Raw genomic sequence first — 57,671 nt, 5'->3', positions numbered from 1 at the left:
GGATTCATTATTAATAAATATTTTTTTATTCTTTAGTAAAAGCCTCCATAACAGCATCGCTAACGCCCATGTTACTAAAACCACCATCGTTATAGAGGTTTTGCAGGGTAACACGTTTTGTTAAATCGCTAAACAAAGACACTGTGTAATTGGCACAATCCAAAGCTGTGGCGTTGCCAAGTGGCGACATTTTATCGGCATAAGCAATAAATCCATCAAAACCTTTTACACCACTGCCTGCTGTAGTTGGTGTTGGCGATTGCGAAATGGTGTTGACACGCACCTTTTTATCGCGTCCAAAAAAATAACCAAAACTGCGCGCAACACTTTCTAAATAGGCTTTATTGTCTGCCATATCGTTATAATCTGGAAATACGCGTTGTGCTGCCATATAGGTTAGGGCTACAATGCTTCCCCACTCATTCATAGCATCTGCTTTGTATAATGTTTGCATAACTTTATGGAAGGACATGGCTGATACATCAGTACCTTTTTGTGTCCATGCGTAATTTTGGTCGGTATAGTGTTTGCCTTTTCTAACGTTTATAGACATACCAATGGAATGAAGCACAAAATCAATTTTACCACCAAGAATTTCCATAGATTGTTCTACTAGGTTTTGTAAATCTTCTTCTAATGTCGCATCAGCAGGAATAATTTGAGAACCTGTTTTTTGGGCAAGCTCATTAATTTGCCCCATGCGCATTGCAACTGGTGCGTTGGTTAATACAAATTGCCCGCCTTCTTCGTGTACACGCTCTGCGGTTTTCCAAGCAATTGAATTAGAGTCTAACGCTCCGAAAATGATTCCTTTTTTTCCTTTTAGTAAATTGTATGACATACGTTTATTGTTAAGTCGTTTGTTGTTTAGTTGCTAATGTGCTTTAAAGATAAAAATTAATTTAGTAATTCTTTTGCGTGTGCGATGGCTGATGACGACATTTCGGTACCACCTAACATTTGAGCAATCTCAACTATGCGCTCATCATGATTTAGTTTAACCAAATTGGTTTGCGTAACCTCATTTACATCTTCTTTATAAACCTTGAAATGCGAATGCCCTTTAGCTGCAATTTGTGGTAAATGTGTAATGGAAAATACCTGCATAGTTTTACTCATTTGCAGCATGATATCGCCCATTTTATTTGATATTTCGCCAGAAACACCAGTATCAATTTCATCAAACATTATTGTTGGTAATTGAATATAATTTGATAACACCGATTTTATAGCCAACATAATCCTTGACAACTCTCCACCAGATGCGGCTTTTTTAAGTTCGCTAAAGTTACCTCCTTTATTGGCAGAAAACAGGAAAGATAATTCGTCTTGTCCGTTTGCAAAAAAAGTTTCGCCATTATAAAAAATATCAATTTTAAATTGCGCATTGGGCATACCTAAACTATGTAATATAGATTGTAATTGCTCCTTTAATTGAGGAATAACTTTTAAACGCTTATTACTTATTTGCTTTGAAATATTTTTTAGTTGATTGATTTTATCTTTTATTTCTAGCTGTTTTTCTTCAATAGATGCATCTAGACTTTCGGCAATTGATACTTTTTCTTCTAATTCGTTTTTAATTTTGATTAATTCGGAAACATCACTAGCAACATGTTTCTGCATTAAATTATGCAAGGTTTTTAATTTTGAATCGACTTCTTCTAGCCTATTTGGGTCTGCTTCAAGGTTATCTTGTAACATATCAATTTCACTAAAAACATCGTCTAAATCAATTAAACTACTATTAACTCTGTTGAATAATTCGTTATACTTTGAAGAAAATACCGAAATGTTTTGCAGGTTGTTTTTTATAGTAGTAAGCGTTGTTAAAACACCTATTTGCTCCTCACTTAATAACTGGTAAGATTCTGAAAGTTTTTCTTTTATACCTTCAATATTGTTTAAAGTTTCATATTCTTCTTCAAGTGATTGTTGTTCGCCTTCTACTAAATTAGCTTCAACTAATTCGTTTAACAAAAAAGTATTATAATCATGTTCTTTTATAGCTTCAGCTTGAAAATTTAGTAGTTCTTGTAATTCGCTTTTTAGTGTTTTAAATGTTTTTAAATCTGTATTATAATTTTGTAATAATTGGTTGTTGTTGGCTAAAGCATCAATAATTTGAAACTGAAAATCGTTACTTGTTAGTTGCAAGGTTTGATGTTGCGAGTGGATGTCTATTAAACGTTCACCTAGTAACTGCAAACTACTCAAATTTACTGGAGAATCGTTAACAAATGCTCTAGATTTACCTGAAGGTAAAATTTCTCGACGTATAATGGTTAGAGGTTCATAATCAAAATCTTCTGCTTCAAAAAGTGCTTTTAAATTGTAATTTGACACTTTAAAAACGGCTTCAATAATACATTTTTTTGTAGCATCTTTTAAGCTGCTTAAATCTGCTCGTTTACCTAGAATTAATGATAACCCACCTAATAGTATCGATTTACCTGCACCTGTTTCGCCTGTAATAATTGACAAACCATTATTAAAATTGACTTGAAGATTATCAATCAAGGCATAGTTTTTTATTGAAAGTGAGGTTAGCATGGTTTTGTTCAGTATACAGTAATCAGTCGCAGTATTCAGTTGCATTTTCAGTATTAAATCTACTAAAAATATTCAACTAATTAAAATTTAATATTACGCCATTTAGCTGATTGTGTTGGTGATATTTTTTGAAGCGTTTCTTTAAGGCTTGAAATATTTACATTTGGTCCATCAGAGTAAATTTGTTCAATTTCATCAGCTTTAGCATCAAAAAAAGTACGCAATAAAAAAGAATTAGGTCTACGGCTATTCATGGCTTTAAATTTCATTAAAGCACTTGCAATTTTCTCTTTTCCTTGCTTAGCATTTTCACTCATAACATCTAAACCTTCCATGTGATAGCTGTACAAAACTTCTCGGTATTCTTTAAAAGTTGGAGATAATACATTATCTATTAATGCAAATCTGCTTTGTAAACCATCTTCAATTTTCCAGCCTTTAAAGTTTTCTTGTTGAGAATAATTAGTAATAATTTGAGCCTGAGAATAATATGGGTCGCCTCCTTTTTCTGAAAAAGAGTCAGCATCTAAAGCTAAAATCATATAAACATGAAATGTTAATACTGATATTAAATTAGAATCGAATTGTGTAGGGTTAAAAATTAAATTTTGAAATTCTAAATACCTAAATGTAAAATCTTTATCGTTAAAATTATATAGTGGCGAGCTGTAAGATGACCCAAAAATTGGACGTGATGATTGAACCTGTAAAGTGCCTTGAAAAGTTTCTCCTCCACTATAATTAGTAATACTTATAAGCATGCTACAAGTAATGCGCTCTTGATTTCCGTAGGTTTTATTAGTCCATGTTGTATTATTTAAAAACTCATTTAATTGCTTTTCAAGTGTTTTAAAAACCTGTAAATTTTGGTTACCAGTTTGTAAACTATTTACAACAACTTTACAATTAAGTTCTTGCGAGAAGCTATTAAACCCAAAACATACTAATAAAACTATTAAAATATTACGCATAAATTTGTTCTATAATTTTGTTTAATAAATCTATAGCTACATGTGCTTTAAATTTTAATTGATATTCGGTTACAGTTTCTTTATCATCAATAAAAGTAACTTTATTGGTATCGGTTTTAAAACCTGCCCCTTTATCATTTAACGAATTTAAAACAATTAAATTTAAATGCTTCTTTTTTAACTTTACAATGGCATTTTCAAGTTCATTGTTAGTTTCTAAAGCAAAACCAACTAAATATTGTTGTTTTTTAATTTGTCCTAAAGATTCTAAAATATCTTTAGTTTTAGATAATTCTATAGTTAACGTTGAATCTTTCTTTTTTATTTTTTTAGATGACACTTCTTTTGGAGTAAAATCTGCAACTGCCGCAGAAAGTATAGCAATATCTACATCAGAAAAGTAATTATGAGCTGCATCATACATATTTTGCGCACTAACTACTGGCACAACTTTAACTAAAGCATGATTTATTTTTTGATGTGTTGGCCCCGTAATTAATATAACTTCAGCACCTAAATTAGCAGAAGCTTTAGCTATTTCAAAACCCATTTTTCCGCTTGAATGATTGCCTATAAACCTAACTGGGTCGATTGCCTCGTAAGTTGGTCCTGCCGTTACTAATATTTTTTTTCCTCGAAGTGGGAGCTTATCTAAAATGTCGTTTTTAATAAAAGCAATAATATCTTCGGGTTCTGCCATACGCCCTTCTCCCACTAAACCACTTGCTAATTCTCCACTTGTTGCAGGAATCATAATGTTTCCAAAACTAGTGAGTTTTTCAAAAGATTTTAACGTGGATGGATGCTTGTACATATCTAAATCCATTGCAGGCGCAAAATACACTTGACATTTAGCCGATAGATAAGTAGCTAAAAGTAAGTTGTCGCAAACCCCATTAGCCATTTTTGATAGCGTATTTGCTGTTGCCGGGGCAACTATAAATAAATCTGCCCAAAGGCCTAAATCGACATGATTATTCCATACAGCATTATCGTCTTCTTCATTTGTGAAAGAAGAATGTACTGGATTTTTAGAAAGTGTTGATAATGTTAACGGTGTAATAAAATCTTTTGCAGATGGTGTTATTACAACTTTTACGTCTGCACCTGATTTTACAAATAACCTTACTAATGAAGCTGTTTTATAAGCGGCAATACCACCACTAATTCCTAATAGTATGTTCTTGCCGCTAAGTATACTCATAAAATTTTTATTCCTGAGATTCTTCCTCAGTGTTTCTGTGGTAAATTTTATCTGTTAACCATTCTTGCACTGCTAAAGCATGTGGTTTTGGTAACTTTTCATAAAATTTAGAAACTTCAATTTGCTCTTTATTTTCAAAAATTTCTTCAAGACTATCATTATAAGTAGCAAATTCTTCTAACTTATCAATAAGTTCTTTTTTAATTTCTGAATTAATTTGCTCTGCGCGTCTTGCAATAATAGAAATAGATTCGTAAATGTTTTCTGTTGGTTCATCAATTTGATTTCTATCGTAAGTTACTGTGTTAACAGGAGCTTTTGTTTTTTTTAAGTCCATTGACATAATTATTAACTTTTTGTGCTGTGATTTTTTAATGATTCATCAATCTCTAAAGCCATATTATCTAGAGCTTCTATATGCATTGAGTTTGGATATTTCTTTTTAAATGCTTGGTAATATTCTTTTGCTGTTTTTAATCTAGTAGTTTTTTTATACTCTACACTGTTAATGGCAAGTTTATAGGCAGAATCAAATCTATAAAACAAGGCATCTTCTCGTAAGCTAGACCCTGGAAAATCGAAAATAAAATTATCAAACGATTTTATAGCTGCTTCAAGCTCTGTAGAAGAAAATGCAATTTTATTGTATTGCATGGCAATCTCAAAAGCTTTCTTTTCCAATTTAAAATCTAATTCTTTTACTAATTTATTTGCTTCTACATTATACTCCGTCTCTGGAAACAGATCAATAAATGCTTGCAGTTTTTCTATAGCCTCTACTGTTTCTTTTTGATCTTTTGAATAAATAGGCGAAAGCATATAGTAACTTTTTGCACTTAAAAACGCAGCTTCTTCTACTTTTTCACTTTTGGGATAACTAGATGCAAAACGCTCAAACTGGTATGCCGCAGTATAATAATCTTGCATTTTATAGAACGTATTACAGTACAGATACATTAATTTTTCAGCCTGTGGCTTACCTCTGTAATTGGGGACAATTTGAGCAAAAAGCCTATTGGCCTTAGCATATTTGCCTTGGTTATACAAATCTTCGCCCATCTTAAATTTAGGAGCTATCTCTTCGTTTTTTAAAACTTTTTGATACTCACTACAAGAACTAAAAATTGTTAGTGTGATTATTATGTAAAAAAACTTTTTCATTTGATGTTGTTCGTTGCTTTTTAAAAGCCAAATGTAATTCGCATAACAAAATATATTACTTGGTTTTCAAGATTTGAATTATGCTTATTTCATTGATTTTAAAACAGGACGCAAAATTAAGCTATTAATATGGATTTTAAAAATATAATTTCTCTGCTAAAATAAATGATGACATGTAGTAATAGTAAGGTTTAAGTAATATTTAACATTACTAAAATGTTTTTACAAAACGTACTATTTTTTCTTTTAGCTCTTTTGATGCTGGAACCAATGGTAATCTAACGGTGTCTTGACATAAATTTAAAGCTTCGAAAACAGCTTTAATTCCTGCAGGATTATTCTCCTCGAAAATATAATTAACAATGTCCATTAATTTAAAATGAATAGCATAAGCTTTTTTAGCTTCGCCTTTTAAGCCCAACCTTACCATTTCTGAAAATGCTTTTGGAAATGCTTGACCTATCACTGAAATGACTCCTGCACCACCAGCCAATACTACACCTAATGCTAAATCATCATCACCTGAAATTATTAAAAAATCTTCTGGCTTATTTTTTAATAGCTGTAAATATTGGGCAACATTATTTCCTGCTTCTTTTACAGCTACAATGTTTTTAAAATCGTTGGCTAACCGCAATGTGGTTGTAGTGTCCATGTTTTTTGAAGTTCTACCAGGAACATTATACAAAATTATATCTGTCGGGCAAGCTTGCGCTATAGCTTTAAAATGCTGATACAAGCCTTCTTGTGTTGGTTTACTGTAATATGGTGATACTGACAGAATAGCATCAATTTCGCTTAAATCTGTAGTTTTAATTTCTTCAATAACTGATGCTGTATTGTTACCACCAATACCTAAAACTAGTGGCAAACGACCATTATTAGCTTTAGATATAGTTTTAATTACTGCCTGTTTTTCTTCTTTAGTAATAGTAACACTTTCTCCTGTTGTTCCACATATAACAAGATAATCTGTACCGTTTTCAATATTGAAATTAACAATATTTACTAGGGCATCATGATCTATATTTAAATCTGATTTAAATGGTGTAACCAATGCAACTCCAGTACCTATAAATTTACTATTCATTCTTTAATTTTATTTAATATTGTTAAATATTTATAAACCTCTGCCTTAAATACGTCGAATTCTTTTAAACTAGTTTTTATTATTAAATCATTTAATCTAGCATCAGTTTGTAAAATCCCTATTTTAAATTTAGCTTTTGATTTTACTGTAAGAAATTTTAATTCTAAATCATCTTTGGTATAATAACTAATTAAAGTATCAAATTTTGTGTTTAAAAACGATTGCAATTCAATATTTTTTATACGGCCTTTCCAACCAAAGTCTTTAGGACTGTAACATTCATCCCAAGTGTTTAAGTTGTCTTTTTTTTTACTTGAAAAGGCTATAATTTTAAGCTTATTAGGGCGTACATTTATATAATCTGCTAAAGTTCTAAACAAATCAAAATCATCAATCTCGTCAATATTCAAGATAAGACCCAAGCTTTCAACCTTAGTATCTGTAACGCTTACTTCGCGTTCTAACAACAATTTATTTAGATGTTTTTTATTAGATTTTTCTTTAAAACCTTTTAAAATCATTTACCTTTATGCTTTTCACAAAGGTAGCAAAAGTACAATCAAAATATTTTATTAGTATGAGGTTTACATATTTATTTTTTTTGTTAAATATTTTTCTTTTTTCGAGTTGCAAGCAAGAAAGACAACACCTTTTTAAGGTTGAAGGCAAGAACATTGAAATTACTGATAGCCTAAAAACTAACCAAGAAATTGATGCTTTTATAAAACCTTATCGCGATCATATTAATAAGGATTTAGATAGTGTTTTAGCCTATTCTGTTAATACGTATTCTAAAACTGATGGTCACTTAAACACAGCCATTGGCAATTTTATGGCAGATGCTGTTTATAATGAAGCTAACCCTATTTTTAAGAATAGAACAGGAAAAGATATTGATATGGTAATCCTTAATTATGGTGGTATTCGATCTATTATATCGAAAGGCCATATAACTACCCGAACAGCATACCAACTCATGCCATTTGAAAACAGTATTGTTGTTGTAGCTTTAAAAGGAAATCAAATTGACAGCCTTACAAATTATTTAAGATTAAGAAAAAGAGCCCATCCTATTTCTAAATTAAAACTCGTATTAGATAAAAATTTTGATATTGTTGAAGCAACAATAAAAGGAGAAAAAATAAATGTAAATAAAACATATTATGTAGCTACCAATGATTATTTATACAATAATGGTGATAATATGCGTTTTTTTAAACCTAATGATAGTTTGCATATTCTAAACTATAAAGTACGAAATGCTTTGATTGACAACTTTAAAAAAGTTGATACTATAAGTCCAATAATTGATGATAGGTTTATTCAACTTAACTAATTTATTAGAAAATGAATCGTAGAGATTTTATACACCAAACAACTGGCGCCACTGCTTTAATAACTCTAGGAAGCTTAGGCTTACAGTCTTTTGTAGACTCAGCAAAACCTACTAAAATTACCATTTTACACACCAACGATGTACACAGTCATATAGAAGCGTTTAGTGCTGAAGACGGCAGAAACGCGAATAAAGGTGGCGTAGCACGAAGAGCGAGTTTAATTGAATCTATAAAAAACAAAAATCCAAACACCCTACTTTTTGATGCTGGCGATATTTTTCAAGGCACACCCTATTTTAACTACTATGGTGGCGAATTAGAATTTAAATTAATGAGTAAACTTAAATATGATGCTGCTACTATTGGTAATCATGATTTTGATAATGGAATTGATGGTCTTTATACACAATTGCCACATGCCGAATTTGATTTTATAACAGCTAATTATGATTTTTCGAACACCATTATGGACTCACACACAAAGCCATATAAAATATTTAATAAAGGAGGTATTAAAATTGGTGTTTTTGGTTTAGGGATTGAGTTAAAAGGACTTGTTGATCCTGCCATGTATAAAGAAACTAAATATTTAGATCCTATTGAAACATCGCAGGAAATGGTTAAAACCCTTAAAGATGATAAGCAATGTGATTTGGTAATTTGTTTATCGCATTTAGGGTATAATTACAGAAATAGCGAAACAAAAATTAGTGACCTAAAGTTGGCAGCAGCAACAAAAGACATCGATTTAATTATTGGCGGCCATACTCATACTTTTTTAAAAAAACCAACAGTGATAAAAAATATTGAAGGTAATAATATGCTAGTAAACCAAGTAGGCTGTTATGGTATTAATCTTGGTAAAATTGATTTTTATTTTGATGCTGATAAAAACAAAGCAGCTAATGGCGCATCAATAATTGTTTAAGCAAAAATATTATCAGATTTATAACTATCTTGAAAGTTGTTTTGCTTAATCAAACTTTTGTTTTCTTCAATAGTATAATTAATTAACAAGTAAATTCCAATAGCATAAATAACTCTCTCTAGCATTACTAAAATCCAACTGTAAACATAATAAATACTTACGTAGTTTAATATTGTAGAAAAAACTAAACACAAAGCCACCATTAAAAAGAGTATTGAAGATTTTGTATCGTTAGCTAAATATTTACCAAAAGCCAAAAACATTAAAAGTATTAAAGAAATATTTTTAACCCCAAACAAAGTCACTTCTAAACTATCAGGCACAACAGCTTTTAAAATACCATAAAATGTATATAAAAAATAAGCATTTATTAAAAAAACTAATATTAAATATGCACCTATCACTTTGTCAATTCTGAAAAAATTAAACTTAGAAATAACCAAACCAATTAAACACATATAGCTTAAAAAGTAAAAAACACTAGAGGCTTTAATGAAAATTCCGTTATCAAAAAAAGCTAGAGAAACATCACCTAAAAAAGAAAATATAAAAAATGAAATAAAAGGAATACTTAGTGCTTTATGCTTAATAAAAAATAAGATTAATAAAACTGGAATAAATAAGGCTTTTGTACTTTGCAAAAGTAATATATCTTCGCTGTAAGTTCCTAAAATGTTAATGCTAACCAAAAGTAATAAGGCACAAAAAAACACCTTATTAAAACTAAGTACGGATGAATTTTTCATGGTATTTTATAATTAGGTTGTAAACAAATATAAAAATAAATATCAATTACAACGATAAAAACATTCGTTTTGTCGATTTATTTGTTGGTATTTAGCACTTTAACGATAAATATATGGTTGTATTGGGGCAACTATACTTTAATACGTTTTTTAAATTATACCAATTACACATTAAAATGATCTAAAAAGGGTTTGCATAATTTTTGATTATAAATAATCCATTTTATGATTTCATTGTTTAATTTATTATTGACAAAATCATATAGCCATTGTTTTATGTTATCAAGGGTTACGAACACGTTGTTTTTGTAGTGTTGTTTGATGTAAAGCCATATTTTTTCGCATGGATTCAATTCGGGAGAATATGGTGGTACTCTAATGAGTATAATATTGTCTGGTAATGTGTATTTTGATAAGCTATGGAATGCAGCATTATCTATAATTATAATTTTAATTTCTTTAGGTTTATATAGTGAGAACGCTTTTAGGTATTGATAAAATATTTCACTAATTATACCTTGAATCTCGTAAATAAAGGCATCGCCATCAATAGGAGAAAAACTACCGTATAAATAGGTGTTTTTAAAAGCGTGTTAATAATTAACAATTGGCTTAACATCTTTTGCTGTTAAGCAGCTTCCAATATGGGTTTTGAGTCCAAATCTGCTTTCGTCTTGAGCATATGTTTCAGCATCAATTGTTTGAGTTTTGTACTTATTCTCTTTAGTATAAATCAAACACTTTAAACGACGTCTTATAACAATTTAATTATGTAATGTCGTTATATTTGTTTATCTTTAAGGATGGCAAAACCACAAGAATTCGCAATCAAAGAAAGTGTAGCAGAACTTGTTTCACTCCGCAAAAAGCAACCAAATTTCAGATTTGAAAAAAGAATCATTTGGCTCATTGAACTACAGGGTAAAAAATTCAAGACTAGAAAAAAGCTCTGTGAATATTTAAGCATTAGCACCAGAACACAACAGCGCTGGACTAAAGAATACATTACCAATGGCATACAAGGCCTGCTGTCTGACCAGCCGAAAAACAAAAAGTCTAAGATTATCACAGAGCAGATCCACAATGGATTGTCCGCACGTGTCAATTCAAGCGACAATGGTTTCCTGAGTTATTGGGATGCGCAACAATGGGTCTGTTCAGAATATAAGGTTGAAGTTAAATACCACCTGTTGAGGCAATACTTGATAAAGCACTTTAAGACAAAACTTAAAAGCCCAAGAAAATCCCATTATAAAAAAGATGATCAAGCAGTAAATGCTTTTTTAAAAACTTCCTGATACTCTAAACAATATTAGATCAAGTCTAAATAAAGATAATTATAGCGATGTAAATCTATATTTCCAAGATGAAGCCAGATTTGGCATGATGACACATTTAGGGAAATATCTCACCGCATCAGGAATAAAGCCGATTGTTTCTTATCAACATGTTTTTAAGACCACTTATTTATACGGAAGTTATTCGCCCATAGATGGAGATCGTTTTGTATGGGAGGTCAACGGTGTGAACACAGATGTTTTTGAAGCATACTTAAAACAATTTTCGTTGCACAGGCCCAAAGAACTTAAAATTGTTGTCATAGACAACGCGGGGTTCCATTCTACAAAAAACATAGAGGTCCCACAAAACATACACCTATTGCGAATCCCACCTTACGCACCTGAACTCAATCCCTGTGAACAAATTTGGCAGTATATCAAGCAACGCTACAAAAATCAAAGATTTGAATCCATGGAAGATTTAAAAAAGTGGTTGCATGGAACGGTCAACAAAATGAGTGCCGAAACTATTAAATCAATTACAGCAAATCATCATTATATAGATGCCTTTATGGCGACATCATAAAGTTAAATTGGTATTAGCTTTGGATTTGATTCCTTTTTTATGTAAGTCCTTAAGTTCTTCTATAGGCTCTTTAATAATAATAGTTGCTTGTCTTCCCATAAAAGAAAGATATAAAAAATTTAGCTTGTTTTAAAATTTATTTGGTATTATAATTAAAACATAAAAAAACACATTCCACTAGCATTACGCATAATTGTAGCAGTTATTTGAATTCAAACGCTTCGTTTTAAATTTACAGCAGATAAAGTAAGTGTTTATATATTTGAAACTGTAGGATTAGAACCCTATGAAAGAATAGGAATTGGAGTTTTAGAGCTCATCGCTGGAATACTACTACTCATACCTAAAACTGTATGGCTTGGAGCAAGTTTAACAATTGGTGTTATATTTGGTGCTATTTTTATGTATTTAACCAAACTTGGTATTGAAGTAAATAATGATGGTGGTGTTTTGTTTATAACCGCAGTAGCTACATTCTTATTGTCTGTAATAATTCTTTATATATATATAGAAAGGATATTCCTTTTATAAATAAAAAGCAAGCTAAATAACATTAAAGAGTAGACACTTCTACTTCAATATCTTCAATTTTAAAAAGCTCTATTTTAGAATGCTTGTATAAGAAATAGGATGCTATAAGAAATAAAGAGACCGACATGAAATTAAGCAAGCTTTGATGTGAAACATACAAATAAGCCACATTGATTACCTCACTAAAAACAATACATAAAGCACCAAAGAAAAAGAATAAAGACTTTTTATCGTCTTTATAAAGATAATTTAAGAGTGATATTGATAATAATAATAGCATCACAATATTATAAGTTATTTCTAATAAATACTCAAATGTCATTTCTATATATGGATTTATTGCTTCTTGCAAAATATAGGCCATATAAATATTTAAACCTGTCAATACAATAATGTGTATTTTGAAATTTTTTAACACATCCTTTATACAAACATACCTACAAACTTCGAATAAAAGAAAAGCATAAGATAACATAATCAAAGTATTTCCAATGTAATAAAAATATATATAAGGGATAAAATCAATAGCATAAAATAACAATTCTGATAACGAATAACTTATTAAAAACAAACAAAAACATAAGTTTTTTGACTTAATAGTCACCCAATAAAATAGCGCTATTAAAGGAAATACAGCTGAACTAAAACTAGAAGCCACTACCTCATCTCCTTTAAATTGAAAAACAACAAAGAGAATATAAGATAACACAATTAAACCAATCAAGACTTTCGACTTACCCATAAAAGCAATTTACAGTTAATAAGACAAATATATAAATATTTTACACTTAATCATTAAAAAACACTTTTTATCGACAAAAAAATAAAATTAATTTAATTTTTGTAAGAATTGATATTCATTTATGATTTGAATATTCAATTTTTCTGCTTTTTGTTTCTTACTAGGCCCCATATTTGCTCCTGCAACAATATAACTTGTTTTTGAAGAAATTGAACTACTTAATTTGCCACCGTTGTCTTCAATAAACTTTTTTAAATCATTTCTAGATACAGATTCAAAAACACCTGTTATAACAATTGACTGTCCTTGTAAAATATTAGTTTGACCAATAAGTTGATCAGCTGACATTTCTAACTGGACACCAAATTTCTTTAATCTGTTTAATATTGAAATATTTTTTTCGTCTTTAAAAAAAGCAGTAACACTTTGCGCTATCTTATTTCCAATTTCATCTACATTTACCAAATCTTCTTCTGAAGCAGTAGCAATAGCATCAATACTTTTGTAATGTTTAGCTAATTTTTTGGCTACCGTCTCACCAACAAATCTAATACCTAAAGCGAATAATACACGTTCAAAAGGAATTTGTTTAGAAGCCTCAATGCCTTCAACCAAATTTTCAGCACTTTTTTCAGCCATGCGTTCTAAAGGAATCACCTGTTCTTTAGTCAATTCATATAAATCTGAATAATTATTAATCAAACCCTCATTTACTAGAAGCGCTACAGTTTCGCCCCCTAAACCATCAATATCCATAGCTTTTCTAGAAATAAAATGCTGAATACGTCCAATAATTTGTGGATTGCAACCATTGTAATTTGGGCAATAGTGCTGCGCCTCTCCTTCCTGTCTAGTTAATTCAGTTGCACATTCAGGGCATCTTGTAATATATATTGTAGGCTGAGAATTTGTTGGTCTTTTAGTTAAATCTACACCTAAAATTTTTGGGATAATTTCGCCACCTTTTTCAACAAACACCAGATCTCCTACTCTAATATCTAATTTTTCAATTTGATCTGCATTATGTAGCGATGCTCTTTTTACTGTAGTTCCTGCCAGCTCTACAGGTTTTAAATTTGCCACGGGTGTTATGGCTCCAGTTCGACCTACTTGATAGGTTATACTATTTAATTTGGTTGAAACTTGTTCTGCTTTAAACTTATATGCCATCGCCCAACGTGGGGCTTTTGCGGTATAACCCAACTCTTCCTGTTGTTGCAAATTATTTACTTTAATTACAACACCATCTGTTTCGTAGGGTAAATCATGACGATGAATATTCCAGTATTCAACAAATTCTAAAACCTCATCAATTGAATTCGCTAATTTTGCTACATCTGGGACTTTAAATCCCCATTGTCTTGCTTTTTTTAAACTTTCAAATTGAGATGCAACTCCTAAATCAGTGCCTGTGAGGTTATATAATAAGCATTCTAAAGGGCGTTTTGCAACTTCTGCACTATCCTGTAGTTTTAAACTTCCAGAGGCTGTATTTCTTGGGTTTCTATAGGGTTCTTCTCCTAATTCAATGCGTTCTTCATTCATTTTATTAAACCCATCAAAAGGTAGAACTATTTCGCCTCGAATATCGAATTTTGATGGATAATCACCTTTTAATTGTAGCGGAACAGATTTTATAGTTTTTACATTAGCCGTAACGTTATCACCTTGAAACCCGTCTCCTCTCGTTACTGCTCTAACTAATTTTCCTTCTTCATAAGTTAAACTTATTGATGCGCCATCATATTTTAGCTCGCAGGTATATTGAATATCGCCATCTACCAACTTTTTAATTCGCGTTTCCCAATCCTGTAAATCTTCTTTTGAATACGAATTATCCAACGAATACATACGATATTCGTGCACTACAGTTTCAAAATTTTTAGTCACCTCTCCTCCAACGCGTTGTGTTGGGGAATTAGCATCAAAAAACTCTGGATGTTTAGTTTCTAGTCCTTGGAGTTCTTTTAATTTCACATCGAATTCATAATCTGAAATTGTGGGGTTATCAAGTACGTAATAATTGTAATTGTGCTCTCTAAGTTCGTTACGTAGGTTTTGTATGTGTCGTTGAATGTTACTCATTATTTATAATTTCTCCTTTTATCATTCTATCCTTTTTATAGATGTCTTTTTTTAATTCTATATTCTTAAAATGCTTTCTTTTTAATAATTGAATCATATCGTTACCAAGATATTCATTAATTTCAAAAAACAAGAGACCTTTATCTTTCAATTTATCTGCTGCATATTCTGAAATAGATTCATAAAATAATAATGGATTTTTATCTTTTACAAACAATGCCAAATGTGGCTCATTATTTAAAACATTGGCTTTCATTTTTGTTTTTTCTTGCTCGCGAACATATGGCGGGTTAGACACAATAATATCAAATTCCAAATTTTTAAAAGTTTTGGTCTTTGGTATTTGGTTTTTGACTCTTAAAATATCCGTTTCAATAAAATCAATCTCTACATTATTCAATTCCGCATTTTCCTCAGCAACCATTAAAGCATCTTTACTCACATCTAAAGCATAAGCTTTAGCGTTTGGTAAATTTTTAGCTAACGAAATAGCAATACAACCACTACCTGTACCAATATCTAAAATGTTTAATGACTTCTCGACTGCACTCGAAGTGACAGAATTAATAATCCAATCTACTAGTTCTTCAGTTTCTGGTCGAGGTATTAAAACATGATTATTTACTTTAAAAGGCAAGCCATAAAATTCGGTTTCGCCTAAAATATACTGAATCGGTTTCTCTTTTACCAAAGCTGTCAAAGCGTTCAAAATTAGAGTATCATCGTTAATTTTAAAATCAGGTTCCATTGCCAATTTCAATCTTGAAACATTATAAAATGACTCTATCAACATAAAAAAGAAACTATCTATTTCTTCTTTTGCGTAAATTGCATGTAATGCTTCATGAAATTTATATTGAATGTCTTTTAGCTTCATAAATCCTTTATCATCCAGACACTGCAAGAATAATGTCCTGTATTTCCTAAAGCCTCTTTTAAATGTTTAAAACCATAACTTTCATAAACATGAATAGCGGCTTTAAGTTGTGATGCCGATTCTAAATAACACTGTTTGTAGCCCATTTTTTTTGCAGCTTGCAAACAAGTTTCAAACATAAGCCTTCCATAGCCCTTATTGCGAATTTTTGGTGAAAAATACATTTTTTGAATTTCACAAACATCAGCTTCAAAATCCTTTAAGGGTTTTATGCCTGCTCCACCTAAAATAACGCCATTATCTTCAATAACATAATACACATCGTTAATATTTTGATATGATTCAAACATTCTTGGTGTTTCATTATCTGAATAGGCCGTGCCTTCTAACGGGATTTTAAATTCATGGAAACAAGCTCTAATAATGGCTTCAATTTGCGCATTATCTTCTGGCTTAATTTCTCGAATAACTATAGTATCTTTACACATTCTTAAACAGAAATTTTATGCAAGTGAAGATACTTAAATATAAAAATTATCAAATAAATATGCTGATTATTTTATCAACAATATTGTTTGCTTTTTTGAGTTGTTCGGTTAAAGAAAAACCCGTTTTTTTAAATGTTGAAAATATAAAGGTTATTAAATCAACTTCAAACCATATAACGCTTACGGCAGATGCTTTGTTTTTAAATCCGAATGATATTGGTGGCGAATTAAAAACAGATGAAATTAAAGTGTTTGTAAATGATACTGAAATGGCTACCGTTTCTACCAAAAGCTTTAAAGTGCCAGCAAAAAAAGAATTCTCAATTCCTTTAAAAGCTAATGTTCCTACTGATAGCATTTTTAGCAATAAAAACCTTGGCGGATTAATTGGCAGTTTATTTAGTAAAAAGATTAAAGTACAATATAAAGGTGATATTATTTATAAGGTTTTAGGGTTTTCGTACACTTATAATGTTGACCAAACCGAAGATTTAAAGATTAAATTATAACTTTGAGTAACCACGAAACATATATTAAACGCTGTTTAGAAATTGCTAAAAATGGTTTAGGATTTACTAGACCAAACCCCATGGTTGGTAGTGTTATTGTTTACAAAAACAAAATTATTGGAGAGGGTTACACTAGCAAATACGGTGGAAATCATGCCGAGGTTAACGCTATAAATTCGGTTTTAAATAAATCTTTATTAAAGGAAGCAACGCTTTATGTTACTTTAGAACCCTGCTCTCATTTTGGCAAAACACCCCCTTGCAGCGATTTAATTATTAAACACCAAATACCAAATGTGGTTATTGGTTGTGTTGATTATAATAAAAAAGTGGCAGGAAAAGGCATCGAAAAACTTAAAAATGCTGGCTGTAATGTTACGGTTGGTGTTTTAGAAGATGACTGTAAAAATCACCACAAACGCTTTTTTACATTTCACAATAAAAAACGCCCATACATTATTTTAAAATGGGCAGAAACTGCAGATGGTTTTATAGCGCCTAAAACTAAAAACGAACTAAAACCCGTTTGGATTACTAATAAATTTTCAAGACAATTAGTGCACAAATGGCGCACCGAAGAGCAAGCTATTTTAGTAGGTACAAATACCGTTATTAAAGACAACCCGAGTTTAACTGTTAGAGATTGGACAGGGCTAAATCCTATTAGAGTTGTTATTGATAAGGATAATAAGTTAACAAAAAAATATGCGGTCTTTAATGATGAAGCTGAAACGGTTGTAATCTCTAAAGGCAACATAGATTTTAATGACCATATAGCAAAACAAATTTGCGATATATTATTCAAAAAAAACATCAATTCTATAATTATAGAAGGCGGCACGAAAACACTTCAAACATTTATCGACGAAAACCTTTGGGATGAAGCACGTGTATTTACGGGAAGCACGTTATTTAAAAATGGTGTTAAAGCACCAAAATTTAGTGGAAATTCTATTTCTGAAGAAAAAATAAATACTAACAGTCTTAAAATTTATCTAAATGATTAAAACCATCATTTTCGATTTTGGTAACGTATTTATTAATTTAGATATAAACGGTGCTTTACAACATGTACGCGATACATTTAAAATAGATACACTTTCAGATGAAATGACAGCTTTTAACAGTTTATACGAACAAGGGCTAATTTCTACTGATGAATTTCTAGAATTTTATACTGAAAATTTCCCGAAGCTTTCAAAAGAAGAATTGGTTGATGTTTGGAGTTTTATGCTAAAAGATTTTCCTGAACATCGATTGAGATTTTTAAAGCAGTTAAAATCAACTTCAAAATACAAACTCATTTTATTAAGTAATACAAACGAGCTTCATATTACCTGGATTAAAAAGCACATTCCTTTTTACAGTGATTTTAAAAACTGTTTTGATGCTTTTTATTTATCGCACGAAATTAATTTGGTAAAACCAAATCCTAATATTTATAAATTCGTTTTAAATCAAAATACTTTAACTGCCAACGAATGTTTATTTATTGATGATAATGCAGATAATATAGACACTGCTAAATCTTTAGGTATTAAAACATGGCGTATCGATATAGAAAGTGAAGATGTTACTAATCTTTTCAATGTTAAAACAAATTTATTTTGACTAAAAAAGACACTTATAAAACTATTGAAACAAATACCGAAGCTATTTTATTTAAAGATAAAAACAGTAAGTTTTTTGGTTATGCTTATCCAATTACCTCAGAAGATGAGGTTAAATATTATATAAAAAAACTAAAAGAGAGACACCATGCTGCAAGGCATTGGTGCTATGCTTACCAAATAGGAACAGAAACAGTAAGGTATAGAACAAATGACGATGGCGAACCTAATAATTCTGCAGGAACCCCAATTTATGGTCAAATACAGTCTTTTGATGTCACTAATATTCTAATTATTGTGGTAAGGTATTTTGGAGGTATTAAATTAGGGGTTGGTGGTTTAATTAATGCCTATAAAACTACAGCGCAATTAACACTTGAAGCTTCAAATATTTTAGAAAAAACAATAAATCTTGATTACAGTATTAGTTTCGATTACAAAAACATGAATACAGTAATGCGTATTATTAAAGAGAAAAACTTAAACATTACAAAACAAAAACTTGAAATGGATTGCCAAATAATAATTTCAGTAAGAAAAAAAGAAGCTTTAAAAATTTTCGAAATTTTTAGCACCCTTTTCGAAATCGAAATTAAACAAATTTAAACTACACGATTATTGCCTTCAAAATATATTCTGGAGCTCTTACGGGTTTATTCGTTTTAGTATCAATAAAAACCAAAGTAGTTTCAGCAGTAGTTAAAATTTCACCTTTTTCATTGGTAATTTCATATTCAAATTCAATCTTTACAGTAGGTGTTTTTTTTAGTTGAGTTTTTACATTAATTACATCATCGTAACAGGCTGATTTTTTATAGTTTACGCTCAGAGAAACTACAGGCAACATAATGCCATTTTCTTCCATTGTTTTATAAGAAACTCCTAGTTTTCTCAACCACTCAATACGCCCCATTTCAAGATATAGTGCATAATTTCCATGATAGACTACTCCCATTTGGTCTGTTTCACCATATCTCACTCTAATTTGTATTTCATCGATTTTCATAGGGATTATTAAATATTTTTTTGTAGTTTCGGCTAGAGCTTAAACATGAGGAAAAATTTCTTAAAATTCAATAGTAAATGATTTTTTTTTTAAGATTTTTGTTCACATATTTGCGAAACAATTTAGGAACTGGGGAATACATTTAGGTTATCTCTAATAATTTACTAACTAACAAACTACAAAATCAAAAAATGAGTATAACTGCGCAATCGGTATGGAATAATTGTCTCGAATTTATAAAGGATAATATTCAACCGCAAGCTTATAAAACTTGGTTTGAACCAATTAAAGCAGTTAAACTTACCGATAATGCATTGAGTATTCAGGTACCAAGTAAGTTTTTTTACGAGTGGCTTGAAGAACATTATGTAAAAATTCTTAAAGTATCTTTAACCAAAGAATTAGGAGAAAAAGCTAAACTGGTTTACATTATAAAAATGGAAAACACGTATGGCAACAAACAACCCTTTACTGAAAAGATACCTAGCACTAATAGAAGTGCTGTTAAATCTCAGGATGTTGACATTCCTTTAAATAATAAAAACCCTGAGTTACGTAATCCTTTCGTAATTCCTGGTATTAGAAATGTTAAGATTGAATCTCAACTTAACCCAAATTATAGCTTTGAAAATTTTTTAGAAGGCGACTCTAACCGTTTAGCAAGAAGCGCAGGATTAGCTGTAGCGGCTAAACCAGGTGGCACATCGTTCAACCCATTACTTATATTTGGTGGTGTTGGTTTAGGTAAAACGCATTTAGCACATGCTATTGGTGTAGATATCAAAGACAAATATCCAGAAAAAACGGTTTTATATATTTCTGCTGAGAAATTCACACAGCAATATATAGATTCTGTTAAAAAGAATAATAGAAATGATTTTATCCATTTTTATCAAATTATTGATGTTTTAATTATTGATGACGTTCAATTCCTTTCTGGAAAATCGGGAACGCAAGATGTTTTCTTCCATATATTTAACCATTTACATCAAAACGGAAAACAGGTTATTTTAACAAGTGATAAAGCACCTGTTGACATGCAGGATATAGAGCAACGCTTGTTATCGCGTTTTAAATGGGGGCTTTCTGCTGAGTTACAAAACCCAGATTTTGAAACACGAGTCTCTATATTAAAAAACAAATTATATCGTGATGGTGTTGAAATGCCAGAAGACATTGTAGAATATGTTGCCAAAAACATTAAAACAAATGTTAGGGAATTAGAAGGTGCTATTATATCTTTAATTGCCCAATCTTCTTTCAATAAAAAAGAAATCACTATTGAACTGGCTAAGCAAATTGTCGAAAAATTTGTTAAGAATACAAAACGCGAAGTTTCAATTGACTATATCCAAAAAATCGTGTCTGATTATTTCCAAATGGATGTTGACACACTTCAATCTAAAACAAGAAAACGCCATATTGTACAAGCAAGGCAACTAGCTATGTTTTTTGCTAAAAAATTTACAAAAGCATCATTGGCTAGTATTGGATCTCAAATAGGAAAGCGCGATCATGCTACAGTATTACACGCTTGTAAAACGGTAGATAATCTGTCTTCAACTGATAAACAATTTAGAAAATATGTTGAAGATATTTCTAAAAAACTTTCAGTTTAATATAAAACTAGTCGCTTTCGCAGAATATTATTATGACTAAAATTCTTATGGTTTGTTTGGGTAATATATGCCGTTCGCCATTAGCCGAAGGTATTTTGCGCTCTAAACTTAACAGCAATACTTTTTTGGTTGATTCTGCGGGAACAGCAAATTATCATGTTGGTCATTCTCCTGATAAGCGTTCTATTGCTGTTGCAAAAAAATATGGTTTAAATATTTCTCATTTAAAAGGACGACAATTTAATGTATCTGATTTTGATGTTTTTGATGTAATTTATGTTATGGATGAATCTAACTTTGAAAATATTATTGCCTTAGCCAAAAATAATGCAGATAAAGCTAAAGTCAAACTAGTTTTAAATGAAGTGTACTCTAACCAAAACTATAGTGTTCCCGATCCTTATTTTGGTGGTGATGAAGGTTTTGAAAATGTGTACAAAATGCTAGATGAGGCTTGTGAAAGAATTGCAGAAAAATTAAGTTAACTCCAGCTATAATATTTAGTATTTTTATAAACTAATTATTTTCGAAAACAATTTATGAATTCTTCAATTGGCAATTTATACCTTATTCCAACAACATTAGGAGATAATGCACCTCTTGAAGTTTTGCCAATTTCGGTAAAAAAGGTAGTTGAAGAAGTTAACACCTATATTGTTGAAAACGAAAAATCAGCACGACGATTTATAAAAAAAATTAGTTCGGGAAAGCCACAAGCTTCGTTAAATATATTTCATTTAAATAAATTTACTGATGCTATTGAGTTGCCTGAGTTTTTAGAACCCTGTTTAAAAGGTATAGATGTTGGACTTTTATCAGAAGCTGGATGTCCTGGTGTTGCAGATCCTGGAGCTGATATTGTTAAATTAGCACATCAAAAAAACATAAAAGTTGTCCCATTAGTAGGACCATCATCAATTTTAATGGCAATGATGAGTTCTGGAATGAATGGACAAAGTTTTGCCTTTAACGGTTACTTGCCTATAGACAAAGCAGAGAGAAGAAAAGAAATAAAACGTTTAGAACGTTTATCTTTTGAACAAAATCAATCACAAATTTTTATTGAAACACCTTACAGAAACAATAAAATGATTGAAGACTTAAGCCGTATTTTAGATAGCAATACTGAGGTCTCTATAGCATGTGATATTACATTACCAACTGAGTATATTAAAACCCAAACAGCAAATGATTGGAAAAAAAATATGGTAGACCTTCACAAAAGACCTACCATATTTATTATTCATAAAAGCTAAAGTGAATTATACCGCTTTTGCTTCTCTATTTGCTTTTATAAAAGATGTATCGTACCCAGAAAAACGTTTCATATAATATTGTACTGTAGTACCGTAACCATCAGTAAAATTATCTAAACCGTAACTTCTTAAATATTTCTTAACACTACCTGGACCTGCTAAGTGTGCTGCAGCCAAAATACCAGATTCTGTCACAACAACACCATTAATGCGTCTTCCAACAAAATTCTTAATATCACGTCTTAAAATCCATTTGTTACGCGCTGCATTTGCTATAAATGCTTTTTCTTGAAGTTGTGGACTTTTTAAAAATTTTCCAGGATTGTTAATACCAATCATTTTCAATGTTGAAACACCAAATTGGTATTTACCTAAATATCCAAAAGTATTAACAGAAAAGTAATTACCTCCAGATTCTTTAAAAGCTAACGCCTCTTTAAAACCAACAAACGATTTTCCTAAATAAGGAGAAAATGATTTATCATTAGCATTTAAAGCTAAAGCATCATCTTTAATTTTAGTATCTGAACTTACGGTATAATTTAAAACCAAACCTTCAGTTGAGTACTTGCCTAAATCTATCGTTTCATCTGATGAAAACGAACTATACAATAGAATACATATTGTAAGTGTGAGGGTTGAGTAACTTGCAATACTTTTTCTCATAATTTTTAAATTTCTTCAGTGCATTTTTATTTTAAATACACCTGAAAAATTTGAGCGTGCAAAATTAGGCTTTTTTTTAATTATTTCAAAATTAATCGTTTATGTGCTATTTTTAGTAGTATAATAGATGAAATACACAGCCTTTTTTATTGAATTCTAAGGCTGGAAATGGCATCTTTAAGACATTAAAAATATTAAAAACAGATTTCAAAAAACGTGAATTCGTCCTAATTTTATACAAATTTACGTCAAAACTTAAATAAAACTGTCGTTGTCTGTTTATATTTGTTAACAAACTATTGTCAACATCTCGAATACCTTGTAACATCCCGTCAGCACTATAACCAAAAGCTACATTAAGCCATTTAGGAATTTTACTTTCTTTAAAAAAATCGTGTAAATTAACACTCAACCAATACGTTTGACCGTTATAATCCTTTAAAATCTGTTCAAAAAAACTTTCTCCTAATTTATCTGGAGATTGCGATGCATATTTAGTTTGGTGAAAAGAGAATTTTAAATTGATGCGTTGTTCTTTCCAAAGTAATTCTTGAGCAACATACAAACCCGTTCCTGAGGCGTTTGCAGCAATATCTCCCCAAGAAAAACCCCATTCTTGCGAAAATCCATCTAAAATTTCAACAGCTGTGAGAAACCCGAAACCTAAAGTTGCACCATAAATTAATTGATGTTTTTTACTTACGCCACTCCAATTTAAAACCTGGGCACCAAACTTACCAACTTGATACGATGTAAACACATGCCCCATCTTATCCATTTGTAGCCATTCATTATTGTCATTAATTGTATGAAACTTAGAACGCTCAAAATCTGAATACCACAATTGATTTAAACCAACTAAAGTTATACTAACCAAAGAAGCTTCAGTAATAACTACTGCATTTCTTCTGGACCTATTTAAGGTATCGCTTGGTATTAAAAAAGAATCAAATTTGATTTGTGAGAAAGAAAATGATGATGATAAAACTGAAATTAATAGATATATAATTGCTAAATTTTTCACTATCTATTAATACCTTGAGACGTTAAATAACGATGATATTCTCTAGCATTCACATTATGTTGAGATAATGTTTTTGCAAACTTATGATAGCCTATTTTTTTTTCATCAGCAACCATATAAAGGTATTTATGCTTTTCGTAGTTTAATACTGCATCAATTGCAGAAATATCAGGCATTGCAATTAAACCTGGAGGCAATCCTGTATTTTTATAAGTATTATAAGGAGAATCAATTTCCTTATGCACATTTAATACTCGTCTAATTATAGTATTTTTATATTCTGGCAATTTATAAGCAGCAAACTTAAGCGTAGGATCTGCTTGAAGCGGCATTCCTATTTTAATTCTATTTAAATAAAGCCCAGCAACTCTGGGCTGTTCGCTGGTTTGTTTTGACTCTTCGTAAACAATAGATGCTAAAGTAATAACTTCCTCTTCTGACAAACCAATGGTTTTTGCCTTTTCTAGCCGTGAATTATTCCAAAAGCGATTGTACTCCTTTAGCATGCGCTCGGTAAACTTTTCAGCCGAAGTATTCCAGAAGAACTCGTAACTATTTGGAATGTACATCCCTAGAGCCGTAGCTTCATTAAAATTATTTTTTGATAAAAAAGCATCATCTTTCATAGCTTTTAAAAGTGATATACTATCTGCTTCAATTTGAGACGCTACCCGACCAGCTAATTTTTCAAGCGTTTCTTGATTATTAAATGATACTTTAACAGCTAAATTATTACTACGAATAGAATTGATAATATCGTTATTCGTCATGCCTTTTTTAATGGCATATCTACCTGCTTTTATGTTAGAAACATATTTTTTTTGTTCTGCTAAATCATCAAAAGACTCAATATCCTCTAATAATAATTCTAATTTTGAACGCACATCCTGATAATTATCTTTTGATGAAATTTTAATATAAGCCACTTCTTCGTCAAATTTAGTATTTGGTTTTAACATGGCTTTGTATACAAAATTTGCAAAAAAAACAGCTACAATAAGCCCAATAACAACAATAGCAAGAAGAATTTTTTTTATATACATTTTATTTTTTTATAAGCTGAAACAAATATTCGTTTTTAAAAGAATCATTAATGTAGTTCCATTCCTTTTTTAGACCAACTTCTTTAAACCCTTGATTTTTAAAAAGTTTGATGCTAGTTTCATTGTCTTCAGAAATGTTACAATATAGTTGATGCAATCCTAAATGCGTAAAACTATATTTTATAAGCAATTGTAAGGCTTCACTACCATAGCCCTTTTCTCTATTGATTTCATCCTTAATTAAAATACCAACACCTGCCCTACTATTTTTAAAATCAAAATCGAATAAATCAATCAACCCAATTGGCATTTCATTATAACTAGAAATGACTAAACGTAATTGTTTAACTTCAAAAATATCTTTCTGCGCATGTTCTAAATACTGCTTAATTAAAAATTTAGAATACGGTGTTTGGGTCTTACTAATTTCCCAAACTGATTCGTCGTTTTCAATAGCATGAATAAACTCTAAATCTTCAGGTTCTAAAGCCCGTAAGTATATTTTTTGTCCTTTTAGGGTTATCATATTTCGCCTTGAAAAACCATTTTTGCTGGTCCTATTAACCAAACATTATTATAAACACCATTTTCAATATTAAACGAAACTTGTAAATTGCCGCCTTGAGTTTGCAAAGTAATCAGTTTTTTTTCAGTTTCTCCTATATAATGCATTGCTATTGCAACCGCTGCAACACCAGTGCCACATGACAAAGTTTCATTTTCTACACCTCGCTCGTAAGTTCTTACTTTAAAAGATGTGTCAGATTCCTTCCATACAAAATTCACATTACTTCCAGCTTCATTATATGGCGCTCCATAACGTATTTTTGCGCCTTTAGTTTTAATATCAAAATCATCAATACTTGCTTCAAATTGCACGTGATGAGGTGAACCTGTATCTAAAAAAATATGGCTATTGTGGTTTTCAACAGCATCAACATTCTGCATTTGCAATTTAACAATATCGCCCTCAATAGTAGCGTGATGCAATCCGTCTATCGCCTCAAAAACCGCTTTATTACTAATAATACCCAATTTCTTTGCAAAAGCCACCAAACAGCGCCCACCATTTCCACACATAGAGCTTTGGTTGCCATCAGCATTGTAATACACCATTTTAAAATCGTGGGTATCATGATTTTCGAGAAGAATAAGACCGTCAGCACCTATGCCAAAACGTCGGTCGCAAAGCAACGACACCAATTTGGTATTATTTTTGTCGAAATTTTGCTGACGGTTATCAATCATCACAAAATCGTTTCCTGTTCCTTGGTATTTATAAAAGGTTTGCTTCATAATAAAGCACAAATATATAAATATTAAACTGGATTTACGATTGTTAAATAGCCGTTAAATGTTACGTTAAAAATCGTTAAAATTGATTTGAAAATTCAATAAATACTTAATTTTAATCGTTGATAAATTAAATTTTAAAACCTAAGATTATGAAGAAGATTTTATCACTTGTTTTAGTTTCGGCCCTTGGCGGTGTTATGACTTTAGGAGCTTACAAATTATTTTTGGAAGACGAACAAAAAGTATTAGTTACACAAAACGAAACTCCAACTTTTTTACCAACTAGCAACATAAGTAGTTTATACAATGTTGAAGAAAAAGCAAATTTTGTTGCTGCAGCAGAAAACACTGTAAATGCTGTGGTGCATGTTAAAAATGTAGCTGTAAGCAGTGGACAAATGAGTATTCAGGATTTGTTTTTTGGTACAACTCCTAGCCCACAATACAGAATGGGCAGTGGTTCTGGCGTAATTGTAGACCCTAGTGGTTATATTATTACAAACAATCATGTTATTAAAAACTCTCAAGAACTATCGGTTACATTAAACAATAACAAAATATACGAAGCTGAAATAATTGGTACCGATCCAGAAACCGATATAGCAATTTTAAAAATTGATGCTGATGAGGATTTACCTTTTGTAACCTTTGGCGATTCTGATCAAGCAAAAATTGGCGAATGGGTTTTAGCTGTTGGAAATCCGTTTAACTTAACATCAACAGTAACAGCAGGAATTATCAGTGCAAAATCTAGAGATTTAACTGGTGGGCAATCATTTATTCAAACGGATGCTGCAGTAAATCCAGGTAATTCTGGTGGAGCCCTTGTAAATACTAATGGAGACTTAGTTGGAATTAATACTGCTATTTCTTCTCAAACAGGATCATATGTTGGATATTCTTTTGCAGTACCAAGTAATATTGCCAGAAAAATATATAATGATATTTTAGAATACGGCGATATACAAAATGGTGTTTTAGGAGTTTCTATTTTAAACAAAAACTCCGAAGAAGCTGCTGAGCTTGGTGTTAACGAAATTGAAGGCGTTTATGTAAGTGAAGTAACTGAAAAATCTGGTGCTGAAAAAGCTGGAATTAAAAAAGGTGATATCATTAAACAATTAGACCATATAGAAATTTCTAAGTTTGAAGACTTAAAAGGTTACTTAAAAACTAAACGTCCAAATGATGTTGTAAATGTTAAAGTACTTCGTGATGATGAATTATTAACAATTCCTGTTTCAATTTCTAATACAGATATATTTTCTGTTGAATTTATGAAAATGGAATTTAGAGATTTATCAAATTTAATAAAAGAGAAATATGATATTCCTTATGGAGTTTTTGTATCAAAAACCAAAAACAAATGGTTGTATAGCAATTTAGGCATCACAGAAGGTTATATTATTACTGATATAAATGATAAACAAATAAATTCTATTCAAGATATATCAGAATTAAAAGAAAAGTATGGCGATGATTATCTTGACGATCTTAAAAGTTTAGCATACATAAATAAACGTGGAGAAAAAAAGGAAGTTATCTTTAAGTAAATACACTTTTAAAAATCAACATCAATAACCTCTTAAAAACATAAAATTTTAAGAGGTTATTTTTTTGCATTAATACGCTACGAAAACGTTTGAAATATAGTATTTTTGCCAAAATTTTAATCCTAATAAATCGGGACGCACTAAACATTTAACACTATGAGTTTTAACAAAACTTATGAAAAAGAATTGGCTTTTCAAGCTGACCGCAGAAGAGCAACCGTAGAGTTTATAAAAATTGTAAGCGACCTTTGGTACGACAAATCTATTGAATTGGTTATTTTTAGAAATCAGCTAATTGATAGAAATGTAAGTCAGATTTTAAACCTGCATGATTATGCTGGTAAATTTGTGCAAAAACCTATTTCAATTTTCGATTCAGTTGAAATTGCTCAAGCTATTAAAACGCTTGATATTTCTCCTGCTAAATTAGACATTGGTAAGTTAACTTACGAATATCATTTAGATGATAACAAACATAGCAATGCTACTGCTTTTGTTTCTAGAAAATTAAAAGATGCCAGTAAAAATGGAGGTATTACACCAAAAGATGTGGTTTTGTATGGCTTTGGTAGAATTGGTCGTTTAGTGGCTCGTGAGCTTATGACACGTACCGGAAAAGGCAGTCAATTACGCTTAAGAGCTATTGTTACGCGTGGTGCTATTGATGAAACCATTTTAGAAAAAAGAGCTTCTTTATTACGCAATGATTCTGTTCATGGTGATTTTCCTGGAACGGTTTCTATCGATACAAAAAACAAAGCGTTAATAATTAATGGTACAACAGTAAATATTATTTCTGCTAATGCTCCAGAAGATATTGATTACACCAAATACGGTATAAACAATGCTTTGGTTATAGATAATACAGGGGCTTTTAGGGATAAAGAGGCTTTAAGCCGACACTTAAAATCTAAAGGAACAGATAAAGTATTGCTTACAGCTCCAGGAAAAGGTGTACCAAATATTGTTTATGGTGTTAATCATTTAGAAAACAACCCTGATAAAGTAGATGTTTTTTCAGCTGCATCATGTACAACAAATGCTATTACACCTATTTTAAAAGCTATGGAAGACTCCTTTGGTGTAGTAAGTGGCCATTTAGAAACTATTCACGCTTACACAAACGATCAGAATTTAGTTGATAATTTTCATAAAAAATACCGTCGTGGTCGTGCAGCAGGATTAAATATGGTAATTACAGAAACTGGCGCTGGTAGTGCGGTAGCCAAAGCATTACCAAGTTTAGAAGGTAAATTAACATCAAACGCTATTCGTGTACCCGTTCCAAACGGTTCATTAGCTATTTTAAATTTAGAAATTGAAAACAAAACCTCTTTAAATGGCGTTAATACCATCTTAAAAAAGTATGCTTTAGAAGGCGATTTAGTTGAGCAAATAAAATACGAACTAAGTGATGAGCTTGTTTCTAGCGATATTGTTGGTAGCTCTGCACCTTCAATTTACGATAGTAAAGCCACCATTGTACGTGCCGATGGTAAAAATGTGGTGCTCTACATTTGGTATGACAACGAATATGGTTACAGCCACCAAGTTATACGATTAGCAAAATATATTGCTAAAGTAAGACGTTATACCTATTATTAATATAATAAAAATCTATTTTGAAATTTTAATCGTATATAAATTAGCCTCACTTTGTGAGGCTTTTTCTTAAATATAACTGTATTAGTAAACAATATTTTATAACTTAGTAAAACCAAATACAACCATTTTAATCCAATCGTAAATGAATACTATTAAACAAGCCTCACTTATCTTTCTATTTTTAATAAGTTCAATAACCTGTTTTTCTCAAGCTAAACCCGAAGAAGGACCATCTTTAAACGATGGCACTATATCGCAACAATTTGATTATGTACTTAGAAAATCGGGGAATTTTAAAGGTACAAACGGTCAAGCTTACGAAGCCGTGAAACGCAGTATGTTTTTAACTTTAAGAGCACATACCTTAGATTCTTTAAACACGTTAAAAACAAAATTAAACAACTCAAAAAATACGGTTAATACGCAACAAAAAGAAATTGAAGATTTAAAAACAAAGCTAAATAGCACGGAATCTACATTAAACGCCACTAATTTAGAAAAAGATAGCATGTCGCTATTAGGTATGCAAATGAGCAAAACCAACTACAATATGCTTATGTGGGTTATTATTGCTTGTTTATTAGCCCTATTTATTTTGTTTGTATACAAGTTTAAAAATAGTAATGCTATTACACGTGATGCGAAAAAAGCGTTAGAAGAAATTGAAGAAGAATTTGACGAGCATCGCAGAACAGCTTTAGAACGCGAACAAAAAGTAAGACGCCAATTACAAGACGAAATTAATAAACAAAAAGGTGTTTAATACATTCTTTTTTAAAGTTAAAAACCTGTAATAAAAACACAGGTTTTTTTACACCCTTATTCTACTTGACTTTGTCAGAAAAAAACCATAACTTCGTTTAACGGCGGATATAAACCATATTAGCAGACAGTTTATATCCGATCAACATTGGCAACAATTAAAACACAATTAATCAATTATATAAAATTCTAAAAAACTATTTTTGACTAAAATTTAGAACCTCTTATTACTACACCTACCTATGACTTTGAAACCTAGTTCATCTTTATTTTGTAAAATATTATTTCTTTCAAATATTTTTCTATTCATATTTTTAGCCAGTTGCTCAGACACCTCTGATAATAGTACAATTGAGAAAGAAGATGAAAACAATATTATTACTAGATTTTTCTTTTCTCAAGATAAAAACTCTAGTTTGTCAAAATATGTTCCTGGAAATATAAATCAATTTAATAATGAAATATACCTTCAACTACCGTCAGGAGCAGATATTACTTCTCTAATTCCTGATATTTCTCTATCTGGAATTGCTACAATTAGTCCTGAAACAGACACTTCAATTGATTTTTCGGAGCCTGTTGAATTCATTGTTACATCCGAAGCAGGAAATACCAATACTTATACTGTATTTGTTTCGTTAAGTTCGGAAAGTACAATTACTGAGTTTTATTTTAAAAGATCGGATAATCATGGTCTAGAACAGGATTTATATGGAGAAATAGATGAAATAAATAAAAGAATACTATTTGATTTACCTATAGCTGCTGATATTAAAAATTTAAATCCTACTCTCGTTCTTGATGCCAATAGAGCAAATCCTTTGGATGATTTTCCAACAGATTTTTCAAATATAAAACAATATGAAGTTATTGCAGATGATGAGAAAAAATCTATTTATGAAGTTTCTGTTAGTTATGATAGACATGTGTTAATAGAGTTTGGGAGAGTGAACGATCTCTTTTCTAGATTTAGATGGTCCTTAGATACTAATCTCAATAATTGGGATAACATTCAAGTTAATGAGTACAATAGAGTAACAGCATTAAATATCGATTGTTCGTGTATAGATTTTTTCCTTCCAGAAATTGAGTTGTTAACAGAACTGAAGGCATTAGGCTTGATGGCTTCTCAAACAAATACAAGTACTAATTTACCTTTTGAACTAGGTAAACTAACAAAACTCGAATCTTTGAAAATTGCAAACTCAAAGATTGAGCAATTATCTCCTAGCATTGGTAATTTAACCAAGCTAGAATATTTTGAATTCCAAGATAACAATCTAAAATCATTACCAAAGGAGATAGGTAATTTAACAGAGTTGTATAGAATTTTTATATATAACAATCAAATTACTGAATTGCCTAGTGAAATTGGAAATCTAAGCCGACTTAACCATATTCTCGGATATAGTAATCTTATTAGAGAAATTCCTTCCTCTTTTAAAAACTTGAATAATCTTGAAAGTTTAACACTTTCGGGTAACGAAATAATTAGTATTCCTCCTGAACTGTATCAATTAAAAAGTATTGAATTAATTGACTTGTTCAATAACCAAATCTCTTCGATTGCTGAAGAACTTGGACAAATGGACACTGCAGAATCTGTCACAATAAATTTGGGTAAAAATAATATTACATCCATACCTAAGGAACTTAGCAAACTAAAAACACTTGGGGGTTTACTTTTACAACAAAATAACATTACAACTGTACCTAAAGAGCTTAGTCAATTAACATCATTAGTTGTATTAGACTTAAGGCAGAATCAAATATTAACATTACCCAAAGAGATATGCGATATGGAGAATATGTATGGAACTAGAATTCATGTAGATGATAATGTAACCTGCACAGAATAGATTGGAAATAAAATTTAAATTTATGAGAAAATTATCCAGCATCATACTTATTTTACTCTTTACGTTTTCATGTTCTGACAAAGAAGAAATGGAACCAGCCCCAGAGTCTGTAAAAACACCTCAAACTGAATTAATTTCACTCGAATATAATAGCATTGATAATTCTATTAAAATAGTTTGGAGACCAGTAGAAATTGAAGGCTTTGTTTCTTATAAAGTTTATCGATTAGAAAGTGCAACCAATGTTTTTTCTAATATCTCAGTTATTGCAAATCTTGGCAAACTTAGAAAGGAAATTAAAAATAGTAACCTATTTTCATATACTGACACTGATATTCCTTACAATGCCTATGTAAATTATGTAGTAGTAACGGTATATGAAAATCCATTCAATCAATATAAAGAACAAGTTGTTAGTATTAATCATCTTTATTATGAGAGGGCTGAACTTGCATTTGAAATTCTAAGTGTTGAAAAGTTGAACAATGGTCTTATCAATTTAGAATGGGAGAAAGATGAAAATGATAACTTTTCAAATTACAGTATTCATAGAACGGAAACCATCTATGATGCTTCTTTATACCGTATGGATATTTTTAAAAATGAGTTTTCAATATCCGAAATAATTAACCAAAGTGAAATTACTTACGAAGATTCTTCAAGCTTTTTATCAGAATATATTACTTATGGAGTTTCCAAAGAGGTAAATGGTAATACCATAGAAAGTAAAAATACAATTACAATTAAAAACCCTCGTTTTATTGATTTCGTTCCGATAGAAATGGTTAAAAATCCGCTACATGAAAATGAAGTAATCATAATTGGCGGAGATGGAGAAATATTATTTTATAACCCTTATAACTTTTCAATTATACATTCTATTGATATTAGCGCAAGAGTTCATCACCCAGTTATTGAAACATATAATGGAGTACAACAACTATACATCCCATCTGAAAATGGTAAAATATATGTGTATAGTTTAGAAGATTACAGATTAGTTCAAGAAATCGATTTAGATACTAACATAGATATCATATCTATGATTATTAAAGAAAATTACATTATTTTCTTAGAAAAATCTATTTCTGGATATTACAGTCACTTTTCCTATTATGATATTGAAAATGACATAGTCCATAGAAATACAGGATATCATCACAAAAGCTCAAGGCTTGTTAACTCCACAAGCACATATTTTTTCAGGCTAGAACCTGTGTTTAATGGGCATCAAAACGAATCATCAATAAATAAATATAACTTTATTAACGGTGAGTTAGATTTTTCTTTAGGAATAGATAATGGATCTATAAAAAGTGAACAAGTATTTGCTGTTGCTCCTGATTTCTCATATATCATAAGTACTGAATATGGTTTCCATTTAAAATTAAATTATAATGACCTATCTGAGGATAACCTTGGAAATTATGGTTACCCCATGTCTTTCAATGGCTACGATTTTATTGGAATTCAAGAAAAATATTCTGACATCTATATTACCGAAGACCATGATATTTATTTTGCAATAAAAGAATTTAATAGAATTGTAATGCATAAATATTTAGATTTTAGAAATGTTTCTAAAGAATTTGACACGCAAGGAAAACCACTACTTTTCACTTTACTAAATAATGATATTATTGTAATTAATCAGAGTGAAAATACCAATAAAAGTTTTATAGAAATAATAAATGATTAAGCCTCTTAGCTTTTATTAAAAATAGTAATTTTGGTTCTGCATCAATTGAAAATAAGCCTTAAATAAAAACTGTTGCCAACACCGTGTAAAAATAATTGCTTGGTTCTTTTCTACTCGGAAAATCCTGCGGATTTTCCTCTGGTTCGTTCCATTTTTAGTAAGTTAGTTTCTTGCACACGCAACTATCCTTACACAAACCCGTTAAACGAACTTCAAAAATAACTTAAGAATACACTACTTTAAACACTCCAAAACATTCCTTTCAATGCGCTCTTGAATATTTGAGAGATCGGCTTTCACAAATGTTTCTCCTGTAATGTTTTCGTAAAGTTCAATATAACGTTCGCTAACAGTTTCAATATATTCGTCGCTCATTTCGGGTACGGTTTGTCCTTCTAAGCCTTGAAAATTATTACTAATTAACCATTGACGCACAAACTCTTTTGAGAGTTGTTTTTGCGCTTCTCCTCTATCCTGTCTCTCTTGATAACCATCAGCATAAAAATATCGTGAAGAGTCTGGAGTATGAATTTCATCTATCAATACAATTTTACCTTCTTTAGTTTTACCAAATTCGTATTTAGTATCCACTAAAATTAAACCTCTAGATGCTGCAATTTCGCTCCCTCTTTTAAACAATTTACGTGTGTAATCTTCAAGAATTATATAATCTTCTTCCGAAATAATACCTCTTTTTAAAATATCCTCTCGAGAGATATCTTCATCATGGTCGCCCATTTCTGCTTTGGTTGCTGGTGTAATTATAGGCTCTGGAAATGCATCGTTTTCTTTCATGCCTTCTGGCATAAACACTCCACAAAGCATACGCTTACCAGCTTTATACTCACGTGCTGCATGACCAGACATATAACCACGAATTACCATTTCTACCTTAAAAGGTTCGCATAAATAACCAACTGCTACATTTGGGTCTGGAGTTGCTAATAACCAATTAGGAACTAAATCTTGAGTAGCAGCCATCATTTTAGTGGCAATCTGATTTAAAATTTGCCCTTTATATGGAATACCTTTTGGCATCACAACGTCAAACGCTGAAAGCCTATCGGTAGCAATCATTACCAATTGCTCGTCGTTTATGTTATATACTTCTCTAACTTTTCCTTTGTAAACACTTTTTTGGTTTGGAAAATTGAAATTGGTATCGATTATTGTATTGTTTGTTTTTGCCACGAATTCACTAATATTTTATGTTTTTTTACTGCAAACTGCTACTGAATACTGATAACTAAATTAATCTCTATTCTCTATACTTTTATAAGCCGCAATTACTTTTTTAACCAATTTATGACGAATAACATCTTTATCGTCTAAAAATATCATGCCAACACCATCAACATTTTTTAATATTAAAAGTGCTTCTTTTAAACCCGAAATGGTACGACGTGGTAAATCGATTTGCCCAGGATCGCCAGTTAATAAAAACTTTGCGTTTTTTCCCATACGGGTTAAAAACATTTTCATTTGGGCATGTGTTGTATTTTGTCCTTCATCTAAAATCACAAACGCATTGTCCAACGTACGACCTCGCATAAATGCCAATGGTGCTATTTGTATGGTACCATTTTCAATATAATGTGCTAATTTTTCTGGAGCAATCATATCGCGTAACGCATCGTATAAAGGTTGCATATATGGGTCTAATTTTTCTTTTAAATCACCTGGTAAAAACCCCAAATTCTCTCCAGCTTCAACAGCTGGCCTTGTTAAAATAATGCGTTTAACTTCCTTGTTTTTTAAGGCTTGGACCGCTAATGCAACACCCGTATAGGTCTTACCTGTTCCTGCAGGACCAATAGCAAAAACCATATCGTTTTTCCGCATGCTTTCTACCAATTTGCGCTGGTTTGCCGTTTGTGCTTTTATAAGCTTTCCGCCAACACCGTGCACAATAACTTCGCCGCTTTGTTTAGAAGTCGTATAATCATCGCTACTTTGACTTGTTAAAACCCGCTCAATAACGTTTTCATCAAGTTTATTGTACTTAGCAAAATGTTTTAAAAGCATGGTAATTCTTCTGTCAAACTCTTCTAGCAACTCTTCATCGCCAAAAGCTTTAATTTTATTACCTCGAGCTACAATTTTAAGTTTAGGAAAATATTTTTTAAGAAGTTCTATATTGGCATTTTGTGCTCCAAAAAACTCTTTTGGAGTAATGTCTTCAAGTTCGATTACAATTTCGTTCAAAGGCTATATTTTAGTTTTAAAATTTATTCGTCTGAATTAATAACAATAATGTGCTTCCAGATGAAATGATTTATTAGTTTTGTGAAACAGTTTCGTAAAACTCAAAAATACATAAATTTGGGTGATCAAACATTAAAAACATATCAACAATTTTGCCAATGGCGATAATAACTTTAACAACTGATTTTGGAGAAAAAGATCACTTTGCTGGCGCGACAAAAGGTGCTATTTACAGTGAACTTCCAGATGTTAAAATTGTTGATATCTCTCACTCTGTTTCGCCTTTTAGTATTCCTGAAGCTGCTTATATTATTCAAAACGCATATAATAGTTTTCCGAAAGGCACCATTCATATTATTGGTATTGATTCTGAAATAAATCCTGAAAACAAACATATAGCCATTAAGTTAGACGACCATTATTTTATTTGTGCTAACAATGGTATTATGAGTATGATTTGCTCTGAAATTGCACCAGAAAAAATTGTTGAAATTAATATACACGACAAAATACAAACAAGTTTCCCGGTGCTAGATGTATTTGTTAAAGTCGCTTGCCATATTGCTCGAGGTGGTACACTTGATGTAATTGGAAAAACGATTACCAATATAAAACCTATTAAAAATATTGTACCCTATGTTAATGAAGATAAAACTCAAATTATTGGTAGCGTAATTTATATTGATAACTACGGCAATGTGGTTACCAATATTAAGCGTGATTTTTTTGAGACCATTCAAAAAGGACGAACATTTGAGATTTCGGCACGTAATTATAAGTTCAAAAAAATACATAGCAAGTATAGCGATGTAGTTAATTTTGAAATTCCTGAGGACAAACGTTATGACGAAGGCAGAGGTCTAGTGGTTTTTAATTCTGGTAATTTTTTAGAGATTGCGCTTTATAAAAGCAATACAACAACGGTTGGTAGTGCCTCATCATTGATGGGATTAGGAATTATGGATGCTGTAAGCGTAAATTTTATTAAAGCATAAAATGATGCTAGTACGGATTGTTAAAATGAGTTTTAATGAAAATGACGTTGATAAGTTTCTTAAAAATTTTGAAGCGAACAAACATAAAATCAGAGATTTGAAGGGTGTAAATTTTTAGAATTATTTAGAGATATAAACGAAAGCAATATATTTTTTAGATACAGTTATTGGAGTTCTGAAGACGATTTAGAAACATACAGGCAATTTGATTTATTTAAAAGCGTTTGGAGTAAAACCAAACCACTTTTTAACGTAAAACCAGAATCTTGGAGTGTAGATAAAGTCGCTTCGTTCAAGTAGGCAGTTGCAGTATTCAGTCAACAGTAAAAAATTTATATATTCGTAAATTCGTGCCATAATAAAGAAACAATCAGCTTATAAACAATAAGAATGTTCGCCATACTTAAAAAAGAAATAAACGCGTTTTTTGCATCGCCAATTGGGTATTTGGTTATTGCTATTTTCCTTTTACTAAATGGATTATTTTTATGGGTGTTTAAAGGAGAATTTAATATTCTAGATTATGGCTTTGCAGATTTATCATCATTCTTTTTATTAGCTCCTTGGATTTTAATTTTCTTAATTCCTGCTGTAACCATGCGCAGTTTTTCTGATGAGAAAAAACAAGGCACATTAGAACTTTTATTAACCAAACCAATCTCTCAAATAAACATTGTTTTAGGTAAATATTTTGGAGCTTTTATTTTAATATTAATAGCACTTTTGCCAACACTAATCTATGTTTATACAGTTTATCAATTAGGTAATCCTGTTGGCAATTTAGATGTTGGAAGTACACTTGGGTCTTATTTTGGATTACTATTTTTAACAGCATCATATACAGCTATTGGTATATTTTGCTCTACATTTTCTAACAATCAAATAGTGGCATTTATTAGTGCTGCTTTTCTGTGTTTCTTGTTTTATATAGGTTTTGAAGGCATTTCAGAGGTTACTTCAAACTTATTTATTGAGCAATTAGGCATGAGCTATCATTTTAAAAGTATGAGTCGCGGTGTGCTTAATACCGCTAGTATTTTATACTTTTTAAGTATCACTATTTTATTTATCGTATTAACTGCTCGTAGCATAAACACAAAATCATTTTTTAAAAAAGAATTGCTGTCATTTTCAGCTTTATGCATAGGGCTATTTATTATAAATATGTTGCCTGCTTCAATTCATAAGCGTTTCGATTTGACTGAAGACAACCGATACACATTAAGCGAAGCTTCAAAACAAATTATTAATAACGTAGATTCTCCTATAATAGTGGATGTGTTTTTAAAAGGAGAAGATTTTCCATCAGAAATTAAACGTCTCCAAAGAGAAACAAAGCAGTTACTTGAAGAGTTTTCGGCGAAAAACAACAACATCAATTTCAACTTTATAAATCCCATAGAAGATGAAGCTTCTCGTGAGCGAAACATACAACAACTCACACAACGTGGATTAACACCTATGCAATTAAGTATTCAGGAAAGTGGAAAATCATCCCAAGCAATCATTTTTCCATGGGCATTGGCAAGTTATAACGACGTTACAATCTCTATTCCGCTAGTTAAAAATAAAATTGGTGCTTCACAGCAAGACTTAGTAGCAAATTCTGTACAACATTTAGAGTACACTTTTGCTGATGGTTTTAGCAAATTAACCACACCAAAACAGAAAAAAATTGCAGTTTTAAAAGGCAACAATCAGCTAGAAGATAAATACATTGCAGACTTTATAAAAAAAATAAACGAGTATTATTTTATCGCACCATTTACTTTGGATAGTGTTGCCAAAGATCCACAAAAAACACTTAACGACTTAAATAAATTTGATTTAATTATTTCTGCAAAACCCACCGAAGCTTTTAGCGAAAAAGAAAAATTAGTGTTAGACCAATACACCATGAATGGTGGAAAAAGCCTTTGGCTTATCGACCATGTAGCTATGGAAAAAGACAGTTTATACAATGCTTCTGGATCTAATTTAGCCATTTCAAGAGATTTAAACTTAAACGATTTCTTTTTTAAATATGGTGTTCGCATTAATCCTGTAATGGTAAGTACACTTTATTCAGCTCCTATCACTTTAGCTATTGGAGAAGGTAGCGATTCTCAGTTTCAAAATTTAAGATGGCCGTATTCGCCTTTAGCATCAACTAATAGCAACCACCCTATTGTTAATAATTTGAATTTTGTAAAATTCGATTTCGCCAATCAAATTGACACCTTAAAAAACAACATCAAAAAAACTATTCTTTTAGAAAGTGCACCGCTTACAAAATTAGAAGGTACACCTCGCGAAATTAGTTTAGATATTGTTACGCAAGAACAAGACCCTGCATTATTCAATAAAGGTAATCAACCTTTAGGGGTTTTATTAGAAGGCGAATTTATAAGTGCTTATAATAACAGAATTAAGCCTTTTAAACTCACTGAAGAAAAAAACAAAGGTGTGACAACAAAAATGATTGTTATTGCAGATGGTGATGTTATTAAAAACGATGTGGTTAAAAATTTGCCTCAAGAATTAGGCTTTGATAGATGGACAGGACAAACTTATGGTAACAAGGAATTTTTACTCAATGCCGTTAATTATTTATTGGATGATAACGGACTTATAAACATTCGCTCTAAAGAAATTGCGGTGGCTTTTTTAAATCAGCATAAAATAGCAGCTCAAAAAACAAAATGGCAACTCATAAACATAGCATTACCACTCGTATTACTAGCGGTATTTGGTTTTATTTTTAACTACTTTAGAAAGAAAAAATATGCAGCTTAAATGTTAATAAGTTTGTTTCCTATATTAATCCGTATAGAATATATTTGTAAGTAGCATTTATTAAAATTAAACACATTATAAATACATGAAATTTATAGTATCAAGCACTTATTTATTAAAACAATTACAGGTTTTGGGTGGTGTAATTAACAGTTCGAACACCTTACCTATTTTAGATAATTTTTTATTTGAATTAGACCATTCTAAATTAACTGTTTCGGCTAGTGATTTAGAAACTACTATGGCTTCAACTTTAGATGTTGAAAGCGATAGTAAAGGTAGTGTTGCAATTCCTGCACGCTTATTACTTGATACTTTAAAAACTTTCCCTGAGCAGCCTTTAACATTTGTTGTTGAAGAAAACAACACTGTTGAAATAAGCTCAAATCATGGTAAATATGCATTGGCTTACGCCGATGGAAACGAATTTCCTAAAGCTGTTGCTTTAGAAGACCCAAGTAAAACAGTGGTTACTGGCGATATATTGGCAACGGCAATTAGCAAAACCATTTTTGCTGCTGGAAACGATGATTTACGCCCTGTAATGAGTGGTGTGTTTTTTCAGTTTTCAACTGAAGGTTTAACGTTTGTTGCTACTGATGCGCATAAATTAGTAAAATATACCCGAGAAGACATACAAGCAAATCAAGTAGCAGAATTTATTATGCCAAAAAAACCTTTAAATCTTTTAAAAGGAATTTTAGCAGCAAGTGAAGACGATGTTACTATTGAATATAACGAAAGTAATGCAAAATTCACTTTTGAAAATTCAGAATTGATTTGTCGCTTAATCGATGGTAAATACCCAAATTACGAAGCGGTAATACCAAAAGAAAACCCTAATAAATTATCAATAGGCCGTACACAGTTTTTAAATTCGGTGAGGCGTGTTAGTATTTTCTCAAATAAAACAACACACCAAATTCGTTTAAAAATTGCAGGTGCAGAACTTAATATTTCTGCTGAAGACATTGATTACAGTAACAAAGCCGAAGAACGTTTAACTTGCGATTACCAAGGCGATGATATGCAAATAGGGTTTAACTCGCGCTTTTTAACTGAAATGCTGAACAACTTAAATTCTAACGAAGTACAGTTAGAAATGAGTATGCCAAATCGTGCTGGTATTTTAACACCAATTGATGGTTTAGACGAGGGTGAGCAAATTACAATGCTTGTTATGCCTGTGATGCTGAATACTTAATTTAAGTTTTTTTTAAATTTCAGAAGAAATAAAATTGTTTTCAAAAAAGTTATATTACTAAAAATAAAGGTAACAATCTTGTTTTTAGTAGTTGGGAATTCTCTTCCTAAAAAATCTTTTAAAGGATATGCATTGTGCTTTCTAAATAGCAAAATATTATTTTTTAAGGTTTTTGCGTCTATTTTGACTTTAAGCATATCAGAAATTGTCATGTAAACATAAAGATCTCTTCTAAAACTTAAGTTTTGTTTTATTAATTTATCTTGTTCTGTTATTGCGTTTAATGCGTTGATTAGCTCACTTAAATTGACAATCATTTTTACACGACATGAAATAAGTTTTAATAAATGATTTCTTTTTCTATTTGTTGTACTGGAATTTGGTGCTTTAACATATTTATATAACATTAAAGGTGCGTGAATTAATCGCTTTGCTTTTAAAAAAGTCTCTACTGTAAATAAAACATCTGATCCATAGCGTTCTTCTTTAAAAGTAATATGATTTTGAGTTAAAAAATCTTTCTTAATAATATACCACCATATTTCGTGTCTCATATAGCGTTGATTAGCTAAATAAGATAAACCATCTTGAACTTGAGGGGTTTCATTAAAAACTAAATGTGAATAGTTTTTATCATAATTATCATGCTCTATATAGCAATTAAAACCAATAATATCTAACTCTTGCTTAATAGCAATATTTAAAACATCATTAAGTCCTTCGTTTATTATATAATCATCTGCATCCATTAAATAAACATATTTACCTTTTGCCATGTTTAGCATTTTGTTTCTTAAAACATAGGCACCACTATTTTGTACAGAATAAATATTTATGTTTTTATAGATTTTAGTATAAGCTTCTACAATAGTTTTGCTAGAATCAATTGAAGCATCATCAAAAACAATGATTTCGTAGAACTCTCTTGGGATTTTTTGACTTAAAATACTATCTAAACATCTTTTTATAAAGTGTTCAGAATTATACATAGGTATTAATATACTTAGCTTAGTCAAAAAAAAGGAATTGCTTTTAAGATTATTAAATGACTAATATAAATAAAAAATGCCCATCAGTTGATGAGCATTTTAGTTTATCTCGTACTAACAAACTAACTAATAAAATTAAGAGATAAAGGGTATGTTGGTGTTTCTCCGTTATTAGCTTTTATAGCATTTATTATAGGGAAAACAACTGATATAATTCCTAAAATTATAAAGCCTAATAAACCTAAGCCAAATAATAATATTAATGGTATACATATAATTGCGTAAACAATTAAACTTAATTGAAAGTTTATAATGTTTTTACCATGTACATCCATTTGATACACTTTTTCTTTTTGTGTAAGCCAAAGTACTAGTGGTAATAATAAACTACCAAAACCTGTAATAAGTGTAATTAACTGACTTAAATGCGTAATAACTAAAAGTTGATTATCTTGTCTCATGATGATTAATTATTGATTGATACTTATATGACGCATAAAATCAATAAATGTTACAGACTTTAGTAAAAAAATTAAAGCGAATAAAATGGAATTACCTCTTTTAACGAATTTGATTTAACAAGTTAATAAAACGGGGCTCATCTCGAATAGAATCAAATTTTATATCTCTTTTTAATCCCCAAAAGAAAAGTCCTAAACCTCCAGATTCAAAATCCTTTTCTAACCAATCTAATACCTTCTCCGTTTCTCCTAAACCCATATATATAGTTGCAATCATATATGGAGGTACATAGGTTTTTTCACTTTTTTCTAATTGATAATTTAGAATTTCTAATGCTTTATTTTTTTGACCAGACTTAGCATAAGAGTATCCTAACATCCAATTATTCGGAGATTCAGTTCGTTGATTAAAAACTTTAATAGCTTCTTCATATTGTTTATTTCCAGAAAGTAAATTGCCCTTCATCCACAACAACATATTGTCATTTGGATGCTTTCTCAAAGCCTCATCTAATACAGCAATACCTTTACTATACTGATGAAAATAATAATGAGAAAACGCTATGTTTGCAATATTCTTTGTAGATAATGGGTCTAATTCAACTATTTTCTCAAAAAGTCGAACTGCTTCATTAATATCACCTTCAAACAAACGAATCCAAGCTAATTTATCGTAAGCTCCAACATAATTAGGATTTATATTAATGGCCTTTTCAAGATGGCTCACTGCGGTTTCTTTTTCGAATCTATAAAAACTTATAGACCCCAAAGCACCATAGCTCCCTCCTTCTTCAGGGCTTAATTCTAAGGCTTTTAATGCTGGTCCTAAAGCCTTTTCTAAAACCTCTTTTGGAGGTTTTCTTCCCCAATAGATATATTCTAAAAACGTATCTGCAAGACCAACGTAAGCTTTACAGAACTTAGGATCCAATTCTATCGCTTTTCTAAATAAACCTTCGGCAATTTTTAATTCTTCATCTTTACCCGCTCCTCTATTTAAAAACCGTTGTGCTTCTGTATAAGCACCATAAGCATCAGGATTGTCTGTTGGCGGTTTATTTAAACTTTTTATTTCGTTTGCACTTAATGTTATTTTTAATGCCTTAGCAATTTCATTAGATACTTGGCTCTGTATTTCGAAAATTTCGGTTAATGTTTTGTCATAATTTTCAGCCCATAAATACTCATTATTACTAGCGTCAATTAATTGAGCATTAACTCGTATTTGCTTATTATACTTCCTAACACTTCCATCTAAAATATAGGTAACCCCCAATTCTTTAGCTATTTCAGAGTTCAATTTATTAGATTCTTTAAATTGCATTATTGACGCCCTAGAAATTACTTGAAGATCTTTTATTTTAGATAAATGTGTTAATATATCTTCTGTAACACCATCAGTAAAATTTTCGGAGTCTGAATCGTTACTCATATTTTCAAAAGGCAAAACAGCTATAGATTTGATTTTAGCCAATTCATTCTCATAAAATGAATTATAATAAACGGCAATTACACCTATTAAAACAAGAAGTACTCCTAAAATAACAGAAAACTTCTCTTTAAAAGATTTGTCTTTTTTTTCTTTTGTTTTACCACTAATATCAGACAATTTTGGAACAATTAAACCTTCAGATACAATTGCAAAAACGGGTATCGTAGTATCTACATTTTTAAAATCGAAAACATCAAGAAATTGAGTTTGTATATCTTTCTGATTTCTTAATTGATCGTTAACCTTATCGGATATTAAAACACTTCCGGCAATAGCTAATGATTCTATTCTTGAAGCTACATTAACGGCATCACCAATAATATCTGATTCGGTTCTAATAATATCACCAACATGTACCCCAATTCGAACAGGTATTGAAGGTGCCTCTAAAAAAGCCCTTTGCATTTCAATACTGCATTTAATAGCTTCAATAGAACTTTTAAATGTACTTAAGGTACCATCACCATAATATTGTATTAACTCACCATTATATTTCGCTGTAATCGATTTAAAAATTTCGCGATGTTTAGATCTAATCTCAATGGCATTTTTTTCATCATGCTGCATTAAAGAAGTATAACCCTCAATATCGGTAAACATTATTGCAGCAAGTTGTCGGTTTTGAGACATTATAATAATAGCGTTAAAAAGACTAAATTAGTTAATTTCTTTAAAACATGATACTTTAAAAAAAAATTAAGCCTCACAACTTTTACAAATAATTAATATCTTTAACTTTACAAAGAAACCTTATACCAAAAAAAGTGTCCAAAAACCTAACTAAATTTTTATCTGAAATTCCTTTTTTTTCCGAAGTATCAAAAAAATCGCTTGAGCATTTAAGCAATAATATCAAAGAGGAAACTTACATAAAAAATGAAACTATTTTTGAAAAAGACACAATTGGAAACTCGATGTACGCCATAATTAATGGCTCTGTAAAAGCTCATGAAAAAAATCATGTCTACGGCACTTTATCCAAAGGTGATTGTTTTGGCGAATATGCTTTGATTGATAACGAAACACGATCGGCATCTATTACTGCTTTAGAAAACACCAAAGTTTTAAAAATTGAACGCCAACAATTTTTAGATGTAATGAAAACCGATAATGGTTTTGCGCAAGGTGTTTTAGCGGTTATGATAAAGCGTCATAGAGAATTGGATACCATACAAGAGCGTTTAGCATCTTCTAAAATTGAAATAGAAAATGCGAATAATAAACTGAGTGGACTAATAAATGGTGCCATGGATGCCATTATTATGTTTAGCAATAATTTTAAAATTATTCTTACCAACCCTTCAGCAAATAGATTATTAAAAAATGATGATGTTTTACAACGCAACGTTTTGTTTTTCTTTGATGATGAGAGCGCCAAAATTATAGAAGGTATTGTAAAATCTGAAAACAATAAAAAAGCAGTCAACAAATATTTACCCAATATCGTTAAAGTTATAGGTTCTGATGATACAGAAACTTTAAATGAAGGTACAATTAGCAAATACGGAAATGATTCAGAAACCTTTTACACACTTATTTTAAGAAACATAGAAAAGCGTCTTATGGCTGAAAACACCATAAGTTTATTAACTAATCAAACGCAATACTTAGAAAAAGAAATTCAAGAGCTTACAAGTGGCTATGGTATTATTGCAGAGGATATTAATATGAAGAATACTATAAACCTTATCCACCAAGTTTCAAAAACCGATGCCACAGTTTTAATTCAAGGCGAAACCGGAACTGGAAAAGAACTGGTAGCTAGAGCTATACACAAAGAAAGTAATAGAAATGACAGACCACTAATACGTATTAATTGTGGTGCTATTCCTGCTAACCTTATCGAAAGTGAGCTTTTTGGTCATAAAAAAGGCGCTTTTACTGGAGCTACAGTAGACAGAAAGGGACGTTTTTTATTGGCAGACAAAGGCACTATTTTTTTAGATGAAATTGGGGAAATGCCGATGGAGCTTCAACCTAAATTATTGCGTATAATACAAGAAGGTGAATTTGATCCTGTTGGAAGCTCTGAAACGATTAGAGTTGATGTTAGAATAATTGCTGCGACACATAGAAACCTTTTAGAATTTTCAAAATCTGGTAAATTTAGAGAAGATTTATATTATCGCTTAAACGTATTCCCTATTGAAGTTCCAGCGCTTAGAGTCAGAGGAAATGATATTTGTTTAATTGCTGAAGAAATGATGCAACAGTTTTCTAAAAAACTTAATAAACCAATACAAGGTTTAACTGAAGAAGACAAAGTATTATTACAATCCTACAATTGGCCTGGTAATGTTCGTGAGCTTCAAAACTTAATTGAACGGGCTGTTATTGTATCTCAAAATGGCATTATTAATTGGCAAGCTGTTATTCCTAATAACTCACTCAATGACAATGACACCACTACAGCTTTAAACGAAAGAATATTAACCATTAAAGAACTTAATGCCTTAGAAAAGGAGAACATAATCAAAGCATTAAAACACACTCGATGGAAAATTTCTGGAAAACAAGGTGCTGCGGAATTATTACAATTACCTTCTACAACACTTGCTTCACGAATTAAGGCTTTAGGGATAGAGCGCCCTATATAACTTACGACATTTCGTAAACAACCAAACGATATTTCATAAATAAACGAAATATAGTCACGCTTGCACGTGCAAAAACATCATTCAACTTGCTGATTTTAAATTATTTACACTATTTGGCATGCCAAATGCATAATGACAACCAAACAATAATGTTTAACAATTTAAAATTAAAAAAATGATTACAACAGCAAATGTAAAAAACGGAGTAAACGTAGACCAATTAGTAGAAACTATTGGAGCAGTACAATCAAATCCAGAATTAGCAAAATTCGAATTCAGAGCAAAAAATAATTGGATCAATGGTGGACATTGTGTGTCTAGTATCAAGAGTTTTTATGGTGTAGGTGCAGAAGACGAATCTCGTCAAGAAACTTTCACAATGGAAAGTAGTCACCCACATGTTCTTTTGGGTCAAGATGAAGGTGCTACACCTCCTGAAATTGTGTTACATGCCTTAGGGTCTTGTTTAACTGCTGCTATGACTTATCACGCAGCTGCAAATGGTATCGACATCCAAAGTGCACAATCTTCTTTAGATGGTGGTGTCGATTTACAAGGTTTTCTTGGATTAGACGCAGAAGTTAGAAAAGGATTTGATGGTATTAAGGTAAAACTTAAAGTTAAATCAGATGCATCTGTAGAGCAATTAGAAAATTTAGCAAAATTCTCTCCTGTATTTGACATAATCACAAATCCAACTCCTGTTGCTATAGAAATAGTAAAGCAGTAGTTAGACAAAAAAATGGCTACTCTAACCAACAAAAAGTAGTAGCCATTTTTTTTATCAAATTTAAAAAAGAAACAATGACAACTATAAAAATAATTCCTTCTCTAGGATCAAACAATGAGAGCTTATATACAAGGAAATCTTTTTCATGTATCAAATGTTCAAGAGGTCAAAATTGGCACAACAGAAGACGATATAAAAAATAATCGCTAGAAGAATTATTTAATAACAAATGGTTCTTTCATATTTAAAAGGAAATAAAAACCAAAACTCCTTAAATGAAAACTCAAAAACACATCATAACTAATGCAAATGAAGCAGTAGCAAAAATAGCGTACAAGACTAATGAAGTCTTTCCTATTTACCCTATTACGCCTGCTTCAGAAATGAGTGAATTGGTTGAACAATGGAGTTCAGAAAAAAAAGAAAATATTTTTGAGAGCGCACCTTCTGTTTTTCAAATGCAAAGTGAAGCTGGCGTTGCCGGAGCCATGCATGGTGCATTACAAACAGGATCACTATCTACCACTTTTACAGCATCTCAAGGTTTGCTACTAATGCTACCAAACATGTTTAAGATTGCTGGAGAACTTACTCCAAATGTTATTCATGTAGCTACAAGAAGTGTTGCAACTCATGCTTTATCAATTTTTGGGGACCATAGCGATATAATGGCAGTTCGCCAATCTGGTTATGCTATGTTAGGCAGCTCTTCTGTGCAAGAAGCCCAAGATTTTGCATTAATAGCACAAGCGGCTTCCTTAGAATCAAAAATTCCCTTTGTGCATTTTTTTGATGGTTTTAGAACATCTCATGAAACATCAAAAATTGAAGCCATTTCGGACGGCACAATTCAGTATATACTAAATCAAAAAGAAATATCTACTCATCAAGAAAGAGCTTTAAACCCTAACAATCCAGTAATAAGAGGAACCGCACAAGGTGCGGATGTGTTCTTTCAAAGTCGAGAAGCTATTAATCCGTTTTATGAAGCTTGCCCTAATACAGTGCAACATATTATGGATACCTTTAGATTAGTAACTGGCAGGTCATACAAATTATTTGATTATATAGGTCACGCTAAAGCCGAACATATTATTGTATCAATGGCATCTTCAACCGAAACTATTGAACAAACGGTGAATCTCTTAAACAAAAAAGGGGAGCGATTTGGTTTAATAAAGGTTAGATTATTTAGACCTTTCAGCACAAAGCATCTTATTGCTTCGCTACCAAAATCAGTAAAATCTATTGCGGTTTTAGACAGAACAAAAGAGCCAGGATCTACCGGTGAGCCCCTATATTTAGATATACTACAATCAATTTCTGAAGCCTATCAAAATAATAAAATAACATCTTATCCAAAAATTGTTGGAGGCCGCTATGGCTTATCTTCAAAAGAATTTACACCAAGTATGGTGAATGCCATTTTTAAAAACTTAAAACAAGATCAACCAAAAAACAATTTTACAATTGGCATAAAAGACGATGTTAAATATTTAAGTCTTGACTATTCAGAAAATATTAATATTGAAAACAATGCTTTCCAGGCGATATTCAATCAAGAAAAGAACGACATACACAACAAAAGTTTTATCAATACCTTAAATCATATTGGGAATAACAAAAATGTATTTGTTCAAGGTTATACCCAAATTAATTACAAAAAATCCAATACATATAACCGTGCCCACTTACGCATAAATAATACTAAAATAAAATCACCTTATTTAATTGAAAATGCAGATTTCATTGGTTGTCAGAATGCTCACTTCGCTTTTAACGACGATACTTTAAACAACATAAAACCAGAAGGAACACTTTTGGTTAATACTTCACTAACGTCTAAAGCTTTCTGGCAATCAGTATCAGCAAACAATCAATACCAAATTATAGAAAAAAATATCAATCTGTTAATTGTAAATATTGAGGAATTAAAAGAAATCAATATTTTAAATGATAAACCAATTACAGAATTACACGCATGCTTCCTTGCTTTAAGGCAAGATGATTTCTGCACTAATATGCTTGAATACATTTACAAAGTAGACACAAAAGTTGGTTATAATAAAGAAGCCTTAGAAATAACAGAAGACCCCACATTTTCTAAAACACTATTAGGGAGACTACTAAATAACAAAGGGAATAGTATTCCTGTTAGCTTATTACCGGTAGATGGTACTTATCAAACTGACAACTCAAAGTTTAACACGGTACATCTTGGAAATAAATTACCTGAATGGGATTTAGAATCCTGTACACAATGTGGTGCATGCAGTATGGTTTGTCCTCAGGCAGCATTAAGAATTAAAGCTTTTGATGACGCTTACTTGGAAAATGCTCCAACTACATTTAAATCAACTAAGTCCTTAGAAACCGATTGGGAAATAGACTTGCTTAGCTACACCATTCAAGTAAATCCTGAGCAATGTAACGGTTGCAATAATTGTGTTGACGCTTGTCCTGCTAAAGCTTTAACACTGACAAATAAAGATGCAATTGTAACTACTGAAAAAGAAAACTGGAACCATTTTAAAAGTATTCCAGAACTAAATAGAAGCAAAATTGACGTAACTAAAGTAAGCCAACAACAATTACAAGAACCTTTATTTAAATATCCGAGTGGAGTTGAAGGTTGCGGAGAAGCCGCATATTTAAAATTGATGTCGCAACTCTTTGGAGACAGACTTCTAGTAGCTAACGCTACTGGGGCAAGCTCTATATTTGGTGGTGCTTTACCAACAACACCTTGGAGTAAAAACAAAAACGGACAAGGTCCTGCGTGGTCAAACTCGTTATTTGAAGATAATGCAGAATTTGGCTTAGGTTACCGTCTATCTATTGACAATAAAGAGCAACAAGCTAAAGCCCTAATTGAAAAATTAATACCTCAATTAGATTTTGATTTAGCTATTGATATATTAAAATCAAATCAAAACTCAGAAATTGAAATTTTTAAACAACGTCAAAGAGTCGAAAAATTAAAACTCATCTTAAAGAAAATCAACACTCCTGAAGCACATAGACTTCTAAATATTTGCGATAACCTAGTTAAGAAAAGTGTTTGGATTGTTGGTGGCGATGGTTGGGCATATGATATTGGTTTTGGTGGTTTAGATCATGTTTTAGCATCTGGAAAAAATGTAAACATCTTAGTTTTAGATAACGAAGTTTATGATAATACTGGCGGACAAGCATCAAAAGCTACACCATTTGGAGGTGAAGCAAAATTTGCTTTTAATGGAAAACAAAAACAGAAAAAAGATTTGGGCTTTTTAGCCATGAATTACGATAATGTTTATGTAGCGTCTGTAGCTATTGGAGCAAATAAAGAACAAACTTTACAAGCTTTTAATAAAGCTGAAAGTTTTGATGGGCCTTCAATAATAATTGCTTATTGTCATAGTGATTCGCATGGTATTGATATAAAAAAACCAAGTCAATATCATAAAGCTGCGGTTAATTCTGGGCAATGGCTATTATACAGAAATGATCCTCGGAAAACAGAAAACAATCAAAATACTTTACAATTAGATTCTGATTTACCTTCAATTAAAATTGAAGACTATTTAAAAAAGGAGAACCGGTTTTCAAAATTATTTAAAAGAAATAAAGGTGAATTTAATTCTTTAATGTTTCAAATTCAAAAACAAATAGACAGAAGATTTGATAAGTATGTAAATATGGCTTCTTATGCCTTTATTAATAGATCTAAATTAATTCGAAGTAAAAAAATTAAAAAGCAATTAAATTATAAATCAGAAAACAAATTAATATAAATAGCTCATTTTTTGTAAATTGAAAAAATAATTTTAAATTATTCTTTTCCCTAAGAATTAAAAAAACAGCTCCCCAAAACTCAAAAAAAAATAAATTAATAGATGTGTATAGCTTTATAAATAGCATACCCATTTAATATAGTACCTAAACGATATTATTTAATTTAACTATGAATACAGAAATTACAAGTTTTTATAAAAGAATCAGAAAAGTTGTGTTTTTATACTTTGGCTCAATATTAATATTAGCTTTCATAACTCTACTTTATTGTTTTGATGCAATCCCTCTAGATTTATTTAAATCTAAAAATAATCTCCCAAATATTTATTACATGAATTATGATGTTTCGACATTACCTGATTCTAAAAACAATGAACTTTTAAAATATGGGTTCGAACTATTTCAAAAAACACCAAAATATATTGGTCCAGATAATGGGAATCCAGACATGGTATATCAAAATAATAGGTTATCCTGTAAAAATTGTCATTTAGGACTAGGCACAAAACCATATTCAGCTCCACTAATAGGTATCATACAAAGGTTTCCACAATTTAGAGGACGCGAAAATAAAATTGGCACCATAGAAGAACGTATAAATGGTTGTATGGAACGCAGCATGAATGGCAGAGTATTACCTCTTGATAGTAAAGAAATGAAAGGGATGGTTGCTTATTTAGAATGGTTAAGTCGTTACGCGCCAGAAGATGGAAATATAAAAGGAAAAGGATTTTTAAACCTTGAAATACCTAATAGAGCAGTAAACCTTGATAATGGCAAAAAAGTATTTACTCAGCATTGCGTGACTTGCCATGGAATAGACGGACAAGGTTCATTATATGCAGACGGCTATAGTTATGAATACCCACCACTTTGGGGAGACGACTCATTTAATAATGGTGCTGGAATGACACGAGTTATTACTGCTGCAAAATTTATTAAAGGGAATATGCCTTTTGAACTAGCTACTTATGATGCTCCGGTATTGACAGATGAAGAAGCCTATGACGTTGCAGGATTTATCAATATGCACAATCGCCCTCAAAAATCGAATCCTGAAAAGGACTTTCCAGATATAAAGAAAAAACCTGTATCTACGCCTTACCCACCATATGCAGATAACTTCCCTACTGAACAACATAAATTAGGACCATTTGAGCCAATAATGGCATTTTATAAACAAAAATATAATATCACTAAAACCAAGTAAATTATGAAAACAAATGACAGTAATTCAAGACGACAATTTCTAGGAGCAATAGCTCTTGGTGCAACTGCAAGTACAATATCTGTACTAACAAACCCAATTTATGCAAGCACAAAAACCTTTGATACAAAAGGAATGAAGGCTACAGAAAATTGGTTCGACAAAATTAAAGGAACACATCGTATAGTGTATGACGGTTCTACGCCACATGCAGGTTTACCAATACTATGGAATTGGGCATTTTATCTATCTCACAATTCAACAGATTCACCAGATAGCGACATAACTGCGATGACCGTTTTGCGTCATTCTGCTATTCCTCTTGCATTAAATGATGACATGTGGGCAAAATATAAATTAGGTGAATTTTTTGGAGTAAAAGATCACACAAAAGATTTTGCATTAAGAAATCCATGGTACGAACCACAAGATGGTGACTACCCAATTAATGGCCCAGGCGGTATAAAAGAAATGCAAAGTAGAGGAGGATTATTTTGCGTATGCAATTTAGCTCTACAGGTGTATAGCGGAAAATATGCCGAAAAAAACGGAGGAAATCCTGAAGAAATATATAAAGATTGGATTGGAGGTTTAATTTCCGATATAGAATTAGTGCCATCTGGTGTATGGGCTCTTGGAAAAGCGCAAGCAAAAGGCTGTGGTTATATTTTTGCAGGAGAATAAAATTTATAAATATGAAAACATTTATAAATTTACTAATGACATTGGTAATTACCACAATGTCTTTTGCTCAAGAAAATGCGGTAAAAATTGTATTCGATGTAACGAGTAGCAATACCAAAGTACATCAATCTACAATTAGGCATGTAAAAATGATGTCGGAATCTTACCCAGACTCTAATTTTGAGGTGGTTATGTACAGTGGCGCCATAGCAATGGTACTAAAAGAGAAATCTGTTGTTGCAGAAGATTTAGAAATGCTAGCCCAAAAGGGTAATATCGATTTTGTTATTTGCGAAGGCACAATGAAACGTCATAAAATAGAAAATTCTCAAATTATTGATGGTGTAAGAAGTGTCCCTGATGGTATTTTAGAAATCATTGAAAAGCAACAAGAAGGCTGGGGTTATATTAAAGAAGGACAGTAAAACTCAGAGTAGATTTTAATTAACAGGCGCAATCTAAACTTGAAAATTAAGATTGCGCCTGTTATCATTATTTTAAAATTTGGTGTACCCAATCGTACTTAACTATATTCAAAAGTTTCTTTCAAAAAGCCAATTCAATGATTTTTTTTGTAGCTTTAAACCTCATTAACCCTCTATAGTATGCCAACCACTAACACTCCCCTAATAACTTATACAGGAATAAGTCAACAAATAGAACATCATGATATGGAAGCAACACTTTTAGAGTGCTCCATCACAAATCAAATTCCACATATACATGAATGCGGAGGCAATGGACAATGTACTACTTGTAGAATACGAGTTATTGAAGGGCATCATAATCTAAACACTAGAACGCAAAAAGAACAAGAAATTGCAAGGTTAAGAAAATGGGATCCATCTATTCGATTAGCTTGTCAATGTTATGCTAAAGGTAATGTTAGCATTGAACGACTCGTATGGACAAATTCTGAAGTTAACAAGCTTCAATTAGAAACCGTTCCAGAAGGAGTAGCCGAAGAACGCGCCATTGCAATTCTATTTTGTGATATTCGGGGGTTCACAAAAATGACTTCAAAAAACAGTTCGTTTGATGTGGCTCACATTTTAAATAGGTTTTATACGGTTTTAGGAGACCCCATACTAATAAATAATGGTATTATTTATCAATATGTAGGAGACGAAATCATTGGCTTATTTGGAGTCTCTGGAGGCATAAAAAGTAAAAATTCTACAGATGCCGTAAGAGCAGCTTTAGGTATGCAATATGCTATAGAGCGGCTTAATCGTATTGAATTAGTTGATTTTGATGTGAACATTAAAATGGGAATAGGCGTTAATTTTGGAAAAGCCTATATCGGACATTTAGGTCATCCTAAGCATAAACAATTTGCTGTTGTGGGAGATCCAGTAAATACAGCTAGCAGAATCCAGTCATACAATAAAAAAGCTCTTAGCAGTATTTTAATCTCAGATTCTATCCTAAAAGGAATTCCTGCAGATACATTAGACATTGGACGCTCATTTAGTAGCCAAATGGACGGTCATAATCATGAGACTATAATCCATGAACTCTTAGGTTTTCAAAATGTAGATATTCAATTGGAACTTCAGCAATCTCTTGATTTCTTACTTAAAAACGAAGATGTTTTTGCTGAAAAATTTTACGGTAAATTATTCGATAAAGCTCCAGATACCCAATCATTATTTAAAAATAATATGTCGTCACAAGGAAGACTTCTAACACATATGCTTGGTGGTATTGTATATTCTATGAGTAGGCCAGAAAGCTTAACCATGGGGCTTCAACTTTTAGGTAAAAGTCATGTGCGTTATGGTGTTCAGACAGAACACTATCCTGTTGTTTTAGAATGCCTTTTAGAAACTATACAAGAAGAGCTAGGTGAAATGTATAGCGATAAATTACTAAGCGCTTGGGAACAAGCTCTTGAAAAAGTTACTTCAGAAATGAAACGCTATGCAAAAGATGAACACTAAATCCTTTCAATTTAGTCCAATAGTGGTCGAGAACGTTCTATCACCAAAAACGGCACATTAATACCTAAGGCAAATGTTTCAACAGCATGCTTAGTAAACAAGCGCTCTAGAAATGAATGTTTCTCACTCATCATTGATAACATTTCTATATTATTATTTGATAAATACTGCTTAATAACGGAAAACATTTCCTTTGTATTAACATCAATATACTCATGTATGGCATCCGGAAAATTAGTGTTGAAAAAATCATTATTTCTTTCTTGTTTTTGTGATAAATGATGTTCATCGGCAATATGAATAATAGTAAGATTCGAATTATATAAACGCATCAAATCTTTTAGTAATAACAGTTTTTCTTTTTCAAATAACGTTTCATGATTTGTTGAAAAAGCAATCCTATTAATTGGTGCAAATTCACATCCATCAGGAATTGCCAAAACAGGTGTTTCACAACGTTGAATAACTCTTACCGTATTGCTTCCAAAAATCACTTTATCTAATCCAGAAGCTCCTTTTGTACCCATTACTATTAAATTGACTTTGTGTTTTTTACATACTTGACTTATTGCATCTATAAAATTATCGTAATCTACTACAGAATAAAACTGGTGTTTCTTATTATGATGCTTTTTTTCAATGTTAGATATAATGTTTGAAATTGATATTTTGGCGGCATCAATTAGGGTTTTATAAATGGTTGCAGATGATGATACAACCATCATATCATCTGATATAAAAGAGGATGCTTTTTGCACGTTAAGTACATAAAAACAACACTCAACATCTTTAAACAATTCTACGGCATAATCAATGGCATTTATCGAGTTTTTAGATAAATCTGTAGGTAGTAATATGGTTTGCATAAAAGTATAAAATGGATTACTTAGTAAATATATGATGAGAATTAAAATAAAACTATGACAATTATCAGTTGAGAAGCCTATCTATTTTTAACAAATAAAAATTAGCATAAAAGTATAAAGCATTGTATTTTCGGCATAATTAATGCGACAAAAAAGTTATAAGTACTAAATATTTCTAATATATGATTCAAAAAATTTTTGCTGTTATACTTTTCATTTCTTTAAACCTAAATGCACAGAATAATGCTGTTTCACCAGGTGAAAAGCTCACTTATACTGCAGCATATAGCATGTCTGGAATTTTAACAGATATTGCTGAAGTAGTTATGGAAACCAGCAGCATAAAAACATCAAAAGCTACTTTACTTAGATTAAAATGTACTGCGGTAACCTATAGCAAATGGGATAATTTTTTTAAGATTAGAGATTTATACGAAAGTTATGTAAGTCCAAAAACATTAACACCTTATTTGTATAAACGCGATATTAACGAAGGCAACTATTATAAGTTTATGAAATATTCGTTTAGCCATAAAACCAATACAGTAAAATCTCAATTAAAAAAGAAAAACAATTACGAAGAAAACAAAAACGTTAGTATAAATTCTGGAACAAAAGATATAGTTTCTACACTTTATAAATTACGTTTATTTGATTATAAAAGTATGCCAATTGGTACCAAAAAATCGTTCACTATTCTTTTTGACAGAAAAGAAATTAAAGGTCAATTAACCTATTTAAGCAAAGAAACTATAAATACTGCTATTGGAGAAAAAGTATGCTACAAGTTGGCTATTGGCTCTAATCAAACTGATGTGTTAAAAGGTAAAAACAATAATTTTTTATGGCTTACAGCCGATGAAAACAAAATTCCTGTTTACGGAAAATTTAAAATCCCAGTGGGTAATGGCGAATTAAAAATAAAATCTGCTTCTGGATTAAAACATTAATAAAATGAAAAAAATATTTACAATTCTGGCAATAATAGCATCTGTATTAGCAATTATGCTTTCTGTTTTACCACTTTCTAATCTAGCAATAATACCATCTATAATTGCACTTATTTGTGGGTTAATTGCTTTTTATCTTTCAAAGAAAAGTGGCGAAGTAAAAAAAATAATTCAATTCACCTTTTTACTAACTATAATTGCATTAGCCTTAACAACATATAAATCGTTATTCAACACTGCTGAGGTAACTAATATAGAGGCTTTAGAAAAAAAAGAAGTTACATCTAAAGAAGAAGCTATTGAAGAACTAAATGATATAGATATTGATGAAGATGAGATTGAAGGTGAAATTGAAGCTGAAGATATTCATATTGATGGGTAAGCATTTTCTTCTTTTATTATATATTTGCAGCTAATTTTAAAAATAAAACGAACATTCTAAAAAATTTCCTGTCATTAGAAAATAGATTAGTTGTAAGTTACATGTGATTTTTAAAACAGCTACTAACACGCATGAAAACTTTTTTTATACTATTTGCATTTACACTTGTTGGCACCTGTGCTACAGCCAAATACACTACTAAAATTAAAAATTTAAAGGAAAACATTGAGCTAGTAGATAGCACACTTGCCTTAAAATATGCTAATACTATATCAGCAAAAGAATTAAGCAAACATTTATATAAATTTTCGTCGGATGAATTTTTGGG

Annotated in this window: 57 protein-coding genes and 1 pseudogene (1 of these 58 only partly in view); 30 read left to right on the top strand and 28 right to left on the bottom strand. The window is 31.0% G+C overall.

Annotated features, from left to right (window positions below; translation table 11 throughout):
• Positions 1 to 25: 25 nt before the first annotated feature.
• From L3X37_RS07425 to L3X37_RS07390, 8 genes are all read right to left on the bottom strand, one after another.
• Positions 26 to 841 (bottom strand): enoyl-ACP reductase FabI, encoded by an 816-nt coding sequence (locus L3X37_RS07425; RefSeq protein ID WP_237239537.1) that lies wholly within the window; start codon positions 839 to 841, stop codon positions 26 to 28.
• A gap of 56 nt (positions 842 to 897) precedes the next feature.
• Complete coding sequence (recN, locus tag L3X37_RS07420) at positions 898 to 2,553, bottom strand: DNA repair protein RecN (protein ID WP_237239536.1); 1,656 nt, start codon at positions 2,551 to 2,553, stop codon at positions 898 to 900.
• 80 nt (positions 2,554 to 2,633) lie between these two features.
• Positions 2,634 to 3,524: a type IX secretion system protein PorD gene (gene porD / locus L3X37_RS07415; protein WP_237239535.1), complete on the bottom strand. Its 891-nt coding sequence runs from the start codon at positions 3,522 to 3,524 to the stop codon at positions 2,634 to 2,636.
• A complete protein-coding gene (gene coaBC, locus L3X37_RS07410; protein WP_237239534.1) occupies positions 3,517 to 4,728 on the bottom strand; it encodes a bifunctional phosphopantothenoylcysteine decarboxylase/phosphopantothenate--cysteine ligase CoaBC in 1,212 nt (403 codons plus the stop codon). Before coaBC ends, porD begins: the two co-directional genes overlap by 8 nt.
• A 7-nt stretch (positions 4,729 to 4,735) precedes the next feature.
• Positions 4,736 to 5,065 carry a DNA-directed RNA polymerase subunit omega gene (locus L3X37_RS07405; RefSeq protein ID WP_237239533.1) on the bottom strand — a complete coding sequence of 110 codons (330 nt, stop codon included), beginning with the start codon at positions 5,063 to 5,065 and terminating at the stop codon, positions 4,736 to 4,738.
• 11 nt (positions 5,066 to 5,076) lie between these two features.
• The gene (locus L3X37_RS07400) at positions 5,077 to 5,889 is read right to left on the bottom strand and encodes an outer membrane protein assembly factor BamD (RefSeq protein ID WP_237239532.1); all 813 of its coding nucleotides are present in this window, start codon (positions 5,887 to 5,889) and stop codon (positions 5,077 to 5,079) included.
• A gap of 211 nt (positions 5,890 to 6,100) precedes the next feature.
• Entirely contained in the window at positions 6,101 to 6,979 is an 879-nt protein-coding gene (gene dapA / locus L3X37_RS07395; protein WP_237239531.1) for a 4-hydroxy-tetrahydrodipicolinate synthase, read from the bottom strand.
• Complete coding sequence (locus L3X37_RS07390) at positions 6,976 to 7,500, bottom strand: DUF6913 domain-containing protein (protein WP_237239530.1); 525 nt, start codon at positions 7,498 to 7,500, stop codon at positions 6,976 to 6,978. Before L3X37_RS07390 ends, dapA begins: the two co-directional genes overlap by 4 nt.
• 56 nt (positions 7,501 to 7,556) lie before the next feature.
• Here L3X37_RS07390 and L3X37_RS07385 point away from each other — a divergent pair, with 56 nt between their 5' ends.
• Both L3X37_RS07385 and L3X37_RS07380 read left to right on the top strand, forming a co-directional pair.
• Positions 7,557 to 8,315: a 5'-nucleotidase C-terminal domain-containing protein gene (locus L3X37_RS07385; protein ID WP_237239529.1), complete on the top strand. Its 759-nt coding sequence runs from the start codon at positions 7,557 to 7,559 to the stop codon at positions 8,313 to 8,315.
• Between the two features lie 11 nt (positions 8,316 to 8,326).
• Positions 8,327 to 9,244, top strand: a complete 918-nt coding sequence (locus tag L3X37_RS07380; protein ID WP_237239528.1) for a bifunctional metallophosphatase/5'-nucleotidase — start codon at positions 8,327 to 8,329, stop codon at positions 9,242 to 9,244.
• On the opposite strand, the gene L3X37_RS07375 is transcribed toward L3X37_RS07380, so the two are convergent.
• The 3 genes and pseudogenes from L3X37_RS07375 to L3X37_RS07365 form a co-directional block, all read right to left on the bottom strand.
• Positions 9,241 to 9,990, bottom strand: a complete 750-nt coding sequence (locus L3X37_RS07375; RefSeq protein ID WP_237239527.1) for a hypothetical protein — start codon at positions 9,988 to 9,990, stop codon at positions 9,241 to 9,243. The genes L3X37_RS07380 and L3X37_RS07375 overlap by 4 nt on opposite strands.
• Before the next feature lie 164 nt (positions 9,991 to 10,154).
• Positions 10,155 to 10,562 (bottom strand): annotated as a pseudogene (locus L3X37_RS07370) (transposase); the annotation flags it as partial.
• 21 nt (positions 10,563 to 10,583) lie between these two features.
• Complete coding sequence (locus L3X37_RS07365) at positions 10,584 to 10,727, bottom strand: hypothetical protein (protein ID WP_237239526.1); 144 nt, start codon at positions 10,725 to 10,727, stop codon at positions 10,584 to 10,586.
• 66 nt (positions 10,728 to 10,793) lie between these two features.
• On the opposite strand from L3X37_RS07365, the gene L3X37_RS07360 reads away from it, so the two are divergent.
• The gene (locus L3X37_RS07360; RefSeq protein WP_237239525.1) at positions 10,794 to 11,288 is read left to right on the top strand and encodes a transposase; all 495 of its coding nucleotides are present in this window, start codon (positions 10,794 to 10,796) and stop codon (positions 11,286 to 11,288) included.
• 13 nt (positions 11,289 to 11,301) lie between these two features.
• A complete protein-coding gene (locus L3X37_RS07355; RefSeq protein WP_237239607.1) occupies positions 11,302 to 11,856 on the top strand; it encodes an IS630 family transposase in 555 nt (184 codons plus the stop codon).
• 284 nt (positions 11,857 to 12,140) lie between these two features.
• Here the strand turns inward: L3X37_RS07355 and L3X37_RS15245 are convergent, their stop codons facing one another.
• The 5 genes from L3X37_RS15245 to L3X37_RS07335 all read right to left on the bottom strand — a co-directional run bounded on the left by L3X37_RS15245 (position 12,141) and on the right by L3X37_RS07335 (position 16,579).
• Positions 12,141 to 12,272 carry a hypothetical protein gene (locus L3X37_RS15245; RefSeq protein WP_262910792.1) on the bottom strand — a complete coding sequence of 44 codons (132 nt, stop codon included), beginning with the start codon at positions 12,270 to 12,272 and terminating at the stop codon, positions 12,141 to 12,143.
• Between the two features lie 137 nt (positions 12,273 to 12,409).
• Positions 12,410 to 13,129: a hypothetical protein gene (locus L3X37_RS07350; protein ID WP_237239524.1), complete on the bottom strand. Its 720-nt coding sequence runs from the start codon at positions 13,127 to 13,129 to the stop codon at positions 12,410 to 12,412.
• An 87-nt stretch (positions 13,130 to 13,216) separates the two neighbouring features.
• Positions 13,217 to 15,214, bottom strand: coding sequence for an NAD-dependent DNA ligase LigA (gene ligA / locus L3X37_RS07345; protein ID WP_237239523.1), 1,998 nt, complete (start codon positions 15,212 to 15,214; stop codon positions 13,217 to 13,219).
• Entirely contained in the window at positions 15,207 to 16,091 is an 885-nt protein-coding gene (gene prmC, locus L3X37_RS07340) for a peptide chain release factor N(5)-glutamine methyltransferase (protein ID WP_237239522.1), read from the bottom strand. The genes ligA and prmC overlap by 8 nt, the downstream gene beginning before the upstream one ends.
• Positions 16,088 to 16,579: a GNAT family N-acetyltransferase gene (locus L3X37_RS07335; protein WP_237239521.1), complete on the bottom strand. Its 492-nt coding sequence runs from the start codon at positions 16,577 to 16,579 to the stop codon at positions 16,088 to 16,090. The genes prmC and L3X37_RS07335 overlap by 4 nt, the downstream gene beginning before the upstream one ends.
• Positions 16,580 to 16,638: 59 nt before the next feature.
• On the opposite strand from L3X37_RS07335, the gene L3X37_RS07330 reads away from it, so the two are divergent.
• Genes L3X37_RS07330 through L3X37_RS07315 form a run of 4 tightly spaced genes read left to right on the top strand, consistent with a single transcriptional unit; the run spans position 16,639 to position 19,304 of the window.
• Positions 16,639 to 17,088: an LEA type 2 family protein gene (locus L3X37_RS07330; RefSeq protein ID WP_237239520.1), complete on the top strand. Its 450-nt coding sequence runs from the start codon at positions 16,639 to 16,641 to the stop codon at positions 17,086 to 17,088.
• 2 nt (positions 17,089 to 17,090) lie between these two features.
• Entirely contained in the window at positions 17,091 to 18,095 is a 1,005-nt protein-coding gene (ribD, locus tag L3X37_RS07325; RefSeq protein ID WP_237239519.1) for a bifunctional diaminohydroxyphosphoribosylaminopyrimidine deaminase/5-amino-6-(5-phosphoribosylamino)uracil reductase RibD, read from the top strand.
• Positions 18,088 to 18,699 (top strand): HAD family hydrolase, encoded by a 612-nt coding sequence (locus tag L3X37_RS07320; protein WP_237239518.1) that lies wholly within the window; start codon positions 18,088 to 18,090, stop codon positions 18,697 to 18,699. The genes ribD and L3X37_RS07320 overlap by 8 nt, the downstream gene beginning before the upstream one ends.
• Positions 18,696 to 19,304, top strand: coding sequence for an IMPACT family protein (locus L3X37_RS07315; RefSeq protein ID WP_237239517.1), 609 nt, complete (start codon positions 18,696 to 18,698; stop codon positions 19,302 to 19,304). Before L3X37_RS07320 ends, L3X37_RS07315 begins: the two co-directional genes overlap by 4 nt.
• A gap of 1 nt (position 19,305) precedes the next feature.
• On the opposite strand, the gene L3X37_RS07310 is transcribed toward L3X37_RS07315, so the two are convergent.
• Positions 19,306 to 19,704 (bottom strand): acyl-CoA thioesterase, encoded by a 399-nt coding sequence (locus L3X37_RS07310; protein WP_237239516.1) that lies wholly within the window; start codon positions 19,702 to 19,704, stop codon positions 19,306 to 19,308.
• A gap of 191 nt (positions 19,705 to 19,895) precedes the next feature.
• Here L3X37_RS07310 and dnaA point away from each other — a divergent pair, with 191 nt between their 5' ends.
• The 3 genes from dnaA to L3X37_RS07295 are packed head-to-tail and all read left to right on the top strand — an operon-like array spanning position 19,896 to position 22,579.
• On the top strand, positions 19,896 to 21,323 hold the full coding sequence (gene dnaA, locus L3X37_RS07305) for a chromosomal replication initiator protein DnaA (protein WP_237239515.1): 1,428 nt from the start codon (positions 19,896 to 19,898) through the stop codon (positions 21,321 to 21,323).
• 32 nt (positions 21,324 to 21,355) lie between these two features.
• Positions 21,356 to 21,808 carry a low molecular weight protein-tyrosine-phosphatase gene (locus L3X37_RS07300; protein WP_237239514.1) on the top strand — a complete coding sequence of 151 codons (453 nt, stop codon included), beginning with the start codon at positions 21,356 to 21,358 and terminating at the stop codon, positions 21,806 to 21,808.
• A gap of 54 nt (positions 21,809 to 21,862) precedes the next feature.
• Entirely contained in the window at positions 21,863 to 22,579 is a 717-nt protein-coding gene (locus tag L3X37_RS07295; protein ID WP_237239513.1) for an SAM-dependent methyltransferase, read from the top strand.
• A 6-nt stretch (positions 22,580 to 22,585) separates the two neighbouring features.
• Here L3X37_RS07295 and L3X37_RS07290 read toward each other — a convergent pair whose 3' ends face one another.
• The 5 genes from L3X37_RS07290 to dapF all read right to left on the bottom strand — a co-directional run bounded on the left by L3X37_RS07290 (position 22,586) and on the right by dapF (position 26,608).
• Positions 22,586 to 23,245: a lysozyme family protein gene (locus tag L3X37_RS07290; protein WP_237239512.1), complete on the bottom strand. Its 660-nt coding sequence runs from the start codon at positions 23,243 to 23,245 to the stop codon at positions 22,586 to 22,588.
• Positions 23,246 to 23,357: 112 nt separating this feature from the next.
• Positions 23,358 to 24,272 carry a DUF2279 domain-containing protein gene (locus L3X37_RS07285; RefSeq protein ID WP_439654832.1) on the bottom strand — a complete coding sequence of 305 codons (915 nt, stop codon included), beginning with the start codon at positions 24,270 to 24,272 and terminating at the stop codon, positions 23,358 to 23,360.
• The gene (gene mltG / locus L3X37_RS07280) at positions 24,269 to 25,312 is read right to left on the bottom strand and encodes an endolytic transglycosylase MltG (RefSeq protein WP_237239510.1); all 1,044 of its coding nucleotides are present in this window, start codon (positions 25,310 to 25,312) and stop codon (positions 24,269 to 24,271) included. The genes L3X37_RS07285 and mltG overlap by 4 nt, the downstream gene beginning before the upstream one ends.
• Before the next feature lies 1 nt (position 25,313).
• A complete protein-coding gene (locus tag L3X37_RS07275) occupies positions 25,314 to 25,838 on the bottom strand; it encodes a GNAT family N-acetyltransferase (protein ID WP_237239509.1) in 525 nt (174 codons plus the stop codon).
• Positions 25,835 to 26,608, bottom strand: coding sequence for a diaminopimelate epimerase (gene dapF / locus L3X37_RS07270; protein ID WP_237239508.1), 774 nt, complete (start codon positions 26,606 to 26,608; stop codon positions 25,835 to 25,837). The genes L3X37_RS07275 and dapF overlap by 4 nt, the downstream gene beginning before the upstream one ends.
• A gap of 149 nt (positions 26,609 to 26,757) precedes the next feature.
• Between dapF and L3X37_RS07265 the strand changes: the two genes are divergently transcribed.
• The 5 genes from L3X37_RS07265 (at position 26,758) to L3X37_RS07245 (ending at position 34,086) form a co-directional block, all read left to right on the top strand.
• Complete coding sequence (locus L3X37_RS07265) at positions 26,758 to 28,161, top strand: trypsin-like peptidase domain-containing protein (RefSeq protein ID WP_237239507.1); 1,404 nt, start codon at positions 26,758 to 26,760, stop codon at positions 28,159 to 28,161.
• Positions 28,162 to 28,317: 156 nt separating this feature from the next.
• Complete coding sequence (locus L3X37_RS07260; RefSeq protein WP_237239506.1) at positions 28,318 to 29,766, top strand: glyceraldehyde-3-phosphate dehydrogenase; 1,449 nt, start codon at positions 28,318 to 28,320, stop codon at positions 29,764 to 29,766.
• Between the two features lie 142 nt (positions 29,767 to 29,908).
• Positions 29,909 to 30,529: a tRNA (guanine-N1)-methyltransferase gene (locus tag L3X37_RS07255; protein WP_237239505.1), complete on the top strand. Its 621-nt coding sequence runs from the start codon at positions 29,909 to 29,911 to the stop codon at positions 30,527 to 30,529.
• 241 nt (positions 30,530 to 30,770) lie between these two features.
• The gene (locus L3X37_RS07250; protein WP_237239504.1) at positions 30,771 to 32,387 is read left to right on the top strand and encodes an SGBP N-terminal domain-containing protein; all 1,617 of its coding nucleotides are present in this window, start codon (positions 30,771 to 30,773) and stop codon (positions 32,385 to 32,387) included.
• Between the two features lie 22 nt (positions 32,388 to 32,409).
• Complete coding sequence (locus L3X37_RS07245; RefSeq protein WP_237239503.1) at positions 32,410 to 34,086, top strand: hypothetical protein; 1,677 nt, start codon at positions 32,410 to 32,412, stop codon at positions 34,084 to 34,086.
• 234 nt (positions 34,087 to 34,320) lie between these two features.
• On the opposite strand, the gene L3X37_RS07240 is transcribed toward L3X37_RS07245, so the two are convergent.
• Together L3X37_RS07240 and L3X37_RS07235 are read right to left on the bottom strand one after the other, a co-directional pair.
• The gene (locus L3X37_RS07240) at positions 34,321 to 35,277 is read right to left on the bottom strand and encodes a phosphoribosylaminoimidazolesuccinocarboxamide synthase (protein ID WP_237239502.1); all 957 of its coding nucleotides are present in this window, start codon (positions 35,275 to 35,277) and stop codon (positions 34,321 to 34,323) included.
• A gap of 60 nt (positions 35,278 to 35,337) precedes the next feature.
• Positions 35,338 to 36,291: a PhoH family protein gene (locus tag L3X37_RS07235; protein ID WP_237239501.1), complete on the bottom strand. Its 954-nt coding sequence runs from the start codon at positions 36,289 to 36,291 to the stop codon at positions 35,338 to 35,340.
• 158 nt (positions 36,292 to 36,449) lie between these two features.
• On the opposite strand from L3X37_RS07235, the gene L3X37_RS07230 reads away from it, so the two are divergent.
• From L3X37_RS07230 to dnaN, 4 genes are all read left to right on the top strand, one after another.
• Complete coding sequence (locus L3X37_RS07230) at positions 36,450 to 37,286, top strand: SAM hydrolase/SAM-dependent halogenase family protein (RefSeq protein WP_237239500.1); 837 nt, start codon at positions 36,450 to 36,452, stop codon at positions 37,284 to 37,286.
• A gap of 132 nt (positions 37,287 to 37,418) precedes the next feature.
• Positions 37,419 to 37,586 (top strand): putative quinol monooxygenase, encoded by a 168-nt coding sequence (locus L3X37_RS15520; RefSeq protein WP_439654831.1) that lies wholly within the window; start codon positions 37,419 to 37,421, stop codon positions 37,584 to 37,586.
• Between the two features lie 90 nt (positions 37,587 to 37,676).
• Entirely contained in the window at positions 37,677 to 40,061 is a 2,385-nt protein-coding gene (gene gldG / locus L3X37_RS07220; protein WP_237239499.1) for a gliding motility-associated ABC transporter substrate-binding protein GldG, read from the top strand.
• An 85-nt stretch (positions 40,062 to 40,146) separates the two neighbouring features.
• The gene (gene dnaN, locus L3X37_RS07215; protein ID WP_237239498.1) at positions 40,147 to 41,265 is read left to right on the top strand and encodes a DNA polymerase III subunit beta; all 1,119 of its coding nucleotides are present in this window, start codon (positions 40,147 to 40,149) and stop codon (positions 41,263 to 41,265) included.
• Here the strand turns inward: dnaN and L3X37_RS07210 are convergent.
• The 3 genes from L3X37_RS07210 to L3X37_RS07200 form a co-directional block, all read right to left on the bottom strand.
• Entirely contained in the window at positions 41,262 to 42,281 is a 1,020-nt protein-coding gene (locus tag L3X37_RS07210; protein ID WP_262910791.1) for a glycosyltransferase, read from the bottom strand. The genes dnaN and L3X37_RS07210 overlap by 4 nt on opposite strands.
• A 95-nt stretch (positions 42,282 to 42,376) precedes the next feature.
• The gene (locus L3X37_RS07205) at positions 42,377 to 42,715 is read right to left on the bottom strand and encodes a DUF4870 domain-containing protein (RefSeq protein ID WP_237239496.1); all 339 of its coding nucleotides are present in this window, start codon (positions 42,713 to 42,715) and stop codon (positions 42,377 to 42,379) included.
• Positions 42,716 to 42,815: 100 nt separating this feature from the next.
• Entirely contained in the window at positions 42,816 to 44,837 is a 2,022-nt protein-coding gene (locus L3X37_RS07200; RefSeq protein ID WP_237239495.1) for an adenylate/guanylate cyclase domain-containing protein, read from the bottom strand.
• A 134-nt stretch (positions 44,838 to 44,971) separates the two neighbouring features.
• On the opposite strand from L3X37_RS07200, the gene L3X37_RS15395 reads away from it, so the two are divergent.
• The 7 genes from L3X37_RS15395 (at position 44,972) to L3X37_RS07165 (ending at position 55,145) form a co-directional block, all read left to right on the top strand.
• The gene (locus tag L3X37_RS15395) at positions 44,972 to 46,804 is read left to right on the top strand and encodes a sigma 54-interacting transcriptional regulator (RefSeq protein WP_237239494.1); all 1,833 of its coding nucleotides are present in this window, start codon (positions 44,972 to 44,974) and stop codon (positions 46,802 to 46,804) included.
• Positions 46,805 to 46,979: 175 nt separating this feature from the next.
• Entirely contained in the window at positions 46,980 to 47,534 is a 555-nt protein-coding gene (locus tag L3X37_RS07190; RefSeq protein ID WP_237239493.1) for an OsmC family protein, read from the top strand.
• Between the two features lie 275 nt (positions 47,535 to 47,809).
• The gene (locus L3X37_RS07185) at positions 47,810 to 51,310 is read left to right on the top strand and encodes a 4Fe-4S binding protein (RefSeq protein ID WP_237239492.1); all 3,501 of its coding nucleotides are present in this window, start codon (positions 47,810 to 47,812) and stop codon (positions 51,308 to 51,310) included.
• 170 nt (positions 51,311 to 51,480) lie between these two features.
• Positions 51,481 to 52,521 carry a c-type cytochrome gene (locus tag L3X37_RS07180; protein WP_237239491.1) on the top strand — a complete coding sequence of 347 codons (1,041 nt, stop codon included), beginning with the start codon at positions 51,481 to 51,483 and terminating at the stop codon, positions 52,519 to 52,521.
• A gap of 3 nt (positions 52,522 to 52,524) precedes the next feature.
• Positions 52,525 to 53,202, top strand: coding sequence for a Tat (twin-arginine translocation) pathway signal sequence containing protein (locus L3X37_RS07175; protein ID WP_237239490.1), 678 nt, complete (start codon positions 52,525 to 52,527; stop codon positions 53,200 to 53,202).
• 11 nt (positions 53,203 to 53,213) lie between these two features.
• Positions 53,214 to 53,627, top strand: a complete 414-nt coding sequence (locus tag L3X37_RS07170) for a DsrE family protein (RefSeq protein ID WP_237239489.1) — start codon at positions 53,214 to 53,216, stop codon at positions 53,625 to 53,627.
• 180 nt (positions 53,628 to 53,807) lie between these two features.
• Complete coding sequence (locus L3X37_RS07165) at positions 53,808 to 55,145, top strand: adenylate/guanylate cyclase domain-containing protein (protein WP_237239488.1); 1,338 nt, start codon at positions 53,808 to 53,810, stop codon at positions 55,143 to 55,145.
• A gap of 11 nt (positions 55,146 to 55,156) precedes the next feature.
• Here L3X37_RS07165 and L3X37_RS07160 read toward each other — a convergent pair whose 3' ends face one another.
• Entirely contained in the window at positions 55,157 to 56,011 is an 855-nt protein-coding gene (locus L3X37_RS07160) for a universal stress protein (protein WP_237239487.1), read from the bottom strand.
• 182 nt (positions 56,012 to 56,193) lie between these two features.
• Between L3X37_RS07160 and L3X37_RS07155 the strand changes: the two genes are divergently transcribed.
• The 3 genes from L3X37_RS07155 to L3X37_RS07145 form a co-directional block, all read left to right on the top strand.
• Positions 56,194 to 56,961, top strand: a complete 768-nt coding sequence (locus L3X37_RS07155) for a DUF3108 domain-containing protein (RefSeq protein WP_237239486.1) — start codon at positions 56,194 to 56,196, stop codon at positions 56,959 to 56,961.
• Between the two features lie 4 nt (positions 56,962 to 56,965).
• Positions 56,966 to 57,343: an FUSC family protein gene (locus tag L3X37_RS07150; protein WP_237239485.1), complete on the top strand. Its 378-nt coding sequence runs from the start codon at positions 56,966 to 56,968 to the stop codon at positions 57,341 to 57,343.
• Between the two features lie 131 nt (positions 57,344 to 57,474).
• Positions 57,475 to 57,671, top strand: partial view of a M28 family peptidase gene (locus tag L3X37_RS07145; protein WP_237239484.1) — the start only. It continues 859 nt past the right edge of the window; only the first 197 of its 1,056 coding nucleotides appear in the window; the start codon lies at positions 57,475 to 57,477; its stop codon lies off the right edge, out of view.

The organism is Wocania arenilitoris (assembly GCF_021728535.1).
Classification (GTDB): domain Bacteria; phylum Bacteroidota; class Bacteroidia; order Flavobacteriales; family Flavobacteriaceae; genus Wocania_A; species Wocania_A arenilitoris.
Note: the sequence above shows the minus strand (reverse complement) of the source record. Positions and strands in the feature narration are given on the sequence as shown.

What these genes read in the sequence shown, in the direction of transcription:
- L3X37_RS07425 (WP_237239537.1), bottom strand. Translation starts at nt 841, where the DNA reads ATGTCATACAATTTACTAAAAGGAAAAAAAGGAATCATTTTCGGAGCG.
- recN (WP_237239536.1), bottom strand. Translation starts at nt 2,553, where the DNA reads ATGCTAACCTCACTTTCAATAAAAAACTATGCCTTGATTGATAATCTT.
- porD (WP_237239535.1), bottom strand. Translation starts at nt 3,524, where the DNA reads ATGCGTAATATTTTAATAGTTTTATTAGTATGTTTTGGGTTTAATAGC.
- coaBC (WP_237239534.1), bottom strand. Translation starts at nt 4,728, where the DNA reads ATGAGTATACTTAGCGGCAAGAACATACTATTAGGAATTAGTGGTGGT.
- L3X37_RS07405 (WP_237239533.1), bottom strand. Translation starts at nt 5,065, where the DNA reads ATGGACTTAAAAAAAACAAAAGCTCCTGTTAACACAGTAACTTACGAT.
- L3X37_RS07400 (WP_237239532.1), bottom strand. Translation starts at nt 5,889, where the DNA reads ATGAAAAAGTTTTTTTACATAATAATCACACTAACAATTTTTAGTTCT.
- dapA (WP_237239531.1), bottom strand. Translation starts at nt 6,979, where the DNA reads ATGAATAGTAAATTTATAGGTACTGGAGTTGCATTGGTTACACCATTT.
- L3X37_RS07390 (WP_237239530.1), bottom strand. Translation starts at nt 7,500, where the DNA reads ATGATTTTAAAAGGTTTTAAAGAAAAATCTAATAAAAAACATCTAAAT.
- L3X37_RS07385 (WP_237239529.1), top strand. Translation starts at nt 7,557, where the DNA reads ATGAGGTTTACATATTTATTTTTTTTGTTAAATATTTTTCTTTTTTCG.
- L3X37_RS07380 (WP_237239528.1), top strand. Translation starts at nt 8,327, where the DNA reads ATGAATCGTAGAGATTTTATACACCAAACAACTGGCGCCACTGCTTTA.
- L3X37_RS07375 (WP_237239527.1), bottom strand. Translation starts at nt 9,990, where the DNA reads ATGAAAAATTCATCCGTACTTAGTTTTAATAAGGTGTTTTTTTGTGCC.
- L3X37_RS07360 (WP_237239525.1), top strand. Translation starts at nt 10,794, where the DNA reads ATGGCAAAACCACAAGAATTCGCAATCAAAGAAAGTGTAGCAGAACTT.
- L3X37_RS07350 (WP_237239524.1), bottom strand. Translation starts at nt 13,129, where the DNA reads ATGGGTAAGTCGAAAGTCTTGATTGGTTTAATTGTGTTATCTTATATT.
- ligA (WP_237239523.1), bottom strand. Translation starts at nt 15,214, where the DNA reads ATGAGTAACATTCAACGACACATACAAAACCTACGTAACGAACTTAGA.
- prmC (WP_237239522.1), bottom strand. Translation starts at nt 16,091, where the DNA reads ATGAAGCTAAAAGACATTCAATATAAATTTCATGAAGCATTACATGCA.
- L3X37_RS07335 (WP_237239521.1), bottom strand. Translation starts at nt 16,579, where the DNA reads ATGTGTAAAGATACTATAGTTATTCGAGAAATTAAGCCAGAAGATAAT.
- L3X37_RS07330 (WP_237239520.1), top strand. Translation starts at nt 16,639, where the DNA reads ATGCTGATTATTTTATCAACAATATTGTTTGCTTTTTTGAGTTGTTCG.
- L3X37_RS07320 (WP_237239518.1), top strand. Translation starts at nt 18,088, where the DNA reads ATGATTAAAACCATCATTTTCGATTTTGGTAACGTATTTATTAATTTA.
- L3X37_RS07310 (WP_237239516.1), bottom strand. Translation starts at nt 19,704, where the DNA reads ATGAAAATCGATGAAATACAAATTAGAGTGAGATATGGTGAAACAGAC.
- dnaA (WP_237239515.1), top strand. Translation starts at nt 19,896, where the DNA reads ATGAGTATAACTGCGCAATCGGTATGGAATAATTGTCTCGAATTTATA.
- L3X37_RS07300 (WP_237239514.1), top strand. Translation starts at nt 21,356, where the DNA reads ATGACTAAAATTCTTATGGTTTGTTTGGGTAATATATGCCGTTCGCCA.
- L3X37_RS07295 (WP_237239513.1), top strand. Translation starts at nt 21,863, where the DNA reads ATGAATTCTTCAATTGGCAATTTATACCTTATTCCAACAACATTAGGA.
- L3X37_RS07290 (WP_237239512.1), bottom strand. Translation starts at nt 23,245, where the DNA reads ATGAGAAAAAGTATTGCAAGTTACTCAACCCTCACACTTACAATATGT.
- mltG (WP_237239510.1), bottom strand. Translation starts at nt 25,312, where the DNA reads ATGTATATAAAAAAAATTCTTCTTGCTATTGTTGTTATTGGGCTTATT.
- L3X37_RS07275 (WP_237239509.1), bottom strand. Translation starts at nt 25,838, where the DNA reads ATGATAACCCTAAAAGGACAAAAAATATACTTACGGGCTTTAGAACCT.
- dapF (WP_237239508.1), bottom strand. Translation starts at nt 26,608, where the DNA reads ATGAAGCAAACCTTTTATAAATACCAAGGAACAGGAAACGATTTTGTG.
- L3X37_RS07265 (WP_237239507.1), top strand. Translation starts at nt 26,758, where the DNA reads ATGAAGAAGATTTTATCACTTGTTTTAGTTTCGGCCCTTGGCGGTGTT.
- L3X37_RS07260 (WP_237239506.1), top strand. Translation starts at nt 28,318, where the DNA reads ATGAGTTTTAACAAAACTTATGAAAAAGAATTGGCTTTTCAAGCTGAC.
- L3X37_RS07255 (WP_237239505.1), top strand. Translation starts at nt 29,909, where the DNA reads ATGAATACTATTAAACAAGCCTCACTTATCTTTCTATTTTTAATAAGT.
- L3X37_RS07250 (WP_237239504.1), top strand. Translation starts at nt 30,771, where the DNA reads ATGACTTTGAAACCTAGTTCATCTTTATTTTGTAAAATATTATTTCTT.
- L3X37_RS07245 (WP_237239503.1), top strand. Translation starts at nt 32,410, where the DNA reads ATGAGAAAATTATCCAGCATCATACTTATTTTACTCTTTACGTTTTCA.
- L3X37_RS07230 (WP_237239500.1), top strand. Translation starts at nt 36,450, where the DNA reads ATGGCGATAATAACTTTAACAACTGATTTTGGAGAAAAAGATCACTTT.
- gldG (WP_237239499.1), top strand. Translation starts at nt 37,677, where the DNA reads ATGTTCGCCATACTTAAAAAAGAAATAAACGCGTTTTTTGCATCGCCA.
- dnaN (WP_237239498.1), top strand. Translation starts at nt 40,147, where the DNA reads ATGAAATTTATAGTATCAAGCACTTATTTATTAAAACAATTACAGGTT.
- L3X37_RS07205 (WP_237239496.1), bottom strand. Translation starts at nt 42,715, where the DNA reads ATGAGACAAGATAATCAACTTTTAGTTATTACGCATTTAAGTCAGTTA.
- L3X37_RS07200 (WP_237239495.1), bottom strand. Translation starts at nt 44,837, where the DNA reads ATGTCTCAAAACCGACAACTTGCTGCAATAATGTTTACCGATATTGAG.
- L3X37_RS07190 (WP_237239493.1), top strand. Translation starts at nt 46,980, where the DNA reads ATGATTACAACAGCAAATGTAAAAAACGGAGTAAACGTAGACCAATTA.
- L3X37_RS07185 (WP_237239492.1), top strand. Translation starts at nt 47,810, where the DNA reads ATGAAAACTCAAAAACACATCATAACTAATGCAAATGAAGCAGTAGCA.
- L3X37_RS07180 (WP_237239491.1), top strand. Translation starts at nt 51,481, where the DNA reads ATGAATACAGAAATTACAAGTTTTTATAAAAGAATCAGAAAAGTTGTG.
- L3X37_RS07175 (WP_237239490.1), top strand. Translation starts at nt 52,525, where the DNA reads ATGAAAACAAATGACAGTAATTCAAGACGACAATTTCTAGGAGCAATA.
- L3X37_RS07170 (WP_237239489.1), top strand. Translation starts at nt 53,214, where the DNA reads ATGAAAACATTTATAAATTTACTAATGACATTGGTAATTACCACAATG.
- L3X37_RS07165 (WP_237239488.1), top strand. Translation starts at nt 53,808, where the DNA reads ATGCCAACCACTAACACTCCCCTAATAACTTATACAGGAATAAGTCAA.
- L3X37_RS07160 (WP_237239487.1), bottom strand. Translation starts at nt 56,011, where the DNA reads ATGCAAACCATATTACTACCTACAGATTTATCTAAAAACTCGATAAAT.
- L3X37_RS07155 (WP_237239486.1), top strand. Translation starts at nt 56,194, where the DNA reads ATGATTCAAAAAATTTTTGCTGTTATACTTTTCATTTCTTTAAACCTA.
- L3X37_RS07150 (WP_237239485.1), top strand. Translation starts at nt 56,966, where the DNA reads ATGAAAAAAATATTTACAATTCTGGCAATAATAGCATCTGTATTAGCA.